The 57,671-nt window shown below is 41.4% G+C and carries 54 protein-coding genes, 3 tRNA genes and 1 riboswitch (2 of these 58 cut by a window edge); of the genes, 10 read left to right on the forward strand and 47 right to left on the reverse strand.

Features of this window, described 5'->3' with window-relative positions; translation table 11 throughout:
• On the reverse strand, positions 1-1,039 hold the beginning of the coding sequence (locus NST45_RS17485; protein ID WP_036679238.1) for an alpha-L-arabinofuranosidase C-terminal domain-containing protein. 2,720 nt of this gene lie to the left of the window's left edge; the window shows 1,039 of its 3,759 coding nt (coding positions 1-1,039); the start codon lies at positions 1,037-1,039; its stop codon lies beyond the left edge, outside the window.
• Between the two features lie 224 nt (positions 1,040-1,263).
• Between NST45_RS17485 and NST45_RS17490 the strand changes: the two genes are divergently transcribed.
• A complete protein-coding gene (locus NST45_RS17490; protein ID WP_235219423.1) occupies positions 1,264-1,866 on the forward strand; it encodes a GNAT family N-acetyltransferase in 603 nt (200 codons plus the stop codon).
• Positions 1,867-1,951: 85 nt separating this feature from the next.
• Here the strand turns inward: NST45_RS17490 and NST45_RS17495 are convergent, their stop codons facing one another.
• Positions 1,952-2,389, reverse strand: coding sequence for a helix-turn-helix domain-containing protein (locus NST45_RS17495; protein ID WP_051491059.1), 438 nt, complete (start codon positions 2,387-2,389; stop codon positions 1,952-1,954).
• A 215-nt stretch (positions 2,390-2,604) separates the two neighbouring features.
• On the reverse strand, positions 2,605-3,642 hold the full coding sequence (locus tag NST45_RS17500) for an NADH:flavin oxidoreductase/NADH oxidase (RefSeq protein ID WP_036679236.1): 1,038 nt from the start codon (positions 3,640-3,642) through the stop codon (positions 2,605-2,607).
• A gap of 246 nt (positions 3,643-3,888) precedes the next feature.
• Here NST45_RS17500 and NST45_RS17505 point away from each other — a divergent pair, with 246 nt between their 5' ends.
• On the forward strand, positions 3,889-4,269 hold the full coding sequence (locus tag NST45_RS17505; protein WP_076098496.1) for a VOC family protein: 381 nt from the start codon (positions 3,889-3,891) through the stop codon (positions 4,267-4,269).
• Positions 4,270-4,301: 32 nt separating this feature from the next.
• Here NST45_RS17505 and NST45_RS17510 read toward each other — a convergent pair whose 3' ends face one another.
• Positions 4,302-4,952: a suppressor of fused domain protein gene (locus NST45_RS17510; protein WP_038569717.1), complete on the reverse strand. Its 651-nt coding sequence runs from the start codon at positions 4,950-4,952 to the stop codon at positions 4,302-4,304.
• 60 nt (positions 4,953-5,012) lie between these two features.
• Positions 5,013-6,104: an alpha/beta hydrolase gene (locus tag NST45_RS17515; RefSeq protein ID WP_076317058.1), complete on the reverse strand. Its 1,092-nt coding sequence runs from the start codon at positions 6,102-6,104 to the stop codon at positions 5,013-5,015.
• Between the two features lie 180 nt (positions 6,105-6,284).
• Here NST45_RS17515 and coaA point away from each other — a divergent pair, with 180 nt between their 5' ends.
• Together coaA and NST45_RS17525 are read left to right on the forward strand one after the other, a co-directional pair.
• A complete protein-coding gene (gene coaA / locus NST45_RS17520; protein ID WP_036679230.1) occupies positions 6,285-7,220 on the forward strand; it encodes a type I pantothenate kinase in 936 nt (311 codons plus the stop codon).
• A 166-nt stretch (positions 7,221-7,386) separates the two neighbouring features.
• Positions 7,387-8,331, forward strand: a complete 945-nt coding sequence (locus NST45_RS17525) for a glycosyltransferase family 8 protein (protein ID WP_076317059.1) — start codon at positions 7,387-7,389, stop codon at positions 8,329-8,331.
• A gap of 17 nt (positions 8,332-8,348) precedes the next feature.
• Here NST45_RS17525 and NST45_RS17530 read toward each other — a convergent pair whose 3' ends face one another.
• The 12 genes from NST45_RS17530 to NST45_RS17585 form a co-directional block, all read right to left on the reverse strand.
• Positions 8,349-9,587 (reverse strand): RICIN domain-containing protein, encoded by a 1,239-nt coding sequence (locus NST45_RS17530; RefSeq protein WP_076296046.1) that lies wholly within the window; start codon positions 9,585-9,587, stop codon positions 8,349-8,351.
• A gap of 177 nt (positions 9,588-9,764) precedes the next feature.
• Positions 9,765-10,505: a hypothetical protein gene (locus NST45_RS17535; RefSeq protein WP_339823337.1), complete on the reverse strand. Its 741-nt coding sequence runs from the start codon at positions 10,503-10,505 to the stop codon at positions 9,765-9,767.
• A gap of 493 nt (positions 10,506-10,998) precedes the next feature.
• The gene (locus NST45_RS17540) at positions 10,999-11,643 is read right to left on the reverse strand and encodes a hypothetical protein (protein WP_036679224.1); all 645 of its coding nucleotides are present in this window, start codon (positions 11,641-11,643) and stop codon (positions 10,999-11,001) included.
• Positions 11,644-11,786: 143 nt separating this feature from the next.
• Positions 11,787-12,308: a hypothetical protein gene (locus NST45_RS17545; protein ID WP_051491057.1), complete on the reverse strand. Its 522-nt coding sequence runs from the start codon at positions 12,306-12,308 to the stop codon at positions 11,787-11,789.
• 21 nt (positions 12,309-12,329) lie between these two features.
• Positions 12,330-12,791 carry an FMN-binding protein gene (locus NST45_RS17550; RefSeq protein ID WP_339823340.1) on the reverse strand — a complete coding sequence of 154 codons (462 nt, stop codon included), beginning with the start codon at positions 12,789-12,791 and terminating at the stop codon, positions 12,330-12,332.
• Positions 12,792-12,881: 90 nt separating this feature from the next.
• Positions 12,882-13,460, reverse strand: a complete 579-nt coding sequence (locus tag NST45_RS17555) for a TetR/AcrR family transcriptional regulator (protein WP_339823343.1) — start codon at positions 13,458-13,460, stop codon at positions 12,882-12,884.
• A gap of 174 nt (positions 13,461-13,634) precedes the next feature.
• Positions 13,635-15,176: a glycoside hydrolase family 32 protein gene (locus NST45_RS17560; RefSeq protein ID WP_036679416.1), complete on the reverse strand. Its 1,542-nt coding sequence runs from the start codon at positions 15,174-15,176 to the stop codon at positions 13,635-13,637.
• 103 nt (positions 15,177-15,279) lie between these two features.
• The gene (locus tag NST45_RS17565) at positions 15,280-16,764 is read right to left on the reverse strand and encodes a glycoside hydrolase family 68 protein (protein WP_339826194.1); all 1,485 of its coding nucleotides are present in this window, start codon (positions 16,762-16,764) and stop codon (positions 15,280-15,282) included.
• 138 nt (positions 16,765-16,902) lie between these two features.
• Positions 16,903-18,180 carry an ABC transporter substrate-binding protein gene (locus NST45_RS17570; RefSeq protein WP_339211727.1) on the reverse strand — a complete coding sequence of 426 codons (1,278 nt, stop codon included), beginning with the start codon at positions 18,178-18,180 and terminating at the stop codon, positions 16,903-16,905.
• A gap of 29 nt (positions 18,181-18,209) precedes the next feature.
• Positions 18,210-19,406: a helix-turn-helix domain-containing protein gene (locus NST45_RS17575; protein ID WP_076296044.1), complete on the reverse strand. Its 1,197-nt coding sequence runs from the start codon at positions 19,404-19,406 to the stop codon at positions 18,210-18,212.
• Positions 19,407-19,411: 5 nt separating this feature from the next.
• Positions 19,412-21,193 (reverse strand): histidine kinase, encoded by a 1,782-nt coding sequence (locus tag NST45_RS17580; RefSeq protein ID WP_339823346.1) that lies wholly within the window; start codon positions 21,191-21,193, stop codon positions 19,412-19,414.
• A 209-nt stretch (positions 21,194-21,402) separates the two neighbouring features.
• Positions 21,403-22,185, reverse strand: a complete 783-nt coding sequence (locus NST45_RS17585; protein ID WP_036679206.1) for a helix-turn-helix transcriptional regulator — start codon at positions 22,183-22,185, stop codon at positions 21,403-21,405.
• 209 nt (positions 22,186-22,394) lie between these two features.
• On the opposite strand from NST45_RS17585, the gene NST45_RS17590 reads away from it, so the two are divergent.
• A complete protein-coding gene (locus tag NST45_RS17590) occupies positions 22,395-22,760 on the forward strand; it encodes a VOC family protein (RefSeq protein WP_081382354.1) in 366 nt (121 codons plus the stop codon).
• A gap of 104 nt (positions 22,761-22,864) precedes the next feature.
• On the opposite strand, the gene NST45_RS17595 is transcribed toward NST45_RS17590, so the two are convergent.
• Positions 22,865-24,070: an MFS transporter gene (locus tag NST45_RS17595; protein WP_076098505.1), complete on the reverse strand. Its 1,206-nt coding sequence runs from the start codon at positions 24,068-24,070 to the stop codon at positions 22,865-22,867.
• Between the two features lie 192 nt (positions 24,071-24,262).
• Between NST45_RS17595 and NST45_RS17600 the strand changes: the two genes are divergently transcribed.
• Positions 24,263-24,838 (forward strand): TetR/AcrR family transcriptional regulator, encoded by a 576-nt coding sequence (locus tag NST45_RS17600; protein ID WP_076098506.1) that lies wholly within the window; start codon positions 24,263-24,265, stop codon positions 24,836-24,838.
• A 330-nt stretch (positions 24,839-25,168) separates the two neighbouring features.
• Here the strand turns inward: NST45_RS17600 and NST45_RS17605 are convergent, their stop codons facing one another.
• Complete coding sequence (locus NST45_RS17605; RefSeq protein WP_076098507.1) at positions 25,169-26,047, reverse strand: SDR family NAD(P)-dependent oxidoreductase; 879 nt, start codon at positions 26,045-26,047, stop codon at positions 25,169-25,171.
• A gap of 168 nt (positions 26,048-26,215) precedes the next feature.
• Between NST45_RS17605 and NST45_RS17610 the strand changes: the two genes are divergently transcribed.
• Positions 26,216-26,674, forward strand: coding sequence for a MarR family transcriptional regulator (locus NST45_RS17610; RefSeq protein ID WP_076098508.1), 459 nt, complete (start codon positions 26,216-26,218; stop codon positions 26,672-26,674).
• 290 nt (positions 26,675-26,964) lie between these two features.
• Here the strand turns inward: NST45_RS17610 and NST45_RS17615 are convergent.
• The 8 genes from NST45_RS17615 to nrdR form a co-directional block, all read right to left on the reverse strand.
• Positions 26,965-27,037, reverse strand: a tRNA-Lys gene (locus NST45_RS17615).
• 127 nt (positions 27,038-27,164) lie between these two features.
• Positions 27,165-31,403 carry an ATP-binding protein gene (locus NST45_RS17620; RefSeq protein WP_339826197.1) on the reverse strand — a complete coding sequence of 1,413 codons (4,239 nt, stop codon included), beginning with the start codon at positions 31,401-31,403 and terminating at the stop codon, positions 27,165-27,167.
• 132 nt (positions 31,404-31,535) lie between these two features.
• On the reverse strand, positions 31,536-32,246 hold the full coding sequence (locus NST45_RS17625; RefSeq protein ID WP_076101290.1) for a restriction endonuclease: 711 nt from the start codon (positions 32,244-32,246) through the stop codon (positions 31,536-31,538).
• Between the two features lie 415 nt (positions 32,247-32,661).
• Positions 32,662-33,237 carry a zinc ribbon domain-containing protein gene (locus tag NST45_RS17630; RefSeq protein ID WP_076101292.1) on the reverse strand — a complete coding sequence of 192 codons (576 nt, stop codon included), beginning with the start codon at positions 33,235-33,237 and terminating at the stop codon, positions 32,662-32,664.
• A gap of 377 nt (positions 33,238-33,614) precedes the next feature.
• Entirely contained in the window at positions 33,615-34,295 is a 681-nt protein-coding gene (locus tag NST45_RS17635) for a hypothetical protein (protein ID WP_076101294.1), read from the reverse strand.
• Positions 34,296-34,463: 168 nt separating this feature from the next.
• Positions 34,464-34,536 (reverse strand) — tRNA-Lys (locus tag NST45_RS17640).
• A 10-nt stretch (positions 34,537-34,546) separates the two neighbouring features.
• A tRNA-Ala gene (locus NST45_RS17645) sits at positions 34,547-34,622 on the reverse strand.
• A gap of 251 nt (positions 34,623-34,873) precedes the next feature.
• A complete protein-coding gene (gene nrdR, locus NST45_RS17650; RefSeq protein WP_036678976.1) occupies positions 34,874-35,350 on the reverse strand; it encodes a transcriptional regulator NrdR in 477 nt (158 codons plus the stop codon).
• A gap of 163 nt (positions 35,351-35,513) precedes the next feature.
• Here nrdR and NST45_RS17655 point away from each other — a divergent pair, with 163 nt between their 5' ends.
• Entirely contained in the window at positions 35,514-35,732 is a 219-nt protein-coding gene (locus NST45_RS17655; RefSeq protein WP_036678974.1) for an alpha/beta-type small acid-soluble spore protein, read from the forward strand.
• Positions 35,733-35,816: 84 nt separating this feature from the next.
• Here the strand turns inward: NST45_RS17655 and NST45_RS17660 are convergent, their stop codons facing one another.
• The 11 genes from NST45_RS17660 to NST45_RS17710 all read right to left on the reverse strand — a co-directional run bounded on the left by NST45_RS17660 (position 35,817) and on the right by NST45_RS17710 (position 48,215).
• Positions 35,817-36,380 carry a lytic transglycosylase domain-containing protein gene (locus NST45_RS17660; protein ID WP_036678971.1) on the reverse strand — a complete coding sequence of 188 codons (564 nt, stop codon included), beginning with the start codon at positions 36,378-36,380 and terminating at the stop codon, positions 35,817-35,819.
• Positions 36,377-36,973 (reverse strand): dephospho-CoA kinase, encoded by a 597-nt coding sequence (gene coaE, locus NST45_RS17665; protein ID WP_076100115.1) that lies wholly within the window; start codon positions 36,971-36,973, stop codon positions 36,377-36,379. Before coaE ends, NST45_RS17660 begins: the two co-directional genes overlap by 4 nt.
• A gap of 9 nt (positions 36,974-36,982) precedes the next feature.
• Positions 36,983-37,729, reverse strand: coding sequence for a manganese efflux pump (locus NST45_RS17670; protein WP_036678965.1), 747 nt, complete (start codon positions 37,727-37,729; stop codon positions 36,983-36,985).
• Between the two features lie 132 nt (positions 37,730-37,861).
• Positions 37,862-38,698 carry a DNA-formamidopyrimidine glycosylase gene (gene mutM, locus NST45_RS17675; RefSeq protein ID WP_036678963.1) on the reverse strand — a complete coding sequence of 279 codons (837 nt, stop codon included), beginning with the start codon at positions 38,696-38,698 and terminating at the stop codon, positions 37,862-37,864.
• Between the two features lie 52 nt (positions 38,699-38,750).
• Positions 38,751-41,420 carry a DNA polymerase I gene (polA, locus tag NST45_RS17680; RefSeq protein WP_076224798.1) on the reverse strand — a complete coding sequence of 890 codons (2,670 nt, stop codon included), beginning with the start codon at positions 41,418-41,420 and terminating at the stop codon, positions 38,751-38,753.
• 188 nt (positions 41,421-41,608) lie between these two features.
• Positions 41,609-42,268: a phosphate signaling complex protein PhoU gene (phoU, locus tag NST45_RS17685; protein WP_036678957.1), complete on the reverse strand. Its 660-nt coding sequence runs from the start codon at positions 42,266-42,268 to the stop codon at positions 41,609-41,611.
• A gap of 73 nt (positions 42,269-42,341) precedes the next feature.
• A complete protein-coding gene (pstB, locus tag NST45_RS17690; RefSeq protein WP_036678954.1) occupies positions 42,342-43,097 on the reverse strand; it encodes a phosphate ABC transporter ATP-binding protein PstB in 756 nt (251 codons plus the stop codon).
• A 198-nt stretch (positions 43,098-43,295) separates the two neighbouring features.
• A complete protein-coding gene (locus tag NST45_RS17695) occupies positions 43,296-44,024 on the reverse strand; it encodes a response regulator transcription factor (protein ID WP_036678951.1) in 729 nt (242 codons plus the stop codon).
• 110 nt (positions 44,025-44,134) lie between these two features.
• Complete coding sequence (locus NST45_RS17700; RefSeq protein ID WP_036678948.1) at positions 44,135-45,931, reverse strand: ATP-binding protein; 1,797 nt, start codon at positions 45,929-45,931, stop codon at positions 44,135-44,137.
• Between the two features lie 178 nt (positions 45,932-46,109).
• Complete coding sequence (locus NST45_RS17705) at positions 46,110-46,496, reverse strand: VOC family protein (RefSeq protein WP_094901417.1); 387 nt, start codon at positions 46,494-46,496, stop codon at positions 46,110-46,112.
• A gap of 159 nt (positions 46,497-46,655) precedes the next feature.
• The gene (locus tag NST45_RS17710) at positions 46,656-48,215 is read right to left on the reverse strand and encodes a fumarate hydratase (protein ID WP_076146271.1); all 1,560 of its coding nucleotides are present in this window, start codon (positions 48,213-48,215) and stop codon (positions 46,656-46,658) included.
• Between the two features lie 102 nt (positions 48,216-48,317).
• On the opposite strand from NST45_RS17710, the gene yfbR reads away from it, so the two are divergent.
• Complete coding sequence (yfbR, locus tag NST45_RS17715; protein WP_094901415.1) at positions 48,318-48,923, forward strand: 5'-deoxynucleotidase; 606 nt, start codon at positions 48,318-48,320, stop codon at positions 48,921-48,923.
• Between the two features lie 83 nt (positions 48,924-49,006).
• Here yfbR and thiH read toward each other — a convergent pair whose 3' ends face one another.
• The 7 genes from thiH to NST45_RS17750 all read right to left on the reverse strand — a co-directional run bounded on the left by thiH (position 49,007) and on the right by NST45_RS17750 (position 55,288).
• Positions 49,007-50,122, reverse strand: coding sequence for a 2-iminoacetate synthase ThiH (thiH, locus tag NST45_RS17720; protein WP_339823354.1), 1,116 nt, complete (start codon positions 50,120-50,122; stop codon positions 49,007-49,009).
• 34 nt (positions 50,123-50,156) lie between these two features.
• Entirely contained in the window at positions 50,157-50,924 is a 768-nt protein-coding gene (locus tag NST45_RS17725; RefSeq protein ID WP_036678942.1) for a thiazole synthase, read from the reverse strand.
• A 55-nt stretch (positions 50,925-50,979) separates the two neighbouring features.
• On the reverse strand, positions 50,980-51,183 hold the full coding sequence (gene thiS / locus NST45_RS17730; protein ID WP_076296041.1) for a sulfur carrier protein ThiS: 204 nt from the start codon (positions 51,181-51,183) through the stop codon (positions 50,980-50,982).
• Positions 51,184-51,221: 38 nt separating this feature from the next.
• The gene (locus tag NST45_RS17735) at positions 51,222-51,827 is read right to left on the reverse strand and encodes a thiamine phosphate synthase (protein WP_339823358.1); all 606 of its coding nucleotides are present in this window, start codon (positions 51,825-51,827) and stop codon (positions 51,222-51,224) included.
• Positions 51,828-51,942: 115 nt separating this feature from the next.
• Positions 51,943-52,044, reverse strand: a riboswitch (TPP riboswitch).
• An 87-nt stretch (positions 52,045-52,131) separates the two neighbouring features.
• Positions 52,132-53,004, reverse strand: coding sequence for an SDR family oxidoreductase (locus NST45_RS17740; RefSeq protein WP_038569678.1), 873 nt, complete (start codon positions 53,002-53,004; stop codon positions 52,132-52,134).
• A gap of 236 nt (positions 53,005-53,240) precedes the next feature.
• Positions 53,241-54,716, reverse strand: a complete 1,476-nt coding sequence (locus NST45_RS17745; protein WP_339823360.1) for a GDSL-type esterase/lipase family protein — start codon at positions 54,714-54,716, stop codon at positions 53,241-53,243.
• A gap of 53 nt (positions 54,717-54,769) precedes the next feature.
• Positions 54,770-55,288, reverse strand: a complete 519-nt coding sequence (locus tag NST45_RS17750) for a hypothetical protein (RefSeq protein WP_339823363.1) — start codon at positions 55,286-55,288, stop codon at positions 54,770-54,772.
• A 194-nt stretch (positions 55,289-55,482) separates the two neighbouring features.
• Here NST45_RS17750 and NST45_RS17755 point away from each other — a divergent pair, with 194 nt between their 5' ends.
• Positions 55,483-56,175, forward strand: coding sequence for a cupin domain-containing protein (locus tag NST45_RS17755; RefSeq protein WP_339823366.1), 693 nt, complete (start codon positions 55,483-55,485; stop codon positions 56,173-56,175).
• Positions 56,176-56,496: 321 nt separating this feature from the next.
• Here NST45_RS17755 and NST45_RS17760 read toward each other — a convergent pair whose 3' ends face one another.
• The gene (locus NST45_RS17760) at positions 56,497-56,925 is read right to left on the reverse strand and encodes a hypothetical protein (RefSeq protein ID WP_036678923.1); all 429 of its coding nucleotides are present in this window, start codon (positions 56,923-56,925) and stop codon (positions 56,497-56,499) included.
• Positions 56,926-57,052: 127 nt separating this feature from the next.
• Positions 57,053-57,671 carry the 3' portion of a malate dehydrogenase gene (gene mdh, locus NST45_RS17765; protein WP_076140878.1) on the reverse strand. Its footprint extends 323 nt past the window's final position, so the window shows 619 of its 942 coding nt (coding positions 324-942); its start codon lies off the right edge, out of view; it ends in the stop codon at positions 57,053-57,055.

Consider the following 57,671-nt stretch of genomic DNA (forward strand, 5'->3'; position numbering starts at 1 on the left):
TCTCCTGATTACCATCAATAGTTAAGGTGTATGGTGGCAAATCTTCCGGAAGCACAGACACCGTGAAGCTCTTTTCTACTGTACTAGCTCCCTTTTTCAAATGTGCTGTAAGCGTTACGCCTTGAGCAGATTGAACTCCTTTATTCACAACACCTTCATTAGAAATGACTTTGGAATCGCTGGATACCCAAGATACGTCAACTTTTCCGCCCATCAGCGAAACTGGCAACTCAATATCTTTGGTAATGATCGAGCTTGGGAAGGTTAAGTATTTATCTTTTGCAAGCTTTACGATATCTTCATCCGTCAAAGATTCGCACATGATTTCAATCACTTCATCTTGAGTTAAACCTGCTTTATATACACGGAAGTCCGAAATATAGCCGCTAAAATCAACATCTGCCGCGTATTGGGATTTCCCGATTGTATTATTGCTATAATTCTGTTGATCTTCAAAAGTAGCAAACCATGTACGCAGCTTAGCATATGTGCCACTCGAGGTTTGGCTGATCATTCCATCCGCAACTACTTCACCATTTACATACATCACAGGACCTGCACTGCTTAGTGTTCCACCTTCTGTACCTGTAACTGCAAAGGAAACATGTACCCATTCATCAGTCGCAAAGGATTTCCCTGGATCTGCGATTAAGTCTTCCCCTGCAAAACAAGTCCCCCGCAAATTGCGAGTTACGAAAATATAAGGTCCTGTTTCACCTTTACCAAAATCAAAGATTCTTTCCCATAAGCTTGAAGCTTTGCTTACATACATCCATGTCGAAATTGTAATTCCTGTATGGTCACTGACCTCTTTAAGCAGATCGTTAGGTAATGAAATATAGGATGTGCCATGTTCTCCCCCAGCAAGCGAAACAGCTTGTCTACCTGCTACGGATTTAATAGCCGGCAGCGTAGTACCTGAAGCGGTTCCATCATTGCCGTTCCCCGAGAAATCTTGACCTACATCCTCTGGATTATCAAACTTATAATGCGCAATTAGACTACCATTAATAAATTTGTTACCGTTGTCATTTTTCATAAAATATCACCTGTTATCTTTATAGTAGAAATCTTAAAAACCAAACAATACTAGTTCATTGCCGTTTATACGAAACATAATAACATATTTTATAGTCAATTAATATATTAACCAATTAATATTTATGTGAAATAAAAGAAAACAAATTTTATAATCAAATATTACCAAATCAATCATTTATTCCATGGTAAAATATCTGTTAGTTAATAAAGGAGTGGTGAAAGTTGAGCGAAGCTGTGAATGAAAAGGCCAATTCTAGTGATTTATTTACGATTGATTGTAAAGATATTTTTCTGCGGGAATATAGTGTGGAGGATTTAGAGGAGTTTCATGCGCTTACTCTACAGCCTGAAATTATTGAATTCTTGCCAGAGTGGAATGTTCCTAAAGAACAACGGTTGGACTGGTTAATAAACTATGAAATAAAAGAGAACCAGCAATTTCTTCAAGTGATCTCAGTGGGCGGAGATATCGGAGAGCTTCGTCTTCGTTTAGGCATTATTTTAAAAGTGTCCGGTGAGTTTATTGGTTGGTGTTGTACAGGAATTAAGGAGGAATTGCCCGTTCCTAACAGAGAGATTATGTATGCCATATCCAAGGATCATCGCGGTAAAGGCTACACTACTCAAGCTGCCAAGGGATTAATTAAGTATTTGTTTGATAATAGCTCTACCGATGTATTAAACGCCATTGCTCTGAAACACAATATCCCGTCTAATAGAGTCATTCAAAAATGTGGTTTCGAGCTTCTTGACGAGATTACAATTGAACATGAAGACTATAATTATTACCGGCTTTCCCAGCAACAGTGGGATGAACAGGTATGATGTAAATAGCGCCTTACACTAAAAAACCTCTGTATGGGAAATGGAGATTCGGTCCATTTACCAAAACAGAGGTTTTATTGTGAATTCATGACTGTTGCTTCATGCGAAGCATTTGATCCAAAAGCTCTTTCACATCTTTTTCTGGAAAAGCTGCAAGCAGGGTCTCTTGAAAGGTATCTTGTGCACGAAGGAGCTTGTCTTCGCCAATGGCAGTCAAGGCAGTATAGATACTTCTGCGATCAGCATCACACGCTTTTCTTTCTAAAGCGCCACAGCCTTTGGCCTCAAACCGACTAACCAGTCGGGAAACTGCACTCTGGCTTAAACCCACCATAGCTTCGAGTTTCTGCAATTTCAGTTTCTTCTCCGGCGCTTCCGATAAAAATAACAGCAAATAAAATTCTTTTAAGGATAAGCCATGTTTGGCTTGTAGATTAGCTTCCAATTCATTCGTCACATTCATTTGTATATGCGTTAACGTCAACCAACTCGTTATAAGGTCATTGTTAAGAATGTCGTCCATTTTATTATTCATCTCCCGGGTGTATGGCTTTTCATGATTTTTTCCTTCTATATAATAGTACTACAATCCACAACCATACATAAAGTATAGGTTCGATACTTATACTTTATTTTATTTTAAAAAAGAGGAGAGACCGTTTCTCCAAGAAGCCGGCCCCTCCACACTTTACAATTATTTTGTTTGGACTTCAGACTTCATACCATTTATATTAGTCTTTACCCATTAATTCTTGGAAACCCGAAAGTATACTGTCTAGGAATGCCGGCATCTTTCTGAAGTTCAACCCCAGCTTCCAGCGTCCAGTATGGATTTCTCAGCATGCCCCGGCCCACGGCAACAAGATCAGCTTCCTCATTCCCAATCACGGCATTAGCAAGTACAGGCTCATCCAATCTGCCAACCGCAATAACCGGAACATTCAAGCCATACTTGATTTCTCTGGCCAAAGGAACCTGATAAGCTGCATGCGTCCCTGGTTTCCCGGCAGCTGCGATAGGACCTTCACCACCTGCACTGATATGGAAAATATCTGCGCCTGCTTCTTTGTAAGCTTTACTAAATTCCAAGCTTTCTTTGATACCGTACCCGCCCTCAACATATTCTTGGGCGGAGATACGCATAATCAATGGCATTCCTTCCGGCATTTCACTTTTTGCTGCGCGAATGACTTCTGTACCAAATAGTGTTAAATCCTTGCCGTATTCATCTGTTCTTTGATTGGTTAGAGGGGAATGGAACTGATGAATAAGGTAACCATGCGCTCCATGAAGCTCGATAACATCAAATCCCGCTTGTATCGCCCGCTTCACGCCCAACCGGAATTTCTCAACCATAGCTTTCACTTCTTCAGTTGTTAATGCACGTGGTGTTTTGGAGTCAGCGTCAAAAGGAACGTTAGATGAGGATACAGGAACTGCTGCATCTTCTGCTTTACGTCCGGCGTGTGCAATTTGAATACCTACTTTAGCGCCATAAGAATGACAAGCTTCAACGATTCTGGCCAGTGCAGGAATTTGCTCATCAGACCAAATGCCAAGATCAAAATCAGTAATCCGTCCATCAGGCTCCACGTCCGTCATTTCAATAATAATTAATCCGGTTCCGCCAACGGCGCGACTTACGTAATGATTATAATGCCAATCCGTAGCAATTCCGTCTTTGTTAGACACTGAATACTGACACATTGGAGGCATAACCACGCGGTTCTTCAGTTTCAAATCCTTCAATTCATACGGGGTGAACAAGTCCTTCATGATATCTCTCCTCTTTATAAAAAACTAAGTATAGTATGATCAATGCTTCCAGTGAACATGAGTTTCTAAGTTCATCTTATATATAATATTTATAAATGCATGCTCATGCATGTATATTATTATATAACAGCGATGGTGTCAACCGTGAATAATCTTCTGCTTAATGGAAACTCCATGTATTGTTGAAACTTCTACCTTGAGGTAATATATGGATATCTATTTTTCTTTGAAAGGATGACCTCACTCGTGGACAAAAAGCTCTTACAATCGCATAGTATTTTCCCTACCTTGAATATTGAGCAAACTGCTGCCTTCTATAGCCAGTACTTAGGTTTTAAAGCTGTGCCCTATTTAGATACACAAGAACCACATCTTTGTTTGTATCGCGACGATACAGAGATTATCCTTACGCAATCCCATGGACAAAAGGTCATTCCCAATCGAGAGTTGTACGGTTATGGATACGATGCCTATTTCATTACGAAGCAGCAAGAAGAGTTGGAGAAGGAGTTCGAAGCCGCCGGTGTTCATATTGTTCGTTCTTTATCAAACACCGATTATAATAACAAAGAATTTGTGATCGAAGATGTAGATGGTCGCTGGATTGCTTTTGGAATCAAAAAATAAAAAAAACGGCTCTCAGCCGTTTTTTCTTGTATTTAAAAGAGTCCCCATAACTTCTTACAACTATTTTTACGGGAAGGATCCAAAACATCCGTAACCCCAATCTTATTTAACTTGTGTAGTAACTCTTCCTCGCTATGCTTGATTTTATAATCTAACTCCTCCCCATAGAGCGGAATTAACGTATAAAAGTGCACCACTTTCTCACGGGTCATTTCTAAATTAAAGAAACCGGCTTTATCTTTTACATCTGGAACCCAAACGAACATCCCTTGAAATCCTGTATCCTCACTATAAGGCTGGGCGGGATTACCGTTCACAAGCGTATGCCCCATATAAAGCCATGTATTATATTCATGCGGAAACCTAGCCATTGTTTTCAGGGCCCGAATCGGCCAATAATTCCGTTCATCCTTAAACGCCTCATCCGACAGCTTCCAGGTAGGAGGGAGACAAATCATTATTTCAGCATATTGATATTCTTCTGCACCTTCTGGCACCGTCATCGGTAATTCGCTCATTCCAGAAGTAATTAAAGTATAGAAGTTCCGCTCAGGCGTCGGATCAAGAATTAGAATATCTATCGACAGAACACCTGAAATAATTTCTTTAAAAACATTATCAATAACACCTATGTATTTTTCAATATGATTACATATTTTCTCATTAGACTGAGCAGAATGCATTCATAATTCCCTCCCTTATATATGTTTATCGGTATAAACAAAGGAGAGTTTATTGCTAATTTACAGAATTTCTTCTCCACTACCATGGATCTCACAAAAATCTTTATGAACACTACTAATTAATGCCGAATAACCTTGCCCCTGATCTAAAAGATGTTCCAAAAGGAACTTACTTATAAGCTCATTTAAGCAAGTATGAATTTCACAGGTTCTTTGTTTTAAAGTCTCTCCTTCCTCATAAAGAGGCAGATCGCTAAATGACATATGTGTAGCATTTCGTATTTTTAGAAAAGATTTATATCCGTTCCAATTCTGAAAAAGCGCCTCTTGTCCTTTGATGAAATCATTTGCCAGTTTCTCCTGTAATATATTACTTAAGGATTCTAAGGTCGAGGCCTTTTGCCTTAATACAAGAAGCGGCACAGTATTGTTCTTCTCTTCATTCTCAATATATAAGTGCATGCTTGCATCTAATAAAATAGCAGCTTTAATTCTATCGTCTTCCATAGTTAAATCTAATGCAGTAGCACCACCGATGGAATGGCCGATAATACCAATCTTATTCATATCAAATAAGCCCTTCACATCTTTATCCATAGAATTAAGCGTGGACAGGTGATCCAGAACGTATTGAATATCTTTTTTTCGAATGGAGATTAAGTAATGTAAATCGGTATAATCCGCAGCTTTTATTTGCCTCATGGCTTCGGATTGATTAATAAATTCTCCACTAGGGCAAACAGTAAACATAGCTTCGTACGCAGCACTGACCGTTACCACTATGAAACCTTGCTTGGCCAACGCTTCTATATTATAAATATACATATCTCTATCTAAACCTAATGCAGGTGAATAGATGATGACTGGATAGGAGCGTTTGGATTTGCTTTGAAAGGTTCGATCGCTGATTGAGGTTGATAATGTATTTATGATTTCCATATTCATGCCAATATCTTGTAGAAGCTCTCTCGCCTGTTGTTCACAGGGCCCGAAAAGCTCCATATACTTCATTGCAGATGCGTTTTTATTTAATACACCCTCTGTATCCGGATAATAAATACTTATAACTATTTTCCTTCCCTCTGACTCTTCTTGGAACGTTTCCGTGCGTGTGTAATCCTTCAATAATTCAACTTTTCGAAAAACTCCCATTGCTCCACCCCATTCTTCCTAATATTCTATATTTTAATTGATTTTCCCATTTACTGAAATGCAATCTCCTTAATGTCCATAATAATGTCGATTACAATGAATGGAATGAAGCTGTATGAACGGTTATAATACCTAAGTGCATAAGAAATCTCTAAAAACTTCAGGGATGTGGAAAATTTAATGGTGAATAATTCAGCATATACACTTTATTTACGTGAGGATTGGAAAAAACTAAGCGATTTCACCGCTATCCAATTATCAGAAGAAGAACTTATGGAAGTCCAAAGTATTAATGAAAAAATCTCCAGCGAGGATGTTAACGAGGTCTATCTTCCTCTGTCCAATCTGCTAAATCTGCAACTTCTATCTGCTCATAAATTTAATGAATCTATAAATCACTTTCTGAACAATGATGTAAAAAAAGGTCCATTTATCATAGGCATCGCGGGAAGTGTCGCTGTTGGCAAAAGCACTACGGCCAGACTCCTACAAAAACTTCTCTCACAATTACCTTCCCATCCAAAGGTGGATTTAGTTACGACTGATGGGTTTCTACATCCCAACGCAGAGCTGGAAAAGCGCGGTATAATGACGAAAAAGGGCTTTCCTGAAAGCTACGACACGCGTAGTTTAATTTCTTTTTTAACGGATGTGAAGTCTGGGGTGCCGCGGGTCCAAAGCCCTGTATACTCTCACTTAACTTATGATATTGTGCCAGATGAATATATTACGATTGAGAATCCGGATATTCTAATTGTTGAGGGCTTAAATGTTCTTCAGACTGCGATTACAAATAATCATAATATGCCTAACTATTTTGTATCTGATTTTTTTGATTTTTCTATTTATGTGGATGCTGATGTAAACGATATCGAGACATGGTACATTGATCGGTTTATTAAGCTCAGAGATACTGCCTTCCAAGATGAACAATCTTATTTCAAAAAATATGCACAGCTGTCTCTAGAGGAATCTATTGAAATCTCAAAGCGGATCTGGAAAGAAATAAACTACGTTAATTTGCAGCAAAATATTCTGCCCACCCGAAATCGTGCGGATCTTATAATGCATAAGGACAACAATCATCACGTAGATCGAATTAAGCTGCGAAAATAAAGATTGAAGTCCTTAGCCGACCAAGTTGCTGAGATTCAGCACTTGGTTTTTTTGGTGCTCACATCAAATTGGGTGAATATTCTGGGTTTAATGTCTCTGTCCTCTGATCAAGGCGAACGTATACTGTGGTACATTCGTACACAAACGTGAAGAGAGGATAAATCAAATGATCGATATCGCCTTGGCTTTTCAAGATAAGGATGGGAAATATGCTGAACATGCCGGAGTCGTTCTAGCGTCAATTTTTCATCATACGAGTTCCCCAATTCATATTCATATTTTACATGATGTTTCTTTAAGTGAAACTAATAAGCGCAGGCTTAGCGCATTAACTACAAAACATAATCATACCCTTAGCTTTTATTCAATCACTATGCCTGATGATCTAACTCAGGTGCTAGCCAATGTTAACTCCATTAATGTATGGACGCAGGCATGCATGTATCGATTGCTTCTTCCTGCACTAATACCCGTGGACAAAATCATCTATCTGGACTGCGATGTATTAGTGAATATGGACATTACTGAATTATGGCAGGTTGAATTGAATGACAAGTATTTGGCCGCAATTTGGGACCAGGGGATTAGAGAGGTTGCTCATATTGTGAGCGCTAAGGGATTAAATCCTGAGCTTTATTTTAATTCCGGAGTGATTTTATTTTCTTTGCATAATATCCGCCAGAATACCAACTGGTACGAAGAAATGCTAACCTTCCTACGTACCTTTCCTGATGTCACCATGCCAGATCAGGATGTTCTGAATGCGGTTTTTGGTGGGAATTACCTCCCCCTAGATATCCGTTTTAATTCGTTCAACACAAACATTCCGGACCATGATTTCACTAACAAAATCATCCATTTTGCCGGAGATGATAAATGCTGGAATAAAGATTCCGCGGGTTCATCCCTATATCAGCAATTCCTAAAGCTAACCCCTTGGAGAATCACCAGAGCCAAAATCAGACGAAGAAAACGGAAAAGCAGCCCTTTAAAACCACACCTCACCCGAAAAAGAAACAAGCAGAAAATAAAAATTGTTCAGTTGAACTTAACCCCTATTCTTTTATCCGATTTAAAACAAATTAGACCGATTAGAAAAAGCCCCATTTGATATGGGGCGGCATTTCTTTAGTTCACTTTCGTAAAAAACCATTTCTGAGCATCACTCCCGTTATCCGTCCACTGCTGGACAGCTGCGCCATCGGCTGTTGATGCTCCGGATACATCCATGGCTAATCCGCTCACTTTTGAAATAAGCTTATAATAGCCCCCTCCAACATCAATAATGCTCCATCGCTGAGCGTTGGTACCATTGTCATCCCACTGCTGCAGCTGTACACCGCTCGCGGTCGATGAGTTCGGCACATCCAACACTTTTCCACTATGCACTGCCGTAAGCTTGTAATAACCGTCGCCTGTACTCTCCACTTTAAATTTCTGATTATTGGCAGTGTAATTGGTCCATTGCTGCATTTTCGCCCCGCTTGCTGTGGATACATCCACTACGTCCAGAACCTTACCACTAGCCTTGTCAGCTAAAGTGTAAATTCCACCACTAACAATGCTTGAGGTAGGCGCAGCCTGATACACACGTACGTAATCAACCAGCATTTGAGCTGGGAAAGCAGTTGAAGCATTTGGACTTCCCGGCCAATTTCCACCCACGGCAAGGTTTAGCAGGATGAAGAAAGGTTTCTGGAACTCCTCCGTATTTCCGGTTCCGTTCTCAATATAAAAAGCATTAAACGGGTTGCCGTCTACAAACCATCTTATATAATTCGCATCCCATTCCACGCTGTACACATGGTACTGTGAGAAATCGAGGTTACTAGATACCTGACCGTACTCGGCATGCCCATTGGCATCCCAATGTACCGTCCCGTTAACAAAAGCATTATTGTTCACACGCTCCATAATGTCCGTTTCCCCAGATTTCGGCCAACCCACTGAATCAATATTCGCCCCAAGCATCCAAAATGCTGGCCAGAGTCCCTGTCCTGAAGGTAATTTGATTCTAGCTTCGATTTTTCCGTAGGTGAAGCTTTTGAGTCCCTGTGTTTTGATCCGTGCAGAGGTATAATTCATCCCCCCATACGACTCCTTTTGTGCAGTAATCACTAAATTCCCACCCGTTACCTGCAGGTTCTGCGGACGACTGGTATAATACTGAAGCTCATTGTTTCCCCAACCTCCGCTACCCGTACCTATTTCCGCCGACCAATTATTAGTGTTCAGAGAATTCCCATCAAATTCATCACTCCATGCCAGATTCCAGCTTGATGCCGCGCTTGAACTCCCTGTAGGTACCCAAGCAATTAATAGGGTGAACAGCAGAAATAGACTTAACATTTTTCCTTTTCGTAACATCGTCTTTTCCTCCTACTGATTTCATTGCGCGGCGCGCTCGCACATTTGAAACCGGTTTCGAATAATGGATAAAACAAAACGTTATCCCATAAACAGCTATAACAGCCAGAGTCAGGTTAACGCCTCGCTTCATTTGATGTGTACGTCTTTTCTAAACGCAATATGCCAACATTTCGATTAAAGGGACCATTTTCCATAGTTCTGCATGCTTAATGTCCAGGTTTTCTCTGCGTATTTTACCGTCGCCATACTCTCTGAGAGCGTCCATGCGATACCAACATACTGGTCCTTTTGATCGTCAAGGAATGATTTCCAATGTTGTCCCCCGTCTATCGTTATATATAACAATGTATGTTCATTTTCAGCGGGCCGAGTAATTAAGATTCCTTGATCCTTCGTAAGAAAGAGGGGAGGATAAGCATAGATTTGCGAGTTTACTAACTCATCCGGCACTGTGACTGTCTGTTCACTCCAGGTAACTCCACCGTCCATTGTTTTATATAAACCAACCTTTCCCTCCCATGGAGCATTCGTTGTAATCCAGCCTTCTTTTTCATTAACAAAAGTAAGTCCCGATTTCACCCCGCTAGGAAGAGTACTTCGTGCTTGTAAGCTATCCCCCATCTCCTTCCAAGTCTCTCCCCCATCACTAGTTGCATAAAGCTCCATATCTTCACGTGACATTCCTTGAAAATGATAGACCGCTTTCCAACCTATATTTTTGTTGAGGAACACAGTATCTTCTCTGCGGTTATCTGAAGAATCAGTATCAGAATTCAAATTTGTATTTGGATTAGGATTAGGAGAAGGAGAAGGAGAAGTTTCCTGATTAGAAGTTGGATGAGGGATTGGAGTGGAATTGGAACAACCAGATGCTAGCACTGCAGCAATTAGTAGTATTGAAACTAGATATTTCATCTTGTTACCACACCTTCTGTTATTTTTCTGAAAAAGTATAGTGGTGCTGTACATATAGCTTGGTCCGCAAACGTATTCAGTAAATGAAATTTTATCCTAAAATATCTGAAAAGTATTTACAGTTTCTTTATATAATCCAGCAACACCAAGGCCTATCGGACCGAGGAGACGTTATTGGTTCAATTTCAAGAGAATTCTTCTGTTAACGGACTGAGATGCAACTCTTTGGCTAATTCTCCTACTTTTATCGGCGATAAACAGACAATAAGGGCTATACGGTCCTTGAGTTCGGTAAATGGAGCTAAAAAGCAAAGATAAGCGCTATACAATCCGAAGATGATGTGAACGAAACCTTCAAGCAGCAGGTTATCAGCCTATAGTAGATATGAATGAATTCATTGAGCAAGGATCTACTCTTTGAATGTCAAAAGAAAAAGAAACGGCATTTCTGCCGTTTCTTTGGGTTATGGATGGTCAGGGCTCAGAGCCTGTTTTACTCCAATCCATGTTCTCTGCGGATGTTATACATACCCTGAACAAGCAGCTCAGATGGATCCCGGTTCAATTGCAAATGGGTCAGCAACAGATGAAGCGGGAATGCACATACGTTATTCCCATCGGTGATCGCTGGAAATCCAGCCTCGAAGACTGGTCCCAATTTCTCGTTCCAAGCTAGCCCGACATGCACTTTTTCTGGAGCAAATTCTTGGGTAATTTCCTCAATACAAAGCGGAACTAACACATTGTCAATGATCCCTTTTGCTTCTTCTTCACTTGCTGGTGGTTTTGGAAGTGTTTTGCCTCCCTCAATTTTCATCAGCTCAACGAAGAATGAGGCCATCCATGCTGCCGGATCCTTACCCGACTGGAATCTTGCAATTAACTCGCGCAGAAAAAATCCGCAGGAATACACCTGATCTAATTCAGTTTTCACGTGAAAAACAAAAACAGGACCGTAGGCTTCCATGTTCAATACTTGTCCTTCAACATCTTTAAAGTGTACTCTCAATGCTACAAGGCCGTTATGGTGAACAGCCTTTAGCAGCTGTGCCATATCCTCTTCAGACATTTCTGTATTATCATTTACTTCCTCATTCTCATTTGTTATTTCATTTTCATTAGTCGTCTCATTGTTCATTTTATAATTCCCTCCCATACCTATCATACCATCTAGCGAATTGAACGAACACTTTATAATAGAACAATTTCTACCAGATTGCAGAGAAAACAAAAAAACGGCAGCTTTGCCGTTTCTCTGTTCGTCTCGCTGGAGCTCAATAGCTAGATCATATCCCTTACTTTCTTCACTATTTTACCAGTTAATTGATTAATATCCCCCTCATTTAACTTATAAGCTGAGGTATCTTTACGTGCAGGTTTGTGATCTGCCGATATCAGATCTGCGATATGCTGCTCGATGAATACAACAGGATCTGCTCCAGTTCTTTTTCTGAGCTCCCCTGGCACCTTCGGATTTGGACCGTCAGCTCCGCCACTGATTGAAAGGTAACCATACTTTTGCGGATTTTTCTTCAAATCCTTTAAATAGGCACGGAGCGGTGTGGCCACTTTCCCCATCCAAACCGGTCCAAAAAATAGGATAATATCATATTTTCCTATTTGCTCAGGCTTCGGTTGAACCAACGGTATCCTGTCAAAAATCATATCGAAGGTAATCCTACCGAGTGTTCGGGGTTTGGCTTCCGAGATTCGGATATGTTCAGCCGACAACGCATTCGCCACACTCCTTGCTAATGCTTCATTATTACCTGTGAATGAATACGAAATGACTGCAATGTTCATATAAATTCTCCTTAAAATGAATTATTTCGTCTCCGCCTGCTGTAGGGCATTTTCGAGTGCCTTAAGATGTGTTTTAGAGGTAAGCGTTGCCCCGCTGATAACGTCCACCTGAAGAGACTGCGATTCAATCACATTACTAAACAAATCACCAATGCCTAGACCATCCTTCAGTTCAGCAGGGTTCCCTGTTTTGTCCAAGGCACCTTTGAGTATTTTGATATCTGTCAGCCGTTCAGCAGATATTATTGCCCTCACCTTGGTATCTCTGGAATGATCTTTGATGCCAATGTATTCCCCCACATAGGTACCCTCCCGCAGATTCTGTATATCTATGACGTTGATAGTAAGCTGCTGAACCTCATGCCTTCCCGGAGCAGTCAAGAGAATACCACCTATCCAACCTATGACTGTAATTACGCATAGAATGCTGAGAATAATAATGCATTTATTGAATTTTCGCTTTTTTCCTCTTCTCTTACTCACCTGCTTGCCTCCTTCCTTTGGATTTCAATTTCGAATGAATATTTAATTATTCATTCATTTTACAAGAAAAAAAACTGCACCATAAGTGTATTAGGGGCAGTCTGTCAAACCCTTCATAATTAGTTCCAGCATATTGTCCAAAAGTTGTGGAAAATACTCCAGCCCGATTTCTTCCTTGTGGGTTTCCACATTAATCATTGCGCCGAAAATCATCATAATCATTTTACTATCCATATCGCTGCGCATTTTACCATCGGCTTGCCACTGCTTAATGATTTCATGGAAGCTATCATACAAGAAGTCGTTTACCTGAATGTTGGTTTCTTCCCGGTACAACTGTTCGATTTTTGCGAAAACACTTTTGTTATACCATTCCTTAAGAATGGGGTTGGCTATCATACCTTCCAAATTAAGCGCCATCATCTGCCGTATTACTGCCAGTGGGCTTTGGCTCATATCGAGCGATTGCATACAGCTTTTTTTGAGCTTTTCGTTTTCCTCTAAAAAAATATCCATAAAAAGCTTTTCCTTAGAGGGATAATAGTTGTAAAAACTTCCTACAGCTATTCCAGCCATTTTGGTAATGCCAGAAACATTAGTATCTTTAAAGCCTTTATTGCTAAATAGCTCTTTCGCGCATTCGTATATCTTTGTTTTTTTGTCTTCCACTTTTCGTCTCTCCGTGAATGAATAATTATTTTTTCATTCATATCATAGTGTTAACAGCTTGGTATGTCAATGCAAAAATAGATCACCAAAAGCATTAACATCTATAGCATCACCCAAATTAGGTTGGAGTGCCCTCTTATTGCGCAAGAATTAGAAAAATTCTGACTAATCATTCTAATCTTTGCCAAAATGCTTAATTACAACATTATTAAAAATCGCGGTGCCACCTTCAGAAAACAAGGTAATGCCTTGATCATTTATTTCCGGGAAGATTTCATTAGAAAATACAATTTCACCATCATCTATAAAAACTTCAATACTTGTTCTATCCACAAGGATCTTCAGATGCACTTTTTTCTTGTTCACATCAAAGGGGGCCTTGCTTTCAAGATATCTGTCACTCTCATCAGGTTGTCCAGTGAAGGCTCTATTAACATAAGAATATTGTCCTTCAACAAACACTCCTACGTCCACGTGGCGCGTCTTATCTGCGGATTCACGAAGTCTTAAGCCTACATTGGTACTCTCTGACCAAGATAGATCTGCATCGAGCTGGTAATTTTCGCCTGTGATATCAAGTGTTGACGAGCCGTTCACTTTTATTTGTTGCAAGGAATCCGTTGAAGTTACCATTTGATCTAATGCTTCGATGGGCTGTGATACTAACTGATACGACTGCTCTTCATCTCGTTTTAATTTTATTTGACGTACGATTGAATCCATTCCGTTAAAACCTTCGTTAAGATTGGGGGTAACATGAGGGTAATCCCAATTATTCATCCAGGCCAAAGCATATCGATGATTGTATTGATCCTTGTCCTTTCCCTCTTCAAAAGTCACAGCACCATACCAATCAAATCCATAATCTAGCCACTGTGGTTCATGATAATCCGTGATAAATTCATTCCCATTAAAATCTCCAGTCCAGTAGGCATACGTGTTGGGTTTACCTATCGACTTACCATTTGCACTGACCCCAAGAACCCATCTATAAGTGCCATCATTCGCCCGCATCATATAGAAGTCAGGACACTCCACAATTCCGATATTTTCTGTTTCGAAGCCGCTTGTGTAGTGCCAATCCTTTAAATTGTCAGACTCGTAAAAGCCCACTTTCGTACCTTCGGCTAGTGTCATCACCCATTTATGAGAATGTTGATCCCATATTACCTTCGGGTCTCTGAAATCTTCTGTGCCCGGATTTGGCAAAATAGGATCATCACTATAAGATTTAAACGTCAGCCCACGATCCGTACTGAACCATAAATATTGTTCTTGCTTCCCCGCCTCTGCAGAGGGCTGTGTTAAAATCGCCACAATTGCCCCTTCGCCAAAACCTGCTGTATTGCTATCGTCAACAACAACAGATCCTGACCAGGGATCACCATTGGGTGTTGTATATTTTGGAATCGCAACGCCTTCATCTGTCCAGCTCACCAAATCCGTTGATGTGGCATGTCTCCATTCTGTACCATTTCCATCCGGGTAATCAGCATTATAGAGATAATAGTAATGATATTTACCATCAAAATAAATGGGCTTCTGCGGATCGTTTTTCCAATGCTCAGGTACAGTGAAATGATAGCTAGCCCGAGTGGTAGGTTTATGATCAGGAACGTCGGTCCCCGGCTTATTCTTCTCTCCAGCGCCATAAGTTACTAATACTATTGTCACAATACAAATTAAACAAAGGATTAATATAGTGATTCCTATCATTTTTTTCTTATTCAAAATATACCTCGCTTTTTTAACATTGCTAATCTTAGCTTATAAAAAGAAAAGTAAACGCCAACTACATTGGCATTTACTTTGTAAATAATTAATACGGTTTGTTACCTTTAAGTGTCAATTGCCCTTGTTCCAAAATGCTGTTCGGTACAACTGAAGTCTTGGAGCCTTTAATATTCAGCACAAAGCTTGGAGCAAAAGTGGAATGATGATCCCCAAAGTAACCTCTATTCGTCATGTAACTTGTGATGACTACATTATTCCCTTTCACTTGCGGAATCGCAAAGTGAGCATAAGTCCAGGTAATATCATAAGGATTAAGATCTTGATGAAGGACAAGTCCTGTAGCATTTAATGGTTTATACGGTCCGTTTAAAGAATTAGATACGTACCCGAGCATGTAGATGTCTTCATCATCAATGCCATCAATGAACATTTTAGAACCTCTTGAGCTTGTGAACAGATACCACTTGCCATTCAATTTAAATATGTTCGCACGTTCAATTTCATCTGTCACGGTATTGGAGGCAAGTAGCGGCTTCATTTCTTTTTTGAATGTATAATCATTATTTAATTCAATGATACCGAGCGCACCATTCGCGGTTTCCGCAGATGTTTTGTCAGCACTGCTTAGTAATTTCTTTTTCTCCGCTTGGAAGAAGGCATTGCTATTACCATAATAAGCTTTGTTAAAGAGAGATTCTTCACCCTGGTAACCCGTAGTTGTCCCTGTATTTGCTTCAAACACAAGATACTTGTGGCCTTTATCCTCCACATAGTGAGGATCTCTTAAGGTATGATTATCGTCGTAATCGCCTTTGCTGAAACCGGTGATATCAAGACTTTGATAAATTTCACCTTGATTACCGTCATAGATGGATTTCATATCTTCTACGCCATCAATCTTAAGGGTATCCCCATCCGGGGCAGAGACATTAATTTGAGCTGTAGTTAAAGTTTGTTTCCCGTAAAATCCGCGATCTGGATCCCAAGGATGACGATTGGTGTAGAACAAGCGAACTTTGCCATCAGATGTCATGGTTGCTGAACCGGACCATTCTTCGGCTTGATTGTTTAAAACATAATCATCAGGTACAAGTTTGTCACTATCCTTAAACACCCGGCCGGCATTCTTCCAGCTGCTGATAGAGTTGTCTCCTTCTTTCTTATAGAACAAATAAATAAATGTGTCTGATCCATTATTAGGGTCGCCCGCCAGACCAAAAACAATTTGATACCCCTTATAACTTGCTACAGTTCCATCTGCATTTTGCAGCGGCCAAGTATCCCAAACATCCATTTCAATTTTGTTTCCATTCTCATCGAACTTAACGGCTGCAGGAATGTTCTTAATCGTTGAAGCATCAAATTTTGGGACTTGGAATTGATTACTATTTTGTTGTTTGGGTAATTTCAACATGTCAGCGCGAGTGATATGAGAGAAACCGTAGTCATTGTACTCCGGCTTGTTCGGCTTGTTATTTCCTTTCGCAAAGGTTTGAGTAGCTCCACCTAACATTAAAGCAGCTGTAAAGGTTAGGATTGTTGTTTGTTTAATCATTTTCTTGAAATTCATCATCTAACTCCTCTTATACTTTAAATTTGGGTTTCGATCTTCCTTTGTGCTGTTCCCCTTTTAAATTCTAATGAAGAGTAGACGTTATGAGTATGTCGTGAATTGATGCATTTACAGGGTTATATTGATTTGGTTTTATTACTTCACATGGCTATCCCACGATTTTTGAAGCTCTTGAAGCAATTGATCCCGATTGATTTGCTCTCCTACATAAGCTTGCATAAGATAGCCAAACTCCTCTCTTGCTCTGGGAGGGAATTTGAACCAATTCCAAGATAATGTTTTCTGCTCATCGACGTATCGCATAAGATCTTTTACAAGCGCTCCCGAACGGTCCGTCTCTATATTTTTAAAAGCTGAAATAAAATGAAAGCGATCCTTCATGAACTTTTTCCCTGTTTCTGAGGAAACCATCCAGTTCAAAAACTTTTTGGCTTCCTTCTTCTTTTCTGGCGAAGATTCTTTATTAACAGCCCAATTATTAGATATCCCTACTGGCAACGCATTGTTTTCGGCACCATCATTAATAGGCATGGGTAAAAAACCGATATTCATATTCGGCGATATTTGATCAATTTTAGACTGAACCCAATTCCCTTGTTTAAGAATCGCCGTTCTCCCTGTTGCAAATAACTCAACTTCCGAATTATAATCTGTTGTCAAAAAATTTTCGTTACCATATTGTACGGTCAAATCCAGCATCCGAATGACATCTTTAACTTCCTTATTCTCTCGAAAAGATTGTGTTCCGTTGTTTAACCCTTGAATAAAAGCATCCGGCTCCTCCTGTTGTGCAATAGCAATATTCAACAGAAGTACAAAAAACCAATGATCGGAATACCCAACAGAAAAAGGAGTCACACCTATAGCCTTCAGCTTTTTCGCCGCCACTTTTAATTCAGTAAACGTTGTCGGGAGAGGAGTAACCCCAGCCTTTGCGAATAAATCCTTATTATAAATAAAACCGTAGCCTTCAAAATTGATCGGCATCCCGTATATTTTCCCGTCCATCTTCATCGGTTCTAGCGCCTCGTCATAAGCCTGTTCCACCCAGGGTTGATCCGATAAATCTTCAAGATATCTACTCCATGCCCTCGCTTCTTCATAACCGCCATTTGGAAAAATATCCGGACCAACATTGGCCGCAAACCTCGCCTTTAGCTCATCAAGGTAGTTAGCTCCTCCGCCAAAGGTTAGAATTTCCACGTTAATATTCGGGTTTTCCTTTTCATATTCCTTAACCATCTGCTCGAATTCTATAGAAATTTCCACTTTAGGATTCAGTACCTCCAAAGTGACTGTCTTATCCGCTACCTTCAAATCCGCTTCCTTCAGTGGACGTGTATGCGCACCACATGAAGAAAGCGTTAGCGTAATCAACCCCACGATAATCATTTGAACCCTTTTTATTTTCATAATTCCCCCAGATGCATTCAACAATGAACTTATGTATTGGCTATCCTGACTTCCGCGTCTATTTCTCTTGCTCCCTGTGAATTACGATATTCAGCAGGCGTCATACCGACATTTTTTTTGAACAGCTTAGAGAAATAAATCTCATCTTGATACCCTAGCTTTAAGGCAATCGAGTACATCTTTTCATCCGATTCTAGTAACCACTGTTTCGCTTGATTTATTCGTAAATGAATGACGTAGTTAGTAAGAGTCATCCCTACTTCTTGCTTAAATCTCCGCGAGATATGTTCTCGGCTCAGAAAAAAACGGGTGGATAATTTGTCCAAACTTAACTCTTCCATATAATGCTCATCAACAAATGCGACAATATCATTCATACGCCTAACATCATCTAAATCCGCCAAACGATGGATTGCTCTAAAATTTTGTTCAGCCATAGACCTTTGTGCAGATTGAAAAGATAACGATATCTCTGCAAGCGATTGGATGGAAGGGCCGCTAACCAAACGAACAGGTATATCAAAATGCTGGGTAATCCATTCCTCTATCGGGAAAAACTGTCCATGAAGGGACAGAATCACACAGACATTAGGATCATTTTGAAGCGTAAATGCATTTCCCCACTCCCGTGTAGCCAGTTCTTCGGTCAAAAGCTGAATGTATGGCTCCGAATAGTGAGATTGGTAAAAATACATCATAGTAAAGTCGTATATGTCTGCCTGTGGGAGAGCCGAGGCAATTTCGCCTGCATCAAAAGCTTCACCGTTACAAGCAGCAGTAATCTCCCTGTTTAAGCGAAACATTTTTACCTCTTCATAAAATCCGGACTCCATATTGCGACGGTCTCCCTCTTCTTGTTCCCAGGCTCTCAACGCCCCTTCTATAGTTTCATTCAGCATTTTCTCTTCAATTGGCTTCATCAAATAATCAAAGCATCCCAGCTTAAACGCTTTACGCATGAAACAATAATCGTCAAACCCTGAAATCATAATCACTTTTCCCGGATAGTCTTTAGCAGCCAACCACTCGATTAACTCCATCCCGCTATTTTTGGGCATTTTGACATCTGTCATTATGATCTCTGGAGATTTCTGCTCAATCAACGCCTTAGCCTCGAGCCCATTTCTGGCTTCCAGCACTTCGGTAATCCCGTATTGTTCCCACCGTCCCAAAAAACGGATGATTTTTCTAACATTAGACTCATCATCTACAATAAGAGCTTTCATAAACGTTACTTCTCCTTTAGGTAGAGTGGAATTACTAGCCGTACAGTGAACCCTTGTCCCTGCATCGAATCTAGTTTGATTCCCGCTGTGTGATCGAAATGAAGAACCAAGCGATCATGAATGTTTTTTAACCCGATATGTGCAAAAGAAGGATTGCCTTCTTTAACCGGTGTGTAGAGATTATTTTTTAATGCCTCAAGTTCATCATCCGTCACGCTGTTTCCGTTATTTTCTACGACTAGATTCAAATATTCACCTTGTATTTCACCATAAATATGGATGTAAGCTTGTTCATAGCCCTCGTCATAACAGTGCTTAAAAAAGTTCTCAACGAGCGGCTGCAGGATCATACTAGGAACCGGAATATCAAAAATATCTTTAGGTATATCAATGGAATAGCTAAAATCAGTCTGAAAACGTTCCGCTTGAAGATTCAAATAAGCCTGTACATAATCCACTTCGCTTTGAACCGTCGCCTTCTGATCCACACGAATCGAGTACCGCATCATTTTGGATAAAGAGGTAATCAGTTGATATACTTTTGGAGATTCAGAGAGTAGGGCAACAGCTGCAATGGATTGTAAAGAATTAAATAAAAAGTGCGGATTGATCTGCGACTTTAGCGCCCTATGCTGATTTTTCCTGTTCTCTATCTCAAGCTTATACTCCCGGTCAATGTGACGGTTGATCCGATTCATCATCTCCTTGATGTGTCTTTCTAGAATACCGATTTCGTCCTCCCGCATATCGTCGAATGGGGCATTCATATTCCTCCCCTCGATACGCTGGACTTTTTGACTAAGCAATTTTATCGGCCGTGTAAATCCATATGAAATGATTGTTATCATTATCAAGCCCAGTCCACCTACAACCACACCTACAATGATGTTTGTATAGGCGGTTTTCCTTACATCTTCAAATAAAAAAGAGCTCGGGGTTACCTTAGCAAAATGCCACTCTTTTATCGGTTCCTGCAATGTTCTAGTAAACACAATATCTCCTTCTGGAGATTTAGTATCTGCCTGTGCCGGACTTATTTTCCTTTGCAGTTCATCGGGAACGGTTTTGCCTATCCATGTTTCATCACTGGCGTAAATGACATGATCCTCCGCATCGGAAAGCCACACGCTCTCTTTATTTTTCTGTAGAAAATGATTAGCGATATGAGCAATCTTGTCCAAATCAATATCCATAGTGATGACGCCCAGAAATTCCTGCGTTAGGACATCCACAATTTTGTGATGAACCGTCAAGACCATCGTTTTATCCGAAGGAGGCATAATGGAGGTATCGTTATAGTTCTCAATCAGATGCGGAGCTTCAATAAGATAATTGCTATTAGAGCTCATCAGCTTCTGAATAGAAGCTTGCTGTAATAAATCCGGATTCCTTTTACGGGAACTTAACATGGCATTATAAACTGTAAATGAGCTTTTCCCTTCGTTTATGAATAAACGGATCTGACGAATTTCACTCCTCATGAGATAGAAGTTAGTCATACCCTTATTAATTTCAAGCTGCTTAAAATAAAAATCTTCTTCTAACCCTTCTTCAAACACCCTGAATAAGTCTGGATTTCGGTATAAAATATATGGAAGATTAATGATTTCATCAAAATAATGCTCTAGATCGGCTGACGCCTGCTGAATTTGCTCATGGCTGTTCTCAAGTTCATGTCGTTCCACATTCTCTTTCGTCTGCCGATAGATCAACAACACGGATAAAAAATACGGTAGAATTATAAACACAAGCAGCAAGAATAATAAGCGCTTATGAATGCTTTTCAAATAAATACTCCTCTGTAAAAATTTCGGTTTTCAGCAAAAAATCTAATATCAGGTTTTATATTTTCACAAATATCCAACACAAAATCAAAATACTTGTTGCTGAGCAACAAGTATTTTTGCCGGATCCATATATGACAAACGCCAATCGTTTATTACCCAGATTATATCCATATGAAACAACCGTTAAGAAATTTCCGCAAATTAATCAGCTATTTGAAGATTGAAATAATTCCCTGCACAATGGGCTTCCAAAGATGTGGATATTCTTGCTGAATTAACTTTCTTACCTCCTCCCCCTTGATGTCGTTGAAATTATTATCTTGAGTAATAAAGGTATAAGCACCTTTTACGGTATCCCCTATAGCTATATGCCCGCTTGCATATCCACCCATTGCAATATGGGAAGCGATAGAGAGACCACCCAAGGAGAACATACCTACAGCTAAACCTCCAACAGCAAATATCCCCAATGCTATTCCACCAACGGCCATTGTACCCGCCGCAATGCCCCCAACGGCTAACAAAAGCCCTAGAGCCAGACCTGCAAAGCTGATGAGTCCTAAAGCAAGCGCACCTAAACATAATCCGCCCAAAGCAACAATACCAATGGATACAGCACCAATCGCAACATTACCTATGGCAATAACCCCTTTGGCAACGTATAGCCCCCGTCCGATATGGATATGAACCAGAGGAATTCCAAAGCATGTTCTCTTACTTTTGTACTCATAATGAAACAAGGAATTCAGATCTACATATACGGGGCTTGCGACATGCTCTGCTTTGGTATCGCTTGAAGCATCCTTCACCAGATGATCCAAACTTACGTGAAATAATTCACTTAAACTAATCATCTTATCCATTTCGGGATAGGATTGACCTGATTCCCACTTAGACACGGCTTGCCGCGAAACACCAATCACCTCCGCCAAGTTCTCCTGGGACATTCCTCTCTGTTTCCTATAGCTTTGCAATTTATTTGCAAAGTCCATTCGCCATCACCTCATGCTCATCATATTATAACGTTCTGTAATTGACTACCTATCTACCCTTACATACTGTCAACCACTGGTTGCACAGCTGATTTTGCGGGCTTTTATCCTCACTAAACGTTCTTGATTCCCCATTCTCCCTGTTTCCGGGCAAGATGATAGCGTATAATATACGATATAGAATATTCATCAGAGGAGACTATAAAACCATGAAATTGAGTATGAATTGGATTACGCTTCGGGTCCGCGATCTGGAGGCTTCCCTTCATTTTTATAACCGGATACTGGGGCTACCCATTGAGCGTAGATTTGAGAGCAGTGGAAAACAGATCGTCATGTTAGGTCTGGAGGGGCAACCCAAGATCGAGCTTATTCAGGGAAGTGACCCGGCTTTGAAGCCGGAATGTGGCGTTTCTGTGGGTTTCGAAGTGGATTCACTTGATGAAGCGATGGAGAGTTTAAAAAGCCAAGGTATCCCAGTAGCGCGCGGACCAATCGCCCCCAATCCCCACCTGCGGTTCTTTTATATCCTGGACCCGGACGGGTTTGAGGTGCAGTTAGCGGAGCATAACTAACGTTTATCAAGCGTTATTACCTCAAAAAGAAATAGACCGCCCTAACCAAAGGTAGCGGTCTATTCTGCCGTGTAAAACCTAACCCCCACTCTTAAAGCAAGGCTTTATTCAACAGCTTTAGTTGATCTTTTTTCAGTGAAAAAGTAAACCAAAGCCAATAGCGGCAGGATCACTCCGATGAGTGAGGCGAAGGTCCATCCCCCATAGGCATAAGCCCAACCACCCAAAGATGATCCAACGGCTCCACCCACAAAGAAAATCGCCATAAAGATCCCATTAAGACGTCCCCTCGCTTCACTTCCCAATGAATAAATCACACGCTGTCCGAGTACAAGATTTCCGGATACGGCCATATCCAATGTAATCGCGGAAATAAAGAGCAGAATGAGAGCAAAAGTTGAGTGGCTATGGAAAAGATGAATTAGTAAAAAAGACAAGGTGGCAATGATCATGGCCAGCCCGGTTAACCATTTGCTCCAACCTTTATCTGCCAGTCTTCCAGCAATCGGTGCGGCTACAGCCCCACCAACACCTACTAAAGCAAACCATGCGATACCTTGCTGCGACATTCCAAAATCATCCGCCAACCGCAACGGAACCACCGTCCAAAAGAGACTAAAAGCTCCAAATAAACAGGCTTGATATAAGGCACGTCGGCGCAATATAGGCGTTTGTTTTAAAAGGGTGCCTAAAGAGACAATTAATTTACCATAGCTTACCGAAGGTGCAGGTTTACGTTCAGGAAGAAATCGCGACAGAAGAATGGCTAACAACGTGATGACGACCGCTGAAAAAATAAAAACGGCTTGCCATCCCCAGATGCTGGTGATAAAGCTTGCCACGGGCCGGGCAAACATAATACCTAGTAAGAGTCCACTCATAACATTACCAACCACACGCCCACGCTGCTCTTCAGACGCTAAATAGGTGGCATAAGGTACCAGGATTTGGGCTACCACTGAACCGGTTCCTATAAACAAAGATGCTGTCAGGAACAAAGGCGCATTAGCTGCGAAAGCTGCAACCAGCAATGCACCCACTGCAACCATTAACGTGATTATCGTGAGGCGCCGATTCTCAACAATGTCACTCAGCGGCACGATAAATAACAAACCTACAACATAACCGATTTGAGTTAAAGTGACGATCAAGCCTGCGGCTGTAGAAGAAAGTCCTGTCGAGACACTGATAGGTCCAACAAGGGTTTGAGCATAATAAAGATTGGCTACGATAAGCCCGCATGCGGCTGCTAACATAAACATCATCCAACTTGAAATGTGGTTCTCTTTCACCGCTTGTTCTTTTTGCATGTGAATCCTCCTCAGATTATCTTAATAATTTAAATACTGTACGTTCAGTTCACTAATTCATGTTTAAATAATATACTGAACGTATCGTTTTGTAAATAGGTGATAGTCATTTATTTTTTTAGGTTTTTTTAGTATACTGAACGTATAGTTTATATTTTGATTGGAAACAGATTAATGAAAGGGTGATTTCAGATGGAGAGTAAACGAGGGCGTCCGCGTAATGTTGAGACGGAGAAGTCTATTCTTACCGCATCCTATGATTTGTTATTGGAAAATGGTTTTGGAGCAGTTACGGTGGAAAAAATAGCGGATCGTGCCAAGGTCAGCAAAGCTACGATATATAAATGGTGGCCTAACAAGGCTGCCGTGGTGATGGATGGATTCCTATCCTCCGCTGCGGACAGACTGCCCGTACCTGACACAGGTTCAGTATTTGATGATATTCTCATGCATGCAACGAACTTATCCCGGTTCCTGATTAGTCGAGAGGGTAAAATCATTACGGAGATCATTGGCGAAGGACAGATGGATTCAGGCTTGGCGGAAGCTTATCGGACCCGATATTTCCAGCCTCGTCGGCTTGAGGCACGGCTGCTTATGGAACGGGGTGTTCAGCGCGGGGAATTGAAGGATAATCTCGATATTGAAGTAGTTACCGATCTTATTTACGGGCCGATATTCTACCGCTTGCTGGTGACCGGCCAACCCATAGACGATGCTTATGTGCAGCAGTTGGTGAGGTACGCTTTTCAAGGAATACGTAACTAACGGGAACGGTAAAATAGACCGCCCTCTCTCACCAGAGATGCGGTCTATTTCTGCTCGTAGTACTATAAAAGGTCGGCCTGGCGGAAGGTTGAGATACAACGGACCGAGGTGCTCTTATTTTCTGATTATGGGGCGTTTTCCCAAGCTATCGGACTCCTACGCACTTATTTAGTCTTTTCAAAACAAAATACTGCTACTGGAGAGGAAATAAGTGCGCTACGGTCCGATCACTCGACTAATTGCACCGAATAAAGAAAATAAGAGCCATACAGTCCGCAGGATCAAAAGTAGGTGATTCGAACGGAAATGAGGTCAGTTTCACTAATCACATCAGTTTCCAACGAAACCTTTCTGCTGCACAATGTCTCTCGTATCGTTCCATAATTTATTTTCCATTACCTTATCTCCTCCCGGTTGTACGGGTACAATGGGATTGCCTGTCCCAACGTTAAAATATCCCCCGGTACTCTCTTGATACTTAGGATCGGTCATTAAACGAATAATGATCTCAGCTCCTTTACGAGGATCGCCAATACGAAAGAAATTCAATAAGTGCTTAAGCATCGAAGAAAACCAAAGTTCACGCCCGAGACCTGTAACATTAAAACCTGGATTCAATGCATGAACGCTGATTTCCGTTCCCGCCCAGCGACGTGCAAGCTCACTGGTAAACATAATATTTAACAGTTTGGTTTTCCCATAAATCTCAGATGATCCTCTGGAAGTAAAAGAAGCTGTATTGAGCAAATCTTCTGGCAACTTTAGCACTCCATGCCGGCGTGAAGCTTCCGAAGCAACATTTATAATTTTTGCATTTCCTGCTGCTCTCAAAGAACGTTCTAAAGTATGCGTCAATAACCAAGGTGCAAAATAGTTCACAGCCATCATTTCTGAGAATCCATCTGCAGTTATCCGCTGTTCAAACCCATGAAGCCCTGCATTATTTATTAACACATCTATCTTCGGAAAAACATTAGATATTTCTTGTCCTAACCTAGTGACATCCTTCATTGAGGATAGATCTCCGTAAAAAAAACTAATTTCGGCTGCTGGTACGCTCTCCTTTATCATTTTTCCAGTTGCTTCTGAACGCGTATTACTCCTTGCAGTCAGAACAAGATGGGCACCCTGCTTTGCCATTTCAAGTGCAACGAGTTGTCCCAAACCGCTTGTAGCTCCAGTAATTACAATAATCGGCTTTGTCATCATCTACATTCTCCTTTATATAAGGAATTCATCAGGGGCAATTTCATTTTGACAGCGTATTGTCCAAATCATATAATTGATATATATCAACTATATGACGATGGTTGATATATGTCAACTTTATAGATGTATAAAGACTTTTGAAAAATACTAGGTTAGGTGGTTAAAACAATGAATGCCGAGCGTAAAGACACGTTGAGAGGGCAATTAGAACTGAAGCTAGGTGGACAAATTAGTGCCCTTATTAGCGCTTCGCATGCCCTAAATGTCAGAACTGCTGCCGCTTTCGATTCATCTGTACAACCTGCTGCTTTCCATATAGTCCGTTGGCTGTACTCCTATGGTCCAACAAGTGCCTCTGTATTGGCAGAATCTACGGCTATGGATCGTAGTTCAGTCAGCCGTCTCATCAAGCAACTCGAGAATTTGGGTTATATCAAAAGGGAAGACTCCCCTAACGATCGTCGAGCTATACTTCTTACTCTCACTGATCTTGGACGACAAAAAACCTTTGACGCGTTACAGGATAAGGAGTTCATATTTTATGAGCGCATAGCCCAATGGGATAATCAACAGCTTGAAACCTTTATCGAAATGCTTCAGGAGTTTAATGGATTTAATGATAATTAATAAATGGAAACAAAAAAAGAAACAGCATCTTGCTGTTTCTTTAGATATGGATTGTCTGTAATTGGAGTCAGCAATTGTCACTGATGTTCATGTTCGGCATGTTCATTATTGCATTGCTCAACTACCTCAAAAAGAAATAGACCGCCCTCTCGCAAAGGAATGCGGTCTATTTCCTGACTAAACTTCCGAAGCCGCTTTTATCTACCCAAACTATACCACGATCAAAACCAAATAAAAAGTCACTCTTCCCCAAACAGCAAAGAAACGGCATTTCTGCCGTTTCTTTAAGATGGACTCTCAGGGGCTCGAACCCTGGACAAATAGATTAAGAGTCTACTGCTCTACCAACTGAGCTAAGAGTCCATATGATGTTTGGTGGAGCCAAGGGGGATCGAACCCCTGACCTCATCGCTGCCAGCGATGCGCTCTGGCGTGATGGTCAGGAGCACTGCCCTATAGAAATTGCAATATAAAGGTTTTTATCTAGTAATCAAAATCTATCTTTCATTTCAAATTCTTTATATTGATCTATAATGATGTGTGTCATATCAGTACCATTATCAGTCCAACATATGAACCATTCTTCTTTTCTACTGCGCTCAGACATCTTCTCCATATAAAAATCCCATACCACTGTTAGATCGTTTTCTCTTAAATATTTTTCTAAATAGTCAGCTCTAAATAACAAATTACTTTCATATCCCATATACTGAGAATCAAAGGCAACTAAATTATTCTCACTATCTTTCCAGATTCCCTCAGAAATTTGAAATAACATAAAAAACTTAACTAAATTAGCATTTGGTAAAAGGTAACTACATGAAGTTCTTTCTCCAGAAGCAGGATTGATATTTGTCTCCCACAGATATTCCCATATTGCATCTTCACAATCGATATCTTCAAATTCATTTTCAAAAAACATATCAGAGAACGATGGATGCCAATAATGTTCAAATGCAAATACACTATACGCACTTGCCCAAGAAACACCTAAATTTCCTTTCTTTTCTGATTTCACAGCAATATATTTTTCTTTATCTGAATTAGATAAAAACACTGCCTTTGCCTTTATGCAAAATTCATCCTTATCAACAAAATTTTCACCATTATCTCTACTTTGGACAAGTAATTGGGCTAAAGATATATATTTATTACCTTCATACTCAATAAATATAAATTTATCAAGCTTATTAAACTCTTCTTTATTTTGCGCCCACATTTTATATGGTTCATATGGCAAATATGATTTAATTAAACTTTGCTTATTATTATCTATCGTTGGGTACTTTAATAAACTAGGATCAATGTTTCTTAGGAATGGATTCCATGGTCCATTGTATTTCTTGTAATATTCTTTCTTGATTCCGAGGAAATGATCTTCTTCTTTTAAAGTCTCTTCATTTTCTTCTGATACCAGTTCTATATCTTCTCCTGTTTGAGTTTTCAATATTTTATCCATGTATGAATATATTTTTTTATTTTGCAAATCCTTATATTTTTGATATTCAGGAGTATATAACTTTACTTCTTTGTATATAGGATAATTATCTGTTACTTTAGCTAATAACTCATACAATGCAATCCATTGATATTTTTTACCAATACGCTCTACTAGATTTTCATGTCTATTATATTCTCTAGAATTTCTATCATAATAACCATGTATTTTTTCATCATAACCATAGTCAATAACCCTCATTGTAGCAATATTGCTTAAATCTTGGTCATTAAATTGATTTCTCCAATCATATAATACACTCCCAAAAACATACCTTCCAAAATCTCCATAAGCTCCAGTTCCTCTTCCATATTCAGTTGTCATAGATCTAATAATCCGATCGAATCCACAAAATTGCTCTCCTGTTACTTGTTGCATTTCTTTTAACTTTTCATCTACGTCTTTTAATGTATATGTTTTTTCATACCAGTTACTCGAATATGGAGGATTAATCTTTTTATATTCTTCAAGTTCAATAATCCCTTTACTTCCAGCATATAAAATAATACCTCGAGCATAATCTCTAATTAGTACATTCGGATACACTTCATCTTGATCAAATATTTTAGAATAAATAACATCTATTATTTTCTCTAATTGTGGTATTTCATTTGTTCTTAGAATTGCACCATATGCACTTGCAAAAAGTCTTTCCAACACATATGGATCATTAATATCAATAAACCTATTGATATCCTTTAAAATAATCGATGGTTCATTCATATATAGTTTTACTAGAGCCGCGGTAGAAGTATCTCTTAATTTACGGTCTGTACATGTAAAGAGCCAAATTATGGTCAAAGACAGCAACTCAAAATTCTCATACTTAAAGTGTTGAAAGCTTAAGTTTTGATTTAGAATGATCTCTACCAGTCGCGTAGGCACTTCTGGATTATTATTTATAGATATAGTCCAACTTCCATCCCTTATAGACATTGCTAAAGGATAAATGTTACCATGTAAAAATTCTGCATTTAATGGTGATTCTATAGTATAAGACTGTTTTAACAAATTTTCATAGACTAAACTTTGTAAATCTATATTTCCTTGTATCAGACATAAATCAATCCAGTGGAAAGTTCTTTCATTTATATTTTGCACATTTCTCCATGGGATTCCTCGAATAAAGGATTCTGCTAGATCAAAAGTAATTAACTTACTATCTACTAAATCTAGCCATTCTAATTTTAATTTTTCCGGAACAACTATCGAGAGACTCTCATAAACTCCATAATAAAATGGATTATCAGATGACAATATTTCCTCAAAGAGCTTTTTATCTTGCTGATATCTTTCTAATAAAGCTAGGGATATATATATATCTGCAAACCTTTCATAAGTAAAATATACGAAACTTTTACCACTATAGCCTGAATTAATTGTTAAAATATTTTCCTCTTCTAACCCTAAGATTAATTCTCGGTAACCCTTCGTAAAGGGACTTGCTACACTATCTAATACTTTATAAAGTTGCTTTATTTCAATATAATGACTTTCACTTTCAATAAACTTTAAAGCAATTTCTTTTAAAATATTATCAACTAGATTTAATGAGTTTGAATATGGAAATCTTTGATCAAGTGATAACCTACTATTAACATTTTCTATATATTTTACTAATACCTCGACTATACTCCAACCTTTATATCCTACATATTCTTCTTGAATTGCTTCACAATATATTTGTAAGAATAAAGGATTATAGCACTCATTTTCTAAAGAAGGGAATGTTACCGGATTTATCCTATAGTAATTAAAAAAAGGCTCTAAAGCTTCCAAACTTAAATTCTTAAATCCCCTGTGTTCTAATTTATGTAAAGGAAATTCTTCTGCAATATTTTCAGGTAAAACGCTTCTTAAATAGTTACTTCTAACAGATAAGACCACAGCAATATTGTCAAATTCTTTAATGCTATTTAAAAAATTCAGCAAATAATTTGTCCAAAAGTATTTACCTGCTCCCTCATTTAAAGCATCTATAAAAATTACAGTTCTCTTATTTTTCTTATTCGCTCTATCATTAAATTCTTTTAGAAATGACTCTTTAGAACCTTTGTAATCAATCAAATTAAATATTTGTTCAAAAGGATTATCATATGCATTTAAATGCTGACCTAAAAATAAAAAAACACTATGACCTTCTTCTTGTAATCTTTTAGCATTATCCGCCAATAAATGCGATTTACCTATTCCTGCATCTCCATATATCAATAAATATGGCTCATTAATTAATTCAGGTCTTACCATGTCTATATAATCTTTTAATTCTCTTTCATACTTATTTATTGTGGTGATTGGATTCATTATTTCTTCTCTAAAGCTTTTATTATCATCTTCAAATAGCTTATATCTGACCCCTTTAACTTTTGCCATAAAACCATTCATCTCTTCTGAAAGACATTTCAAATTACTGTCTAGATAGAATTCTTTGTTTTTGCAATCACTCATTTTTAAATATTTTAAAACTTTTTCAATAAAATTCATATCACATCCTAAATATTCTCTATATTCATTTAAAACTTCATTCAGATTCACAATACTCGTTTGCAGTTTAAATAATAAATTTTCAAAATTTTGATAAACCTGGTTTTTACTTGCCAACGAATCAAATATCGCGTTAAAATCCGTTTCTACATTCGCTTCTGAATTATATCTTTTACCTAAATCTAATATATTTCTATCTAATTTATTCCCTAAATATTCATCAGTGTATCTTTCTAAATAAGCTCTTTCTTTTATTTCTAGTAAATTTTTCTCAAAGTATTCTTGTAAACTGTGATTACTTTCCACAACACTATTTTGAATATTAGATAAGATACTCATTTCATTTGATTTGAAGCTTTTATCTCTATACTCCTTAAGATGTATAATCAAATCACTAAGATATTGATTTACAACAGGATGATTTTCTATTACTTTTAGATCCACAGATATTCTATAATTGTTTATCTCATCGATTGCTAATTTTGTTAATTGTTGTACAAATGCCTCTTTAGTAACAGAGCTATAAGTAGCTCCAAATACATAGTTAAATATCAAAAGCCCATTCTTTTCATCATTTAAAAACTGTTGAAATGTATTTGAATCAACAAATGAATCTTCGTATTCTTTTTGAAAGTCTTTTATCTTATTAAGTTTCCATTTAATCTTGAATTTATTTATAAATGTTGTACTTATTAATAGCGCTATTTTCCCAATTAAAGGTTTAACTATAAATAAAATATTCACTATTTCCTATTCTCCTCTTAATGAAAGACTTATCACTTAATAATGAAAAGTATCTCTATTCTAATTAATTTATAAATACAGTTTTTTGAATTACAAATTTAAAAATAATTAGAGAATAACATTCTTAAAACCCTATCAAGATGGATTAGTAGTTGTTCTTTTTCCATTATCATTCTTCCATCTCTTCAACCTATCATCCAACGACAGCCCATTAATCAACTTAATATTCAGCTTATCCGCAGCCTCTTTCGCCGCCTTCGTGAAATTACTAGTCGTCACAATCCAAGCATCATAACAGCCATGTACCTGCTTACCGGCTTTAAGCCGTAACACAATATCATTTCCAACATCCTGCTTCCAACGCTTGCACTGCACAGCAATTTTATACCCCTCTTTGCCTTTGAGGATTAAATCCACTTCATGATCACCTGATCCGCCGACTCGTTGTACGGTATAGCCTTGATCTATGTAATACAGCTCCATTAAACGCTCAAAATCCGTACCAGACAATGTCCTTACGTCTGCTTTCAGAATCTGTGCATCCGTCAGTTTTTTGGTAGAAGCCTTAGTCGATGTACTACGAACACTAGCCTTGGTCCTTGCTACGCTACTCTGTTTTGTATTATTCGTTCCAGATACTCTTCTTACTTTCTTAGACTTACGCCGCTTACGAGTCCACATACCTCCGAAGATTTCCCCGAGAATGACCGAACCTAATAGAATTCCTAAAAAGAAACCCCAGTGCAACCCCGGAATGCTAAAGTAAATCGCTAAACCTCCAAGGATAAACAGTCCTCTTACTACATATGCTACTTGCCTGCCTTCTGCATAATACGTTTTAGCCATATAATATCCACCTCATGCTGTAATAGCTCCATTTAAAGGACTATCTACCTAGTCCATTCGACATTTCATTTGATTATTTTCTACATTTTGCTATTTTTCGGATCAAGTTTCTCTACTATATCATAAGTTTGGCTATATTTGGAATGACAAAAAGCCCCCATATAATACTGAGGACCTACTCTATTTCACAAAGATTTAATTAGCTTTGGAATTTAGTGAATGTTCTATAATTAATTCTGTTATATCTTAGTATGATGCGATAGTGCTTTACCTAAAACATTATCACCAGCATTCAAATCATTACCTTTTAGACTACTTGCACTTGCAGTCGCTAAAAACGAGCTAATGTTCAATTTCAACGTCAGTTCTACTGAATCTCGGTAAACCTTAACACTCTCAATGATCGTACTAAGCATCATTTTCTTTTTTGCAGTAGAGCTTTCTGAAATACCTCGCGCCAAACAGGAATATAGGTCTGGAGAGTCTGTATTTCAACTTGTTCTACCTTTCTAGCATTGAGCTCCTGCTCAAACATCTCTAGCTTTGCTAGTAAAAACGATACCTCACTCTCTTTCTTCTTAACCATCTCGTTTACCATCTCTCTATCTAGAGGACTTTTCCCCATGATGACTTTTAATACATCATCTTTGAAACTTGAAAGCTCCATTTTGGCTTTATCCGTCAGCTTTTGATGCTTTCGTAAAGCTTTTTCCTCGTCCCCAGAGTTTCTACTTTTTATCTGTTCTATTTGCTCTTTCAAGTCCAGCGTTTCTAGTTGATCCAGATAAGCATATATTTCATCTAGCACAATCCCTTCCAGACAGATCGGGGAATGGATTGTTTTACCACTACATTTCACCTTTTGAAGTGCCTTCCCTGAACAGCGATACTTAGCCTCACGCTTCACTATTTCCGTACCATCTTTACGAGTATACTTTTTTGTGTTCCAAGTTGTTGTTAGTGGATTTCCGCAATGACCACATCTCGCCATTCCAACTAACAGTAATGACCCCTTCGTATTTCTAAGTACACATTCGATGCCTTTCTTCTTTGTATTCTCGGGATTTCTCTTTTTGTGTATGGCTTGGACTCGTGCCCATTTAGCCTCATCTATAATAACCAGTTCTCATTGTGTTTCTTAGAGACAACTTCTTTATCAGTTCTTCTTTCGCAAACTATTTACCCTTTCCCTTTTCTTTTTCTTTTTCTTTAAGCATCTTGGCGATCAGATATTGTCCGTAACCTTCCTGAACTACTCAGTCGAACATTAATATTTTCTAATTCGGTTGTACGTTCTCATCTACACTAACCTCCAGTAGTTACTTCGTAACTTATGATTTTAGCTCGATTGCTAAGATCAGTTATATTTTATGATATCCTACGTCTATATCTACGTCTTTGGTTTTGAGGAAGTTCTTCATCCTTCATTAGATTATTTAATCTTGCAATAATAAAACCTATGACAACAAATTCAATTAATGTAGTCGTGAATATATGAAATACTTGCAAAAATCTCAAAATTCCAAAACTATTAACATTGTGCTGAAAATCTATAAATAACCCTGTTAAAGGAAGCGAATACTTAATAGAAAATGCATAAAACATAAAATCATATAACCCTAAACTTGAATTGACCTGAACTACTATAGACCATAAACTATAGAGCAACGAGAACATTACGTTAGGTAGAATCAAAAAAATACAAATCATTATTAACTGGATTGCAACATCGTAACTTTTACCCATTTTTGACCAAGGATTATCGGATCGAAGATATTTCACTCCTCTCGAACAAGCAAAATAAATAAGATAAATTATTATCATAGTAGCTTCAATCATTGAGAAAGTTAAAACAGTCCAACCCATAAATTCTCCAGACTTAGTAGAAATCCACGAGTTTTTTAAAACACCTATACTAGTTAAATAAAGACCAATTAATGAACTACAAAAAAACAAAATCTTCATTACGTCAATTTTCTTCAAACAAAACAAAACAATACCTGGAATTACCAAACCCAAAAATATAAGAAACCATGAAAAAATTAACATAACGAAACACCTTCCTTATCTTTCTATTATATTGAAACATAATACGCATACATTTGTGAAGGCGTTTCATTTAGTCATGTATATAAGTGCCCCGTAGTTTTTCATTAAAATTCACAAAAAAAAAAAAAAAAAAAAAAAAAAAACGGCATTTCTGCCGTTTCTTTAGGATGGACTCTCAGGGGCTCGAACCCTGGACAAATAGATTAAGAGTCTACTGCTCTACCAACTGAGCTAAGAGTCCATATGAAGTTTGGTGGAGCCAAGGGGGATCGAACCCCTGACCTCATCGCTGCCAGCGATGCGCTCTCCCAGCTGAGCTATGGCCCCAAACTGAAATTTCAGATGTATGTAATCACACATTTTTAAATTTTAGTTTGGTCGTAATTGAGTTGTTCCGATAAACTCAAGCGTCGTAGGCGACTTCTATATAATATAAAAAATCGCCCTCTATGTCAACACTTTTTTTAAAATTCATTTTTCCACTCAAATTCCCCGCTCAAAACTCAGAGGAAACAAACCAGTACAAGCACTCTTAACAGACCCTAGGATTGGTTGTAACGCCCTAACTGGACAAAACCCTATAATCCCTCTAATTCTCCCGTACTCTTGGACAGCAGCCCCTTGAGTTCCTTCATGAACATATTAATATCCTTGAACTGGCGATATACGGACGCAAAACGAACGTAAGCGACTTCATCTACTGGGTAGAGCTGCTCCATCACGAATTCACCAATCTGTTGGCTTTCCACTTCCGCAACGGCGATGCCGCGCAAAGATTTCTCAACCTCGGACACGATCTTTTCTAGACGTTCCACAGAAACCGGCCGTTTCTCACAAGCACGGATGAGACCGCGGAGTATTTTATCACGACTGAATTCCTCACGGCTGCCGTCTTTTTTAATTACAATCAGTGGCGTCTCTTCAATCATTTCAAAAGTAGTGAAACGTTTGCTGCAACGCTCACATTCACGCCTACGACGGATTGACTTATTTTCATTCGCTGGTCGCGAGTCCAGCACTTTAGTATTTGTGTGATCACAGTAAGGGCATTTCATAAGCTTCATCACTTCCTAATACATAATGGTTTGGTCCCGGAACGTTATAAATCCGGCTTTTGAACGGCTTTTTTATTATTTCCAGAAATCACCGTTTTTTTCTTGTAATGATAATGGCAAGTCCGGCACATAATACAGTTACCAACAGAGGAGGTGAACAGCAATGAGCCAAAGCAACAACTCCAATAACCTTGTAGCTCCAAATTCCCGCGGTGCCTTGGAACAACTTAAATACGAAGTTGCCCAAGAACTAGGAATCACGCTTTCCCCAGATGGTTACCAAGGCAATAAAACTTCTTATGAAAATGGTTCGATCGGTGGTTACATCACTAAACGTCTTGTAACCCTGGCAGAACAACAACTGGCAGGTCAATACAAATAACCTGACCAACATAAGCTTTTTGAAGAAGTATTAAACGACCTACAGGTCGTTTAATACTTCTTTTTATACATAACACGGCAGAAATTAAAATTCTTTGTAAATGTCCGTGTACTGATCATAGTAATAATTAACGCGCTGTACATAATGCCTGGTTTCACCAATGGGAATATCTTTAATGGTTGCATCTGTCCCATCCCAGATCCCTTCGTCCAACCAGCGTTGAACTTTTCCGGGTCCAGCATTATAGGCTGCGATAATTGCTGTACGTTTACCTTCGAACTGACGGGATAAAGTTGAAAGATACCATGTACCCAGTTCAATATTAGCCGAAGGCTCATGCTTGAGTTCTTCCATAGATACGTTTGGAAGCTTGGCCTTTTCCAGCGCCCACTTCGCGGTATCCGGCATAAGCTGCATCAGCCCTAGTGCGCCTTTTTTGGATTCTCGTCCAGTTTTAAAGTTCGTTTCTACACGAATAATCGCGGTTACAAGAAACGGGTCTATCTCATAAGTGATGCTGTGCTTGCGAATCTCGTCTTTAAAATGGATGGGATAAAACCACGACATCCAGTTTGTACTCAGAAACAATATTGCCGTAAAACCAACAAATAGCAGAAGCAGTACTCTTTTTTTACGTAACCATTTCATGATAAACCCAGCCTGTCCCAAAAAACAGCAACCTGTTGCTCAGTGTACGCAAGATCGCCACTGTTGTCGATGATGTAGTCCGCTTTATTACGTTTCTGTTCAATATCCATCTGTGCATTCAATCGCGCTTCTGCTTCTTCTAAAGAGAGCCTGTTACGTTCCATTAATCGAGTAATTTGCACTTCACGGGGAACGTAGACTACTACAATCTCATGGAACAGGGTCTCAAGCCCTGATTCAAAAAGAAGCGGAATATCCACAATAATAAGCCGCTTCGGCTCTTCCTGCTCCATGCTGTACATACGATTTTTGATTTCCTGCCGGATGGCAGGATGCGTCAAATTGTTCAAGGTTTGCAGGGCCACCGGATCTTGAAAGACGATTTCACCTAATTTGGCCCTATTCAGTGTTCCATCCGAAAAAAGGATCTCTTTTCCAAATTGCTTAGCAGCAGCAGCCAACACTTCATGCCCGGGAAGCATAACTTCTCTGGCGATCACATCGGCATCAACCAGCCTCGCTCCCTTGTTCACAAGCAGTGCAGACACTGTGCTTTTTCCGGATGCGATTCCTCCGGTTAAGCCTATAATCATGTACTCACCTCATAATAGCTTCAGTATTCCCATTGCAATTAATAATAACGCTGGTAATGCGGCAGCATGCTTCATCCAGTAGTTCCCGGCAAATCTAAGTCCAGTCTTCATACCCAGTAATAGAAATGTACCACTAAATAAAGCTATTGTAAGTGATGTCCATATCGGATTGAAGCCAAGCAGCGCTGCGCCAAGTCCAGCCCCAAAAGCATCCAGAGAGAGCGCAATCCCAAGTATCATCGCCTCCATCGAAGAGATGCTTCCTGAGGCATCCATATCCGCAGAAGACGGGGTACGCAAGATCTGCACTACAATCCCCAAACGGCGTAGCTCAAGCGAAAAAACAGCTGATTTCAACGGTTCATCATTCATAACAGGTTCTGTACCCGCTTCAGAATCAGCAGCTACCTCTGCCCAAGCCTGCTCGGAAAATGAGCCCTCATCTACCGTTTCAGCTTTACGTCCGCCATCTGCATCTTTCTCTTTTTGCATCAGCATCTGAACAAGTGACCAGCACCCCATTAGCACAAGTATAACCGCACCAACCATAGAAGCTGCATTCGGAGACACTACCTTGGCAAGCAAAACCCCAACCTGCATAGATACACAGATAACTACCCCCGAACAGAGCGAGATAATCAGAACGGAGAGCAGTGGTATTTTCATTTTACGCAGCCCATATGTAATTCCTACACCAAAACCGTCCAAACTCAAGGCAAACGCTAGCAATAGCAGTGAAAATAATGGGCTGAGCACCCGCAATCCCTCCTGTGAAGAACCGGCAAACTGAAAAGTTTATCGTTTCAGCTTCCGTTCTCTATTAAGCATTCTTCACACAGTATATGGGCGGGACAAGTAGTGGGTGCCAACCTTATTATTTCAACAAATTCAGTTAACAGTCGGGCGCTGGCAATTTGGACAATAATGCGTGCCACGACCGCCTACAACCGTCTTCTCAATCATCGTTCCACAGTTACTGCACGGCTGATCCTTACGACCGTAAATCAATAGCTGCTGCTGATACGTACCGCTCTCACCTTGGCCATTAACATATGACTTAACAGATGAACCTCCGGCGTTAACCGCTTCGGCCAGCGTGCTTACAATGGCATGATGCAGCTTGTCCAATTGATTGTCCGTGAGCGATTTGGCGCTGTCTTCAGGATGGATGCCCGCACGGTGCAACGACTCATCTACATAAATATTGCCGATGCCGACGATATATTCCTGATTAAGCAGCAGCGATTTAATTTTGGTGCTTTTACCTGACACGATCTGCTTAAACCTCTCCGGTGTAAAAGAAGGCTCCAGCGGCTCCTGCCCCAGCTTGTTTAAAGGCGGCAGCTGAAGATCTTCTCCCATCTGAAAAAGATGCATCGTACCGAACTGGCGAACATCCGTGTAACGCAGCTCAGTTCCATCCGTAAAATGAAAAATCACATGTGTATGCTTGTCCAGTGGGTCATCATTTGAAAAAAGTCCGTAACGGCCTTCCATCCGCAAATGTGACACAAGCACCAGACCATCCAGCACAATACGCAAAAACTTTCCTCTTCGTTCAACTTTAACAATGCTATGACCTGCCAGCAGGTGGGCAAAAGCCTGAATATCATCCGGACGCTGAATAATCCGCGCCAACCGGACGGTTACATTCTCTATCTGCTTTCCATTAACTAACTCATTAAGTGTTCTCTTGACTGTCTCTACTTCCGGTAATTCCGGCATGATGTCTTCACCTCAACTACATTATAGCTGATATGCACACCTTAAAGGGAGTCTATTTCGCCTCGTACCAGTTACTTCCAAAGCTGACCTCTGCCTTAAGTGGCACAGATAACTTCAGGGCTCCACCCATTACTTCCGGCAAAAGCGTCTTCATAAGCTCCATTTCATCCTCTGGCACCTCGAATACAAGCTCATCGTGTACTTGAAGCAGCATACGGCTCTTAAGCCCACGATCAAATAATGCCTTGTCCATATGCACCATCGCCAGCTTGATAATATCCGCTGCTGTTCCCTGTATAGGTGTATTCATTGCTGTCCGCTCCGCAAAAGAGCGCAGATTAAAGTTTTTCGCATTAATCTCCGGCAGATAACGGCGACGTTCAAGCAATGTGGTCACATAACCATACTTCCGTGCCTCCACTACGATATCGTCCATATAGCGGCGCACACCCTGATATACCTCGAAATACTGCTCAATAAATTGAGCGGCTTCCTTACGCGGAATATTCAAATTCTGCGAGAGGCCGTAATCACTGATCCCGTAGACGATCCCGAAGTTTACGGCTTTTGCGGCACGGCGCATATTGCTGTCCACCTGTTCCGCGGTCACACCGAACACATCCATCGCTGTCTTCGTGTGAATATCCATATCATGCAGAAAAGCTTCCTTCATCCGCTCATCACCTGAAATATGCGCAAGCACACGCAGTTCGATCTGCGAATAGTCGGCTGCCAGGATGGACCAGCCCGGTTCGGACGGAACGAATACCTTGCGGATTTTGCGTCCTTCCTCTAGACGAATCGGGATATTCTGCAAGTTCGGGAATTGGCTGCTAAGCCGTCCTGTAGCGGCAATCGTCTGCCGGTAGAATGTATGCACCTTCCCTGTGTTCGGGGAAATTTCTTTAAGCAGCCCCTCTACGTAGGTAGATTGAAGCTTCGCAATTGTGCGATATTGCAAAATCAAACGCACCACATCGTGGTATGGCGCCAGTTTTTCAAGCACTTCGGCATCCGTGGAATAACCCGTCTTCGTCTTCTTGACGACAGGCAGACCTAGCTTTACAAACAAGATTTCACCCAGCTGCTTTGGTGAGTTCAAATTAAACTCAGTGCCACAAATCTCGTATATTTCACTGACCAATTTGGAAATTTGCGCCTCAAATTCTTTTCCAAGCTCTTTAAGATCACCAGCATTGACTGCAATCCCCTGTTTCTCCATATCCGCCAAAATCCGTGACAAAGGCATTTCCAGATCCTCGAATAGCCCTGTCATCGCGGTCTCCACCAGCTCCTGCTGTTGCTTCTGTGCGATTCCAAGAACCGTTGCACTCTTTCGTGCAACGTGATTTCCTAAGACTTCAAGCTCAGGGATTTTGTATTTGGCACCTTTACCAAATACCTCTTCATCAGGAGAGAGCCGCGGCAAGCCGTATTTAGCAGTGAGATCGTTTAGATTCTGATTAGCCTCCGTAGGATCAAGCAAATAAGCCGCCAGCTGCACATCATGGGCTGCACCTGCAAAAGCAATTCCCTGCCAGTGTAGAGCCAAATCAGCGCGGTGAAGATCATATCCACTTTTCGGAGCCTTTTCATCTCCTAGCCAATCACGCAGCTTCGCAGCAGCCGGTTTATGCAGTAATTCAAACGGCACATAGTAATGCCGCTCCAGAGAGGACAATCCTATTCCGATTACCTCGGCACGATGCGGATTATCTCCATTCGATTCCACATGCAGCGCCGAAATGCCAGCCAGGGCTTCACTTAGCCCCTTAAGTTCTTCTTCACTTACGATCGTAATATCAAGTGCAGCTGCTTCTACTTCAGCAGCACTTTCCTCTCCCTCGGCAACAGGAGCATAAGCACTAAGAGACAAACGTTCCAACAGTGATTTAAATTCCAGCTTGGCAAGCGCTGGGCCGGCTGTATCCGCTGAAATTCCATTAAAGACCATGTCTTCCCACGAATGCTCAAGCGGCACTTCGCGATAGATGGTCGCTAATTTTTTACTCATTACCGCATCTTCCGCATGGGTTTCCAGTTTTTCTTTCATTTTCCCCTTTAGCTCACCGGTTCCAGCTAAGACACCTTCCACCGATCCAAATTGATGCAGCAGCTTCAAAGCTGTCTTCTCACCTACGCCGGGTACTCCCGGGATGTTGTCACTCGCATCGCCCATCAGCCCTTTAAGATCAATGATCTGCTCTGGGGTTAGGTCATATTTCTCCCGGATTTGTTCCGGCCCATAAAGCTCAACTTCAGTGACCCCTTTGCGGATTAAAGCAACGGTCGTATGCTCAGAGGCCAGCTGCAACATATCCTTGTCTCCCGACACGATCATAACCTGCCGTCCCGCTTCATCCGCCTGGCGCGAAATGGTGCCAATAATATCATCAGCCTCATAATTGCCAATTTCAAACTGCGGTACACCTAAATTAGTCAGCAATTCCTTCAACAATGGGAACTGCTCGGAGAGCTCGGGCGGTGTTTTTTGCCGGCCGCCCTTATAATCCTGATAACCTTCATGCCGAAAAGTAACTTTCCCTGCATCGAAAGCGACAATCATATGTGTCGGTTTATGTTCTTCAATTAATCGAAGCAGCATCGTTGTAAATCCGTACACCGCATTTGTCTGTTGCCCTGCTGTATTCGTCAGCGGGGGCATCGCAAAAAAAGCACGGTAAATAATATTGTTTCCATCTATAAGTATCAACTTGTCCATAGTGCACCTCGCCTTTTCATGCTTACTCCTTACATCTTACCATATGCCCTCTACAAGTAGAAACGGCTTTACCAACCTAAACAGTGGGATAAGCTGATATGTTAAGGATATACAACAAGTAGCCGCCCTTTTAAAAGGGCGGCTACTTAGTTTAACTAAAGATATAACAAAAGATGTGTAAGTACAAATTACTGATTCAAGTCCGGACGGCTGCCTGTGACCAGATAAACAACACTCTCACCAATGTTAGTCGCATGATCGGCAATCCGTTCAATATAACGGCCTACCAGCGTTAATAACATAGCTTGGGACACAGAATCCGGTTTTGCCACCATATAACTATATAGCTCATTGATCATCGAACCATATAATTGATCGACCTGATCATCATCTTGTGCCATTCTATAAGCCAGATCAGTGTTCTCATCCAGATAAGACTGGATAGCCTCATCAATCATGGTCGTCACAATTTCCGCCATACGTGGAATGTCTACAAGCGGCTTGATCAGCTGCTGTCCATGGATGCGCATAGTTGCTTTCGCAACATCAATAGCCAAGTCACCCATACGTTCCAAATCGCTAGATATTTTGAAAGCAACGATAATGCGGCGCAAATCTTTTGCTACAGGCTGCTGCGTAATAATTAGCCGTGAGCCAATTTCCATGATTTTATCTTCCATGGCATTCAGCTGCAAATCTGCTTTAATGATTTCCTGAGCGCGTACAGTATCAAGATTCTGTAAAGCAACAATTGCTCCACCAAGAGCATCTATTACATGTTCACCCATCTGCTGCAGCAGACTGCGCAGCTCTTCCAAATCTTTATCAAATTCTTTTCTGCGAATCATAGTAAGAGCGATCCTCCTCATTAATGTATGGTCAGCTTGCCATTTCCAAGGACGAGCGCCCTTGTAGCCCGTATCAGCCGAAACGTCCAGAAATATAATCTTCGGTGCGGGAATCCTTAGGAGTCGAGAACAACACCTCTGTATCCGCCGCCTCTACAATTACACCATTCAAGAAAAACACGGTTCGACCAGATACACGTGCCGCCTGATGCATGTTATGAGTAACCATAACGATTGTATACTTACTTCTTAATTCCTGTACAAGCTCCTCTATCTTGAGCGTAGACACAGGATCCAGTGCAGACGTTGCTTCATCCATGAGCAGGATATCCGGCTGAACTGCCAAAGCTCGGGCAATACACAGCCGTTGCTGCTGTCCGCCGGACAAGCTAAGGGCAGATTTTTTCAGAAAATCTTTAACTTCCTCCCACAGCGCGGAATGACGCAGACTTTGCTCTACAATCTCATCCAGTTCGCTCTTTGAACGAATGCCATGCAGGCGAGGACCGTAAGCTACATTGTCGTAAATCGACTTTGGAAAAGGATTTGGCTGTTGGAATACCATGCCGACCTGTTTACGCAGGCTTTCTACCTCTACCTCGTCACTATAAATATTTTTGCCACCGATGTTTACAGTTCCTTCAATACGTGTACCAGGAATCATATCATTCATACGATTCAGCGTGCGCAACAGAGTGGATTTTCCGCAACCGGAAGGTCCGATAAAAGCAGTAACCTGTTTCTCCGGAATTTGCAGATTCACATTCTTCAGTGCGTGAAATGACTCATAGTAGAGATCAAGTTTCTCTATGTCAATGATGGATTTCATTAGTATTTACGTCTCCTTCTCATCATCTTCGTTCTCCATAATAAGCTTTTAATGTAAATACAGTTGGAGAGAAATGTTAACGCAATGTAAAATTGGTGAAGATGAATTAGTCCACGTGATAGTATTCCCTACAATTCGGCGTGTAATCTCACCTGAATCTTGTTTATGAACGGGATAAAGAAGAAAACTCCAGTCATGCTAAATGACCGGAGCTCTCTTTTTGTTAACAACTAATTTATAACCTACACCTCGAATGGAATCGATATGGACGGATTCTGGATCTAGCTCAAGCTTTTTACGGAGTGAACTTACGTGCACATCAACGGTGCGCTGTCCACCAATATAATCAAAGCCCCATACAGCGTTCATAAGATCATCTCTTGTCAGCACTACCCCTGGTTTACGAGCCAAATATAACAATACCTCGAACTCTTTAGGTCGCAGGTTAATGCTATGTCCACCTAAGGATACTTCATACCGCTCAGGATAGATTTCTAGTTGTCCCAGAATGATCGTAGAGGCAGATATAGGTGTCTCTTGTGGAGCCTCCTCAGCAAGACCGGAAATCCGCCGCAATACAGCGCTCACTCTTGCAAGCAATTCGGATACTCCAAAAGGTTTGGTTATATAATCATCAGCACCGGATTTCAGCCCTCTAACCACATCTTCTTCAGCATTTTTAGCAGTCAATACGATAATAGGTGTGCGGATACCTTGTCCACGCAATTTATCAAGGATGTCAATGCCATTCATTCCTGGCAGCATCAGATCCAATACGATCAAGTCAAAAGGTTCCCTCGTCGCACGATCATATCCTGCCGTTCCATGATCCTCTACCGTCACCTCGTAACCTTCCTGCGTTAAGTTATAGGACAGCAGCCGGGCTAGTGTCGGTTCGTCTTCAATGACAAGCAATCGTTGAGCCATAGGTTCCCCCGTCTTCCATATAGTTTGATTTTTTACAAAACAGCAACAAAACCATCATATCACCGTAATGTTAACTTAGTGTAAAATTGAAAAAGTGAATTTACAAAAATCTAATCGGTCTTTTCTTCCTGCAGCAAAGGCAATTCAATCACAAAGGAACTGCCGATTCCCAGATCACTTTCAACTGAAATCACTCCATGGTGCATATCTACCAAATGCTTCACAATAGACAGCCCCAATCCCGTTCCACCGGAGCTTCTGGATCTTGCCTTATCCACACGGTAAAAACGTTCAAAAATACGCGGCAGATCTTTTTTAGGAATCCCCATACCCGTATCGCTAACAGTAAATTGAACATTTTCGGAGCCGTCTGGTTTCAGTAGACTCTTAACGTAGACCTTTACGTTTCCGCCTTCATGTGTGTAATTAATCGCATTAGAGAAAAGATTCATAAAGATTTGACGCAGCTTATCCTCATCCGCCTCAATGAACAGCTCCTCAGGAACCTCTACATTAAGACTAATGTTTTTCTTCTCAGCGACTTTACTGATGGTTCCCAGCACGGAATCAAAGAATTCAATGATATGAACCGGTGAGCAATCGAGCTGCACCCGTTTAGATTCGATTTTAGATAATTCCAGAATATCTCCAATCAAGCGATTTAAACGCTCATTCTCATCATATATAATTTGCAGGAAGGATCTCGCCGTCTTCTCATCTTTAACTCCGCCTCCCAGTAAGGTCTCGGCAAACCCTTTGACCGCTGCAACCGGAGTCTTTAGTTCATGCGATACGTTAGCGACAAATTCACTGCGCATCCGCTCCAAACGGCGAATTTCCGTAACCTCTTGCAATAGGAAAAGCATACCTCTGTACGTACCATCCTGGATCATCGGAACCGCGTCCATCCGTACAATTCGCTCTCTTGGGTTATAAATACTTCGCTCTTCATGAATCGGCTCCCGGCTTAATACCCCTTCTTCAAGCAGACGGGTTAGCTCATAATGCCGTTTTAACTCTTTGTACGAATGACCCGCCATTTCACTGTTGCTGACATCAAGCATTCGCTCTGAAGCCCGATTGAGCAGCGCAATCTCTTCTTCCGCATTGATCATTATGATGCCGCCAGTCATATTATCCAGCACGCTTTGCAGCAGATCCTCATTATCACGAATCGTCTTGAGCTGGTCTTGAAGACTGTCTGCCATCGCATTAATCGCTGTAGCCAGCTGTCCAACTTCATCTTTACGCTTCAAATGAACTCTGGCATCATAATCCAGATCGGTAATCCGCCGGGCGACTCTTGTGATTTGCTCCAACGGGGAAGTCATGCTTGAAGCTACTTTATAGCTCACAATCGTTGCTGACAAGAACAAGATAATAAGACCTGCAGCCATGATCATCCAAGCATGCTTAAGACCTTGAGTAACAGCATCAAGTCCCATTGAGACCCGAATATAGCCGTCAAACCCCTGATCTGAAGTTACCTTTCCAGCCACATATAACATCTCATGCTTTAGAGTTTCGCTGTAACGGATTGCCCGTCCAGTTCCCTCTTTCGCAGCCCCTATCTCTTCTTCACGATTGGAGTGGTTGTCCATTTCCAAGGGGTTTTTCTCAGAATCGCCAATTACTTTACCCGACTTTGTAATAAACGTTATCCGAGAATCTAAAAGTTTAGAAATATGCTCCGCCTGTTCAGTGTAATACGGGATCGCATTTGAAGAATTCATATCTACAAATTCCAGTGTGCCTGAGAGCAAGCTTATTTCCCGGGACATATTCTCTTCCAGAGCAGTTATATGGGAGCTCTTAAACAGATGAGCCATCGTAAATCCAGTACCAATCATGGAAATACCGATTAAGGCCATAAGTATAAACGTAAGACGAGCGCGAAACGGTTTCATCTGAGATTTGCCTCTCCCTTTATCATTGTATCTTTTATCCTAACTTCATTTTCTCCAAAATACCAGTACGACTATGACCGTGACATAAGCCCCCCAGAGTAAATTATATAAAAATAACAGCCCGAGTTGATTAACTCTGGACTGTTACTTTGTATTACTTTTGTAAAAACACATGAGTTTATTCTGTACGGGTAGCAAGAAACCACTGATTACCCTGACGGTCTCTAACCCCTGCTCCTCTTTCTCCATAGGACTTATCCAGTGGTTCTTCAATAATAGAGGCCCCGGCATTCAGGCACTTGCGGTAGGTCTCATCAACATTTCTTACATAAAGATGAATGGCAAGCTGTACCGGTGAATACTTTTCATTCGCTTCGGAAACCTCAATGATGGAATCACCGATTCTGACCTCGGCATGCCTAATCCTACTCTCATCGTTTCGCAGCATATCAATAATTTTGGCATCAAAGCAGTGCACAACAAAATCTATCAATTGGTCTGCATCTTCCGCAATAAAATACGGCGTAACGTTAAGAAAACCATTTCTAATATAATGTGGTGCCATTCGTTGTCCTCCTTTAGACAGGCAAAAACGCCTTCGGCGTTCCTTAAGGATAATTTATAGTCTGGAACATATAAATCCTTATAATTTGATTAAAACCCATGGAAAAGCCATTCAGAGAATCTGCCCTCCTCATGACTTATCCACCGGTTGTAACCCCATTTATTTAAACACTGGCTCCTTGAATTGAGTCAATTTAGCTGCAGAATCTTTTTCCACATCCGCATGCAGACTGTTGCCGTGAGCATCCATCGTCACAATCGCTGCAAAACCCTCCACGTCGAGATGCCACATTGCCTCAGGAATACCAAATTCCATAAAATCAACAGCGTTGACCTTCTTGATGCACTCTGCATAATACTGGGCGGCTCCACCAATCGCATTGAGGTATACCCCGCCGTGCTCCTGTAAGGCTTTTAACGTTTTTGGACCCATACCACCTTTTCCGATGACTGCACGGATTCCAAATTTTTTGATGATATCGCCTTGATAAGGCTCTTCACGAATGCTCGTAGTTGGGCCCGCAGCTTTTACATGCCAGCCTTCCTCATCTTTCATCATCACAGGACCGCAATGATAAATCACAGCCCCTTCCAGATCTACCGGAGATTCATGATCCATTAAATATTTGTGCAGAGCATCACGGCCTGTATGCATTTCACCGGATAAAATAACCACGTCTCCAACACGCAGACTACGGATATCCTCTTCACTTACCGGCGTTGTAAGACGTACTTCCCGCGACTCAGAGGCTGGGCTGTTAGCTCCCTCAGCAATTACCGCTTCAGATTCATGTGCTCCTTCATCATCTACAGATATCCCTGTGCCGCTCTCATATAACCAATCCTCTATATTGCCAGTTGATGGGTCAACCAGCACCCCTTGGCGGCGGAAGGCCCAACAGTTATAAGCAACGGATACGAAAAAGCTAGCTGGCAGACGATTCATAACGCCAATCTTACAGCCCAGCAGCGATACCTCACCACCAAAACCCATCGTGCCAATTCCAAGCTTGTTAGCATTCTCCATAATATAGTCTTCCAGCTTGCTAAGGTCTTCTATCGGATTAACATCCTCCACTTTGCGGAACAACTGCTTCTTAGCCAGCTCGTAGCCAGTCGTACGGTCACCGCCGATACCCACGCCAATAAAACCGGCACTACAGCCTTGTCCCTGCGCCTGATATACCGCGTGTAAAATACATTTACGGATTCCGTCCAGATCCCGACCCGCTTTGCCGAGTCCTTCTAATTCTGCCGGGAGACTGTATTGAATATTTTTATTCTCGCAGCCTCCACCCTTCAGAATAAGTCTAACGTCTATTTTATCCTCTTCCCATTGTTCGAAATGAATGACTGGTGTGCCTGCACCCAAGTTATCTCCGCTATTCTCACCTGTTAATGAATCTACAGAATTGGGACGAAGTTTACCATTCTTGGTCGCTCGTACAATGGCATTATGAATATCTTTTTTCATCTCAATCTGATTGATTCCCACAGGGGTGTGAATGATAAATGTAGGCATTCCCGTATCTTGACAGATCGGAGACACTTGCTGCTCAGCCATTCCGATATTTTGTGCAATCGTGGTTAAAGCAAGACCGGACCGGGTAGCCCTGTCTTCCAGCGCGCGACCTTTTGCAACTGCCCGGCGTACATCTCCCGGCAAATTCGTGGAAGTTTCTACGATAAGGTTATAAATACTGTCTTCAAAATGCTGCATCTTCATTCAAGCTCCTCTCGGCAGTTCCAGGTTATCTAAAGTTTGATACAATTAGTATAATAATATCATACCTAGCACCGCATGAAAGGGGTTACTTTAAAATTGAGCTACCATTTTTCTGCCTATCTATATCGTCTTCAGTATATTCAGCGCTGGAGCTTGATGCGCAGCACCGCACCGGAGAACGTCGCTGAGCATTCTTTTCATGTTGCATTGCTCACACATATGCTCTGTTCCATTGGTAATGTACATTTCGGGCGTTCATTAAACGCGGAACGAGCAGCAACCATAGCTCTTTTCCATGATGCCAGCGAAGTATTCACAGGCGACATTGCCACGCCGGTAAAATACAACAATCCTCGCTTGCTCACCAGCTTCCGCGAAATGGAAAAAGTTGCGGCTGATCGCTTAACTGGAATGATTCCATCAGAGCTAAAAAGCATCTACACTCAGCTCATACGACCGGAAGACAGCCCTCCCGATTCGGAGGACATTCTGCTGCACAGCTATGTGAAAGCCGCTGATCGGCTGGATGCTTATTTGAAATGCGTATGGGAGGTTGCTGCAGGCAACCGAGAATTTGCCGCCGCGAAGGAGCAGACAGCAGCAAAACTTCGTGGGCTTGGCCTGCAGGAAGTGGATTATTTTCTGACTCATATGGCACCGAGCTTCGAAATGTCTCTCGATGAGCTCTCTGCCGGAAACTAAACACCATCTACACAATAGAAAAAAGGACCTCCGCATGAATCTCGCAGGGGTCCCTTTAGTGATTAATAATAAAAATACAAGCGTTACGTTACTGATTCAGTCAGGATATCCCAGTCTTTAAAAATCGGCTGCAAACCCTTCGTATATAGCATTTCCGTAATCTCCTGCACACTGCGGCTATCGGATATTTCGAATTGCGGAGTTCCCCCTGCATTAGTGTGACCGCCCACCTCAGTAGTGACCCCGGCTGACATCTTAGTTATTCCTAGATGAATTAAATGATCGCGTAGAGAGGCAGGCTCTCTTGTAGATAAAGTAATGCCCGAACGGGGTAAAAATAACCGGTATGCCAAAATAATCTGCACTAGTGATCGATCGGTAACATCGCACTCTGGGTTAAATTCCCCTAAATAAGGCCGAAACCGTGGGGGTGACAGGCTGATCTCGCAATCTGGATACCGATCCTGTAGATAGCGGGCATGCATGGCACTTTGGAATGCCTCTTGCCGCCAATCGTACATCCCGAGCAACGTACCAATATTCACAGAACGAAAACCTGCCTGACAGCCGCGTTCAGGTGCATCCAGGCGATTCCGGTAGTTTCTTTTAGGCCCTTTAACATGCAGCTTTTTGTAAGTCTCCTGGTGGTACACCTCTTGGTATAGTGTTAGTCCATCCACCCCTGCTTGAAGAAGCTCTTTATATTCTGCAGTTGATAGAGGATTTATCTCAATACTGACGGAGGAAAAAAATTCCTTGAGTACATCTACACAATCCTTAATATATGAGACAGGATTCTCCCGGCGCGATTCACCAGTCAAAATGAGGATATGCCGCAGACCTGTAGCTGCAATCTTCTCAGCCTCCCTGCGAACCTCCTCCAAGGACAGCTTTTTGCGCGGAAAATCATAAATGGAGCTGAAGCTGCAGTAGGTACAATGATTCACACAAAAATCCGCAAGATACATCGGTGTGAACAGCTGCATCGAATAACCAAAATGTGCACGGGTCAGTCGCTGTGCAGCCAACGCCATCTCCTCTAGCAGCGGCGTTGCTGCCGGAGAGAGCAATGCCAGCAAATCATTTTCGTTCAGCTTGTCTTTTCCAAGCGCCCGCTTAACGTCATCCTCCCGGAACTCCTTCCACAGCTGCTCATAAGGATACTGCTCCAAGCGGGCCAGTGTGTCAAAAAAGCTCATGCTAATTCTCCCTCCTTTCGTGAACCTATCAAATTCAGTTCAGAAATCCAGTCAACGGTGACGAAGCAAAAGCAACTTCTTCTACAGGACCGAGTCCTGCCAAATAAGCTTTGCGGCCAGCGGATATCGCCTCGCGGAACGCTTCCGCCATGACGAGCGGATTACGTGCCGTTGCGATAGCCGTATTAAGCAGAACAGCAGCGGCCCCCATCTCCATTGCTTCCGCCGCTTCCGAGGGCTTGCCAATTCCGGCATCTACAATAATCGGCAAATTCACTTCTTCAATAAGAATACGCACAAGCTCCTTGGTGCGCAGGCCGCGATTCGTCCCGATCGGCGCACCAAGCGGCATCACAGCAGCAGCACCGGCATCTCTCAGACGTAAAGCAGCCGAAAGGTCCGGACTCATATATGGCAGTACTACAAAACCCTCCGCCGCTAGAATCTCTGTAGCTCGTATGGTCTCCAGATTATCTGGAAGCAGGTATTTCTGATCATTGATCACTTCGATCTTCACCCAGTTCCCCAGTCCCGCAGCTCTTGCTAATCTCGCAATACGGACTGCCTCTTCCGCTGTACGCGCTCCTGAGGTATTAGGCAGAAGAGTCATGTGGCCGGGAATGTGGTTCATGATATTTTCTGCTCCACCTTCCGGGTCCACTCGGCGAAGCGCTACAGTAATCACCTGAGAACCAGAGCTTGCGATCACTTCGGGGATCAGAGCATTCCGGCTATATTTTCCGGTTCCGATAAATAATCTACTAGTTAATTCGATGCCTCCAATATGTAACGGGTCATGCATGAAATTACCTCCCTTTGGTTCTTATAAATTTCTCAAAATTCTATACCGCTCCATCTCAACCCCCACCAACAAAGTGCACCAGTTCCAAACGATCATCCTCGCTCAGAGCTGTACTTTCATAATTCTCCTTACTGACAATTTCTCCATTCAGCTCAATGATCATCAGACGACCCGACCACTCAGGAAGACTGATCAAATCAGCTATAGTTTGAACACCACCAGAACACTCTGCGGATTTCCCGTTAATCAACAGTCTCATTCTGAATCACCCCCTTCGCCTATGCTTTTACCTCCCGGCTATGAATGAACCGCCTTATGAATAGCTTTGGCGGCCTCATAAGGATCATCCTCTCCGCAAATACCGGACATCACAGCAATTCCTGCCGCGCCTTGCCTAATGATCTGTGCCGCATTAGCGGGACCAATTCCGCCAATCGCAATTACAGGAATAGAGCTAGTCTTCACCGTTTCTGCAAGCAGCTCTAACCCACGTGCGGGCAGCCCTAGCTTGCTCGCCGAGGGAAATACATGGCCAAACAAGCAATAATCAGCTCCCTGCTCTGAAGCATTCGCCGCTTCTTCCGGAGAATGAACCGATCTCCCCAGCCAAAGCTGAGGTGCAATTCGCCGGGCTGTAACCGGGCTCAGACTGTGCCCAGCCAACTGAACACCCGCGGCACCAGCTGCCAATGCTACATCGATCCGGTCATTGATTATCAGTTTGGTAGCGGGTATACCGGCAGCCAACAGCTCCTGTGCCGCAGAGAGCAGTTCGCGTGCTGGACATTGCTTCTCTCTTAAGTGAATATAATCGACCCATGTCTGCACCGTGACAGCCAGTTCAACAAATTGTCTCAACTGCTGCTTGCCGTCTGATATTAGATGGATCTCAGCTTGTACCACTCGCGATCTCCTCTCTCTCACTTCCCTGTAGGTCAGTAAAAAACAAAAAAACTGCCCCCGTAAGGAAGGCAGTCAGAATCTGTAACTAGACGGTACTACAAATAGCCCGACAACAGAAATTCGTTCTCCACTTCCCTACGCTGGTCTTAACCAGATCAGGTTCAAAGGGTCCGGAAATCCATTCCGTCTCAGCCAAACGGCACCCCTAGTGACATAAATATACAATTTTAAAATGCTAACGTGGTTTATAGTAACATATTTTTTTATTGAAATACACCCATTTATTCACATTAGCTGTACTAATCTAACCGTTTACTACCTCGCCACCATTTACATGAATAACCTGTCCAGTCACATAACTGGAATCGTCAGAGGCTAGATATACATAGGCTGGCGCCAGCTCCTCTGGTTGTCCAGGCCGTTTCATAGGCTGCGTGCCTCCAAACTCGCTAACCTGCTTCGCATCAAAGGTAGAGGGAATTAGCGGTGTCCAGATTGGACCTGGCGCTACACCGTTTACCCGTATGCCCTTCTCCGCCAGATTCGTGGACAAAGATCGTGTGAAACTAAGGATAGCTCCTTTAGTTGATGAATAGTCCAGCAGCTGCGGGCTTCCGCGATAAGCGGTAATTGAAGTTGTATTTATAATTGTAGATCCTGCTTTTAAATGAGGCATAGCTGCTTTTGTTAAATAGAACATCGCAAATATATTCGTACGGAAAGTACGCTCTAGCTGCTCGGAAGTAATATCCTCGATCTTAGCTTGCGGATGTTGCTCTGCCGCGTTATTGATGAGAATATCAAGCTTTCCTAAGCCCTCCACCGTCTGTTTAATAAGATCCTTACAGAATTTCTCGTCACCGATATCACCTGGAATTAGGATACATTTGCGGCCTTCCTGCTCGACCTGACGTTTAGTTTCCTCTGCATCTGAGTGTTCATTAAGATATGAAATGACCACATCAGCGCCTTCTTTAGCAAAAAGCACAGCAACTGCACGCCCAATTCCGCTGTCTCCACCGGTAATCAACGCCGCCTTGTCTTGCAGTTTACCTGCTGCTTTATAATTTGCCGGCTCGTATTTGGGCAGCGGCGTCATTTCACTCTCAATCCCTGGCTGATGATGCTGCTCCTGTGGGGGTAAGGTTTTTGTAGCTTGTTTATTATTGCCTGACATCTTCCCTATCTCCTCTCGTTAAGCAAATTGATAGTTAACTGATCATCTTAGGATGGCACAACAATGCACGTTTATACGCTGGGTTTGTCATTTTCTTAAATCGCTTTACGAATCTTACTTACCACAATGCAAGTAGAAATAAACAACCGTGGATGTAAACTGCTGTAAGTGGAGAGGACTTCACTGCATACAAAAAGGCACAGCATCGCTGCTGTGCCTTGAATTGTTCACCCTAACTATTTCAAAGAAGAAACATGATTTTCTGCATTCACTTCATGTTCCAGTACCCACATAAAATAAAGAGCCTTAGCTGCTTTCTCCCGGGTCACTATGGCTTTAGGTTCTAGTTCTGTCCCATTGACCATTTGGCCTCTAGCAATCCCCACTTCAGATCTAATAAGCCCTAATTCATAAGCACTTTTCACTTTTGAAATTAAAAAGGGAGAAATGTCCGCCGTATCAACCAGCTGCTGCCAGGATACAAGTGGATAGTACATCGCTCCTCTAGCGCCTGGATCCAGATTGAAATCATAACCAGGATCTCCTGGCACTACTGCTGTGCCGTTATAATCAGTCATGTACTTAGGTTTATTAGCAAACTTTACTTGGTAAACATCATAGAGAATAGCACCCATCGTTTCACGTGACAGCTTACCTTTCGGATAATAGGCAAGATCTGATCTTTCCACTTTCATTAACTTAGAAATACTGCGTGTGAATTCAGCAACTGTCATCTCCGTATCTGGCTTAAAATTCCCTTGACGGTCTTTGCCCATTACTCCCAGCTGGATTAATTTTTCAATTTGATTGCGGTAATAAGCAGCTTCCCCGGTCGTCGTATCATTAGTTATTTCCGGAAAAACCTTATCCCAGTTGCCTGTTAGTGCCGCATGCTTAACGTTCCCTTTAAGATAAGCAGTAATGGAGGCAGCAGTAGAATCGCCAGTAGCACCTTTCTCTACAAGCTCCGTAACAATCATCCGCGAAAATTGTTTGGCGAGCGCTTCTTTAAAATGAGTCCCATCGATTTTCTTTGAAGGATGCCCGTTAGCGTAACTTCCGTCATTTGTTTTGCCTGGCGTTTCTCCGGCTTCAATTGACATGAAGAGGGCTGTTATCGCTTCTACTCCGATCTCGTTATAATATTTCAGACTTTCCGAGTTAAGGTCAATAAGTGTAACTCCAGATTCATCTGCAACCCGTTTAAGAATATCTACAAACTTTCTTGATTTAAAAGAATTCTCATAGATATATCCCGGACTTGCATTCCCTTTAATTCTGGACATTGGCGTTACCAGTACTGGTATCATGCCCCGGGCTTGGATCGCAGGGAGATAAACTTCTTTAAGGTAGTTTTCATACATTGCCTCAGTCGAACCTCTGCCGTAACGTCTGAACTCATCTGCACTCTCATCATTGTGTCCGAATTGAATAAACACATAATCCCCAATGCTGCCACTCAGTAAAATGTCGTTAAGTCGACCTTCTGTATAGGCATTTTTAAACGAGCGTCCTCCCATGGAATAGTTAGTTACACTCACTTTATGTTGATTAAACATACTGCCAATAATCTGGCCCCAACCACTCATTGGCGCTTCGTCGAAGGTGTAGGACTTGACCGTGGAATCTCCAAGTATAAATAAATTCGGAAGAGCTCCAGCTGCTCTATGCTGTGGCAAAATCGGTTCCAGTATGATCTCCTCAATCCCCACAGCTGTGTTCACTTTGTTCGGTTCAATCTCAATATCTATATGGTCACGGCCGTTTACATACGTATAAGTCCACTTTTCAACAAGCGGCTGGTCTGCATTCCTGATACTGACACGATCCCATCCTCTGCGTCAGAAGTCGTTTTTACATATACGTTGTAGGTTCCAGGGGAAGCATCCATTCGAAACGCCATGCCGTAGTTATTATAATTATCCTTTTCAGATTTAGGTTCAGCAAAAAAATAAGATTCTGTGATGAAAAAACCTGTTCCATCGGATGTAATTGAATCGGTATGCACTTCTCTAGCGGGTAAAGCGTTGGTCTCTTGGACAAAACCATAACCTAATGATGAGTCATACAATTGCGCACCGCGATTAGGATCATACCTAACGGATTGATACCCTGTTTTAACTTGGTTTGTAAAATTGAGCTTGTATGCGTTTGCAATTTGGATTGGAGGTTGCCCCTCTACCCCATCTTTAATAAGGGCTGCCTCTGTTATACCGTGAGTAAGAGTCAATGAAGCCATAAGTAAAGAAGATAAGATTAGTATATCCCTACACAGCTTTCTCACTTCATTACACTTCCTTCCGTTTCTCGAAGTACTTACCTAGGTTCCTCCATTATCCCTTTTCTCTAAAGTGATTCAAATGATGATTTCATTCTTTTTTTGACCTTTTGTAACGTAAAACTTGGAATTGATCAACGGCTCACACTGCAAAACGGTCATATGTATAGGTATCCTTGATATAATTAAGAACATCCCTATTGATCCTAAGGAGGAGAACTCCTATCGCTTACAAAGTCAGCTTTCCGAACATTATAAGTACACTGCAGCTGATCGGTGTTCATTATCGTGTAGCAGAACCTGGGTGGGCATACCCTGATCATCATCACAAAATCTTCGAACTATTGTATTGCTACGATGGCAACTCCCATCAATATGTAGAAGGTAGCTCCATCGCCTTTGGTAAAGGAGATTGGTTAATCATTCCGCCTGGCTTACGTCATTATGTAGTTAATTCAGGCCTGAGCAACTATATTTACCTCTCCTTTCATTTCGATATTGACGATTTAAAGTTTCGTGAATGGTTTCAATCTCAGGCTGTACAGAAATGGAATAACCAACAAATGCAGCGTTCGGGATTAAATCACCAGTTGGAACATTTGGATGAATTTATTAAGAACAATATTCTCGCCACGACGGCATCCACTGGATTTCCCGAGGAAATTGAAGAAATGATCCTTGTAAAAGAAAGGCTTCGTTTGCAAGCGATCATTCTGATGATTTTGACTGAACTCATTGATGTACAGCTCTCGAATTCAGAGAATTCCAACACAGCGAGACAAGCAAACTCTTTGTACGAGGTGGAAACTGCTCATCAGATCGAAAAATATATTGCAGCCAATATTCATTTACCGGAGCTCACGGTTAATTTGATTGCTGAGCAGCTTGCTTAAGTCGGGTGCAGTGCCATAAGTTGTTTACAAAGGTGTATAAGATATCTCCTAGGCAGTACATAACTAACCTAAGATTAAAGAAGTCAAAACATTTACTGCTTCATACCGATTTAAAAATACAGATGATTTCTGAACAACTCGGGTTTGCTTCCCAGAGCCACTTCAGCCGACAATTCAAGCGATGGACGGGTGTTTCTCCCTTAAACTACCGGCCGAAATCTTATACTAATCCTATCAGGGATTAACGTTTATGAAGATAAATTACCGGTACATACGAAAAACCCGCTCTCCATTAAGGAGGCGGGTATAATTCGCTGTAAATTAAACTATGTCGTTAAACACCATGAAGAATACCATCAATAGCAATGACACCGTAAGCAGTGCACTAAGTGTGCGCAATTTGCCAGTCTCTGCGCTAACGTCGCGGTTCTCACGAATTCCAGCTGCTGCAAGACGCAAAGGCTTGCTCATAATACCGCCAAGCGCAAACATCGCTAGCAGTAACACAACAACAATAATCATCCACGCTACTGAATAATCACCTTTGGTCATCATGTAACCGCCTGTAAGGAGTTGGATCACCAATCCATACTGCGCAAAACGATTAAATCCGGTTACTGCACTTAACGTTCCTTCTTTAGCCCCAGACGACAGTTTCTCTGCACGTCCTAGGATGAAGGGTAGCACAAGGTAGAAGCCAAGTGCCAAGGTTCCGATCATATGTAAGAAAAACAAAACGTTCCAATCCATAACATATCTCCTCCATTTTAACTGTGATAATAGTTACATTTAATTATACCCATTATTGCTTGAGAAGAAAAGGAAACCCCCATTTTAAGTGAACAAAATGGGGGGTTCTTCATACCTCTGTCACAATCTATACAGTTAGCACAGCTGTTACGCTACGCACGGATTCAGCAGACTTATCTAAAGCCGCTTTTTCCTCAGCTGTAAGCTCCAGTTCAAAAATCTTCTCGATACCATTGGCACCAAGTAACGCCGGAACACCCATGAACAGGTTATCATAGCCATATTCTCCTTCGAGCAAGGCGATAACCGGAATGATCCGTTTTTTGTCCTTCAAGATAGCTTCCGCCATCTGAACTAAAGAAGCCGCTGGTGCATAATAAGCACTACCATTTCCTAAGAGGTTAACAATCTCTCCGCCACCCACACGTGTACGTTGCACAATCTCATCAATACGCTCCGCAGATATCAATGTATCAATTGGGATGCCACCGACACTGGAATACCTTACGAGCGGTACCATATCGTCGCCATGTCCGCCTAATACGAAACCACGTACATCTTCAACGGATACCTTCAGCTCTTGTGCAATAAACGTGTTATAACGGGCTGTATCCAGCACTCCGGATTGTCCAATTACGCGACTCTTCGGAAAACCCAGCGCATTAAATGCCGCATAGGTCATAGCGTCAACTGGATTGCTCAGAATGATTACAATGGAATCTGGTGCTACACGTTTTATGTTCTCG

The sequence above is a fragment of the Paenibacillus sp. FSL R7-0163 genome, from assembly GCF_037969975.1.
GTDB lineage: Bacteria > Bacillota > Bacilli > Paenibacillales > Paenibacillaceae > Paenibacillus_AQ > Paenibacillus_AQ odorifer.

What these genes read in the sequence shown, in the direction of transcription:
- mutM (WP_036678963.1), bottom strand. Translation starts at nt 38,698, where the DNA reads ATGCCGGAATTACCGGAAGTAGAGACAGTCAAGAGAACACTTAATGAG.
- NST45_RS17565 (WP_339826194.1), bottom strand. Translation starts at nt 16,764, where the DNA reads ATGAATTTCAAGAAAATGATTAAACAAACAACAATCCTAACCTTTACA.
- NST45_RS17660 (WP_036678971.1), bottom strand. Translation starts at nt 36,380, where the DNA reads ATGAAATGGTTACGTAAAAAAAGAGTACTGCTTCTGCTATTTGTTGGT.
- NST45_RS17525 (WP_076317059.1), top strand. Translation starts at nt 7,387, where the DNA reads ATGATCGATATCGCCTTGGCTTTTCAAGATAAGGATGGGAAATATGCT.
- NST45_RS17545 (WP_051491057.1), bottom strand. Translation starts at nt 12,308, where the DNA reads ATGAACATTGCAGTCATTTCGTATTCATTCACAGGTAATAATGAAGCA.
- NST45_RS17515 (WP_076317058.1), bottom strand. Translation starts at nt 6,104, where the DNA reads ATGGGAGTTTTTCGAAAAGTTGAATTATTGAAGGATTACACACGCACG.
- coaA (WP_036679230.1), top strand. Translation starts at nt 6,285, where the DNA reads ATGGTGAATAATTCAGCATATACACTTTATTTACGTGAGGATTGGAAA.
- NST45_RS17655 (WP_036678974.1), top strand. Translation starts at nt 35,514, where the DNA reads ATGAGCCAAAGCAACAACTCCAATAACCTTGTAGCTCCAAATTCCCGC.
- polA (WP_076224798.1), bottom strand. Translation starts at nt 41,420, where the DNA reads ATGGACAAGTTGATACTTATAGATGGAAACAATATTATTTACCGTGCT.
- NST45_RS17705 (WP_094901417.1), bottom strand. Translation starts at nt 46,496, where the DNA reads ATGGCACCACATTATATTAGAAATGGTTTTCTTAACGTTACGCCGTAT.
- NST45_RS17530 (WP_076296046.1), bottom strand. Translation starts at nt 9,587, where the DNA reads ATGTTACGAAAAGGAAAAATGTTAAGTCTATTTCTGCTGTTCACCCTA.
- NST45_RS17500 (WP_036679236.1), bottom strand. Translation starts at nt 3,642, where the DNA reads ATGAAGGACTTGTTCACCCCGTATGAATTGAAGGATTTGAAACTGAAG.
- NST45_RS17495 (WP_051491059.1), bottom strand. Translation starts at nt 2,389, where the DNA reads ATGGACGACATTCTTAACAATGACCTTATAACGAGTTGGTTGACGTTA.
- NST45_RS17700 (WP_036678948.1), bottom strand. Translation starts at nt 45,931, where the DNA reads ATGAAACCGTTTCGCGCTCGTCTTACGTTTATACTTATGGCCTTAATC.
- NST45_RS17570 (WP_339211727.1), bottom strand. Translation starts at nt 18,180, where the DNA reads ATGAAAATAAAAAGGGTTCAAATGATTATCGTGGGGTTGATTACGCTA.
- NST45_RS17695 (WP_036678951.1), bottom strand. Translation starts at nt 44,024, where the DNA reads ATGGCTCAACGATTGCTTGTCATTGAAGACGAACCGACACTAGCCCGG.
- thiS (WP_076296041.1), bottom strand. Translation starts at nt 51,183, where the DNA reads ATGAGACTGTTGATTAACGGGAAATCCGCAGAGTGTTCTGGTGGTGTT.
- NST45_RS17575 (WP_076296044.1), bottom strand. Translation starts at nt 19,406, where the DNA reads ATGAAAGCTCTTATTGTAGATGATGAGTCTAATGTTAGAAAAATCATC.
- NST45_RS17725 (WP_036678942.1), bottom strand. Translation starts at nt 50,924, where the DNA reads ATGCATGACCCGTTACATATTGGAGGCATCGAATTAACTAGTAGATTA.
- NST45_RS17710 (WP_076146271.1), bottom strand. Translation starts at nt 48,215, where the DNA reads ATGCAGCATTTTGAAGACAGTATTTATAACCTTATCGTAGAAACTTCC.
- NST45_RS17595 (WP_076098505.1), bottom strand. Translation starts at nt 24,070, where the DNA reads ATGCAAAAAGAACAAGCGGTGAAAGAGAACCACATTTCAAGTTGGATG.
- NST45_RS17540 (WP_036679224.1), bottom strand. Translation starts at nt 11,643, where the DNA reads ATGAACAATGAGACGACTAATGAAAATGAAATAACAAATGAGAATGAG.
- pstB (WP_036678954.1), bottom strand. Translation starts at nt 43,097, where the DNA reads ATGAAATCCATCATTGACATAGAGAAACTTGATCTCTACTATGAGTCA.
- NST45_RS17630 (WP_076101292.1), bottom strand. Translation starts at nt 33,237, where the DNA reads ATGGCGAGATGTGGTCATTGCGGAAATCCACTAACAACAACTTGGAAC.
- NST45_RS17510 (WP_038569717.1), bottom strand. Translation starts at nt 4,952, where the DNA reads ATGCATTCTGCTCAGTCTAATGAGAAAATATGTAATCATATTGAAAAA.
- coaE (WP_076100115.1), bottom strand. Translation starts at nt 36,973, where the DNA reads ATGATTATAGGCTTAACCGGAGGAATCGCATCCGGAAAAAGCACAGTG.
- NST45_RS17560 (WP_036679416.1), bottom strand. Translation starts at nt 15,176, where the DNA reads ATGATAGGAATCACTATATTAATCCTTTGTTTAATTTGTATTGTGACA.
- NST45_RS17760 (WP_036678923.1), bottom strand. Translation starts at nt 56,925, where the DNA reads ATGGATTGGAACGTTTTGTTTTTCTTACATATGATCGGAACCTTGGCA.
- NST45_RS17600 (WP_076098506.1), top strand. Translation starts at nt 24,263, where the DNA reads ATGGAGAGTAAACGAGGGCGTCCGCGTAATGTTGAGACGGAGAAGTCT.
- nrdR (WP_036678976.1), bottom strand. Translation starts at nt 35,350, where the DNA reads ATGAAATGCCCTTACTGTGATCACACAAATACTAAAGTGCTGGACTCG.
- phoU (WP_036678957.1), bottom strand. Translation starts at nt 42,268, where the DNA reads ATGATTCGCAGAAAAGAATTTGATAAAGATTTGGAAGAGCTGCGCAGT.
- NST45_RS17585 (WP_036679206.1), bottom strand. Translation starts at nt 22,185, where the DNA reads ATGGACTTTGCAAATAAATTGCAAAGCTATAGGAAACAGAGAGGAATG.
- NST45_RS17740 (WP_038569678.1), bottom strand. Translation starts at nt 53,004, where the DNA reads ATGTCAGGCAATAATAAACAAGCTACAAAAACCTTACCCCCACAGGAG.
- NST45_RS17590 (WP_081382354.1), top strand. Translation starts at nt 22,395, where the DNA reads ATGAAATTGAGTATGAATTGGATTACGCTTCGGGTCCGCGATCTGGAG.
- thiH (WP_339823354.1), bottom strand. Translation starts at nt 50,122, where the DNA reads ATGAGCTTTTTTGACACACTGGCCCGCTTGGAGCAGTATCCTTATGAG.
- NST45_RS17625 (WP_076101290.1), bottom strand. Translation starts at nt 32,246, where the DNA reads ATGGCTAAAACGTATTATGCAGAAGGCAGGCAAGTAGCATATGTAGTA.
- NST45_RS17605 (WP_076098507.1), bottom strand. Translation starts at nt 26,047, where the DNA reads ATGATGACAAAGCCGATTATTGTAATTACTGGAGCTACAAGCGGTTTG.
- NST45_RS17635 (WP_076101294.1), bottom strand. Translation starts at nt 34,295, where the DNA reads ATGTTAATTTTTTCATGGTTTCTTATATTTTTGGGTTTGGTAATTCCA.
- NST45_RS17535 (WP_339823337.1), bottom strand. Translation starts at nt 10,505, where the DNA reads ATGAAATATCTAGTTTCAATACTACTAATTGCTGCAGTGCTAGCATCT.
- NST45_RS17610 (WP_076098508.1), top strand. Translation starts at nt 26,216, where the DNA reads ATGAATGCCGAGCGTAAAGACACGTTGAGAGGGCAATTAGAACTGAAG.